The following is a 57671-nucleotide window of genomic DNA, read 5'->3' as shown; positions in this document are numbered from 1 at the left end:
CCATAACATCTGGATATCTTCGTATTGGAGAGGTAAAATGCGAATAATAATCAAACGCTAATCCATAATGACCAATATTATGAGTAGTATATTCTGCTTTACTCATACTTCGTATAGCTAAAGTATCAACTAAATTTTGTTCTTTTTTACCTTGAACATCCTTTAATAATCCGTTTAACGATTTTGTGGTAGTTTTTCGATCTCTAAGATCTAATTTATATCCAAATCTTCCAATAATGTTTTGTAGTGCTGCTAATTTTTCATCATTTGGTTCATCATGTACACGATAAATAAATGTTTTTTTAGGATTTTGCTTTCCTATGAACTCTGCGACCTTTTTATTAGCTAATAGCATAAACTCTTCAATAAGTTTATTAGCGTCTTTAGAAGTCTTAAAAAACACTCCTACTGGTTCGCTATTTTCGTTTAGACTAAATTTTACTTCTACTTTATCAAAAGAAATAGCTCCCTCACCCATTCGTTTACCTCGCATAATTTTAGCAAGTTCATCTAATTTAAGTACTGCATCAGCTATTTTTTGATCAGCTTTATATTCTTTTCTGGTAAGTGAGATCTCTGCGGGAATTACATTTTCGCGAGTTTCTATAATATGCTGCGCTTCTTCGTATGCAAATCTTGCATCAGAATAGGTTACTGTTCTCCCAAACCATTGGTTTTTTATTTCTGCTTTATCATTTAATTCAAACACTGCAGAAAATGTATATTTCTCTTCATTTGGTCTTAAGGAACAGGCATTATTAGATAAAACCTCGGGTAACATAGGAACTACTCTATCTACCAGATATACAGATGTTGCTCTTTCATAAGCTTCATCATCAAGTATTGTTCCTGGTTTTAGATAGTGTGATACATCTGCAATATGAATTCCTATTTCATAATTACCATTTTCTAAAACCTGAAATGATAACGCATCATCAAAATCTTTAGCATCTTTAGGATCAATAGTAAACGTAAGAATTTTTCTCATATCCCTACGATTCTTGATCTCTGATTCTTGAATAGATGTATCTATAGTATTTGCATAATCTTCGACTTCTTCAGGAAACTCATAAGGTAAACCATACTGAGCCAAAATAGCATGTATCTCGGTATTATGTTCACCTGGTTTTCCTAGTACTTTAATTATTTTTCCAAAAGGTGAATCTGCTTTTTCTGGCCAATCTTCTAGTTTTACTAAAACTTTATCTCCATTTTCTGCGTCTGCTATTTTATTTTTAGGGATAAAAATATCAGTATACATTTTGCCATCCTGCATGTTTACAAAGGCATAATTTTTTTGAATATCTATTATACCAACAAACTCACTTCTTTTACGAGAAATAATCCTAGAAATCTCTCCTTCACTCTTTCCTCTTCGTTTTCTACGATAAATATAAACCTCTACCTCATCACCATTCAGTGCTTTATTAAGATTGTTATTTGGGATAAAAATATCATCTTCAAGATCTTTTACAATTACATATCCTGTACCTTTTGAAGTGATTTCTAAAATACCTGTATAAGTGTTAATGTTAGGTATAATCTTAAACTTTCCTCTTTCTACTTCTTCAATTTGTTTCTTAGCTGCGAGTTGGGATAATTTTTTTATAATTTGATTTCTACTACTTGCATCATCTACTCCTAATTTTGATGCGATTTGTTTATAATTAAAACTTTTATTTGATTCGGCTTTTAATATTTTGAGTATTTCCTGTGTAATATTCTCTATTTTAGGTGACTTTTTTCTTCTTCTACTCTTTCTTTTCATTAATATCTGTTCTATATATTTATGATAAAAGTACAGCTTATCTTTTAACATCAGTAATTTTAACTTTAAACTTTTATTAATACTTAAATCATATTGCTGTTGAATAACTCTAAAATACATTATCTGTAAATCAAGATATTACATCAAAAAAAAGTAAGTAAATACAGTCATTTTTCTTAAAATTTAATTAATTTTAGTACACTAGGATTCGATTTTATCCGTTTAGTATTTAATTCGATATGCATAAAATCAAAAAAATACATAAGATAATATTACTCTTCATACTCATATTTCTATTGGGCATATATTCGTTTACCTTATACATTAACAATACAATAGATCAGAAAAAAGAAACTTTGGAAGGATCAGAAATAAATAGTTCTGTAAAAACTGATCGTGAAGCCAGTCAAATCAATTAATTTTTTACTGTATAAACTTATTTATCAATCTAAGAAAAATTGATATTCGTTTTGATTACCGTTAATTTGATTGTTGCGCTTATTTTGTATCTTGTAAAAGGAAGATTATCAAGGAATAATTTTAAAAAATGAAAGATTTTATTACTATTAAAACATACACATATCCTTTTGAATATGCCATACTAAAACTACTTCTCGATCGAGAAGGTATTTCTTATTTCTTTGAAAACGAAACAATGGTAGGTGTTTTTCCTTTTTACTCAAACGCACTAGGAGGTATTAATTTAAAAGTTCATCAAAAAGATAAAAATAAAGTACTTCAGATTATAAACGATCTTAACACAGATTCTCACCTTAGAATAGTATAAACGACTATTCTTATTTCTTTATAGTTTTCAACATATATTAAATATATCTTTTTCTTTTTTTTAAATTTAAAATTAATAATGATGATTATAATATAGTGTGGATAGCGGTATAACTTTTTTGAGTTTTATTTGTTTTTTAAGTTAAACTGAATTTTGAGAAAAATATGAACAGGATATCATTATTCTAATTGCTTGAAAATGTTATAAAAATGAAATTTAATTAACAACTGTTAATAGTTAATCAACAGCTTAAATTTTTAATATTTTTACGGTAAAACCGTAGTTTATAACATTGACTTAATACTTGAAAACTTAGCCAAAAAAAGAGGGTTTAAAATTTTGATTTCTTACTACTATACTTGTATTCTAATAAAAATCAAAACTACCAAAAATACTTTATGAATTTTAAGAACTGTTTATCCACACTCACTATTAACAGAAGGTTATGAGTTATTAACATTAGAGTAATATTGGGTTAAATTATTGGTTTTTTGGAGTTTACTTTTTTTAGATTGAATTATCTTTGCTTAACTAATGAAATGAATAAAAAAATGAAAATAGCTATTGGAAATGATCACGCAGGGACTGAATATAAATTTGCAATTGCAGAATATTTGGAATCTGAAGGAATTGAGGTTACTAACTACGGCACTAATGAAAACAATAGTGTTGATTATCCAGATTTTGTACATCCTGTAGCAAAAGATGTGAACACTGAAAAAGTTAGTTTTGGAATTTTGGTGTGCGGAAGCGGAAACGGTGTTGCTATGACAGCTAATAAATACAATAATGTTAGAGCAGGACTTTGTTGGACAAAAGAAATTACAGAATTAACCAGACTTCATAATGATGCTAATATCATATGTATTCCCGCAAGATTTACATCACTACCTCAGGCTATCGAAATGGTAAAAACATTTTTAGCAACAAAATTTGAAGGAGGCAGACACTTAAACAGAGTACATAAAATACCAATGTGTATTTAGCCTATGGTAAAAATTCACGCCCATAACCATTCATATTCTCATGATAAACTTACTGGGCGTAATTTATTATTTTCTATTCTTTTAAATATTGGAATTACAGCTGCCCAGGTAGTTGGTGGTTTAATGTCTGGTAGTCTTTCTTTATTATCAGATGCATTACATAATTTTAGTGATGTACTTTCTTTGATAGTTAGTTTTTTTGCTAATCGATTGGCAAAAAGAGAAGCTTCTATTAAAAGAACTTTTGGTTTTAAAAGAGCAGAGATTATGGCAGCATTTATAAATGCTATTTCATTAGTTGTAATAGCATTAATTCTTGTGTTGGAAGCGATAGAAAGATTACTGAATCCTCAAGAAATAAGTGCACATGTTGTAATTATACTTTCTATAATAGCAATTTTTGGGAATGGACTAAGCGTTTTGCTTTTAAGAAAAGATAGTAAAGTAAATATGAACATGAGATCGGCATATTTACATCTTATAACAGACTTAATGGCATCTTTTGCAGTTTTGATAGGAGGGTTATTAATGAAGTTTTATAAACTATTTTGGGTAGATAGTGTTTTAACTTTTGCAATTGCGATCTATCTGATTATTGTAGGTTATGATCTCTTAAAAAAATCATTTAAAGTATTAATGTTGTATACTCCTGATTCTATTGAGTTAAAAGAAATAGTAAATACAATTAATGCTTTACCAAAAGTTAAAAGTATACATCATATACATGTATGGCAACTTAATGAAGAAGAAACACATTTAGAAGCACATATAGATTTTGATAGTGATATTTTGGTTTCAGAATTTGGAAAAATACTTAACACTATTGAAGATATACTTTATAAAGAATTCAGAATAAATCATGTTACCCTACAACCAGAATATGGAAATCAGGATAATAAAGATATTATTGTACAGGATTAAAAAATATGGATATAAAATTTAAAGTTAAACGTTTTGATGAACTCTCTGCACTAGAACTATATAAAATTTTGCGCTTGCGCGCAGAAGTATTTATAATAGAGCAGGAATGTATATATCAGGATATTGATGATAAGGATCAAAAAGCACTTCATGTAATAGGATATAAGGGTGAAAAGGTTGTCGCATACACGCGATTATTCGATGCAGGTGATTATTTTAAGGAAACTAGTTTTGGACGAGTAGTCATACCCAAAAAGGAAAGACAATATGGGTATGGTCACAAACTAATTAAAGAATCTGTAAACGCCATAGAAACACATTATAAAACTAAAGTAATTAAAATATCTGCTCAGACTTATTTAAAAAAATTCTATGAAACACATGGTTTTAAACAAATAGGAGAAGAATACCTCGAAGATGGTATTCCTCATATTGGTATGATTAGATAATAAAGACTCGTTAGGTTCATGAACCTAACGAGTCTTTATTCTTATTTTAAAAGTTCTTCGTATTTGTTTTTATTACTCAGTATTTCTTGACTTTTAGCTACTTCTGGATTGTGTGTTACATAATACGAATATAATCCTTCTCGATAGAAATAACGCTTAATAATCTCATCTGTTAGTAAATTAACAATTTCGGTTTTATAGGTATCTAAAGCTGCTTGTTTAGAAGTATTTATCGAAGCAATAAGAGTGTTATAGGTAGCGATTATATCTTTATCAAACTTTTCTTTTTTCGCTACTTCTAATGATTTTTTAAATGATTTTTCGGTTTCGGTTTCAAAATTAAACTCACTTTGTTTCACAAAACTTTTAAAATCTTCATAATCTTTATCTGTAAATTTAAAATCAGAGGATTTTTTTAATTGATGAGAATAATAATATTTTGTTCCATATTCAAAAATAGCATCAGATCGCAATAAAGCTGTAGTAATTTTACTGAATTTAGAGGTCTCTAATTCAATATCAGGTTGTATACCACCACCATCATATACCGTTCTTCCGTTTTTGGTTTTAAAGGCTTTAAAATCTTGTTCATTGATACGCACAGCATTATTGTTTTTATCACGATTCCAATAATCTAATGCCTGAATACATCTACCACTAGGAGTATAGTATCTAGAAATAGTAATTTTTAATTGAGTACCATAGGTTAGTTTTTTTGGTCGCTGTACTAGTCCCTTACCAAAACTTCTGGCACCAATAACCACTCCTCTATCAAGATCCTGAATACTACCTGCAACAATTTCACTTGCCGATGCACTTCTTCCATTTACTAATACTACCAAGGGAATCTGGATATCTACAGGTTCTCTTTTTGTAAAATATTCTTTATTATACTTTTTAACCACTGATTTTGTGGTGGTAATTAACTCTCCTTTTGGCACAAAAATATTGGTAACATTTATAGCTTCACTTAATAAACCGCCTGGGTTACCTCTTAAATCTAAAATCACCTTATTAGCACCTTTGGCTTTTAGGTCTTTTAAAGCATCAATAGTTTCACTAGAAGCTTTGTTATTAAATTTTGATAATACAATATATCCAGTATTATCATCTAGCAATGTATGAAAAGGAACTGCATCTACCTCTATTTCTTCTCTTGTTAATACAGTGGTTTTGGTGACTCCCTGTCTTCTATAAGTAATATCAACTTTAGTTCCACTGGCTCCTTTAAGAAGTTCTCCTGCATCATCTTTAAAATCGGCCACTTTTATATCTCCTATTTGTATAATTTCATCACCAGCTTTAAGACCAGCTTTATCTGCTGGATAGCCTTTATAAGGTTCTATGATAATGATTTTATCTTTTATTGTTTTTACAGAGGAACCAATACCTGTATATTCTCCTGCGTTACGTATTTTTGAAGCTTCAACATCCTGCTCATTCCAATATTTAGTATATGGATCCAGATCATCTAACATAGCTTTGATTGCCGTATCCATTAATTCTGCCGGATTCGTTTCATCTACATAGTTCATATTTAATTCTTTGAACATTGTAGTGAAAATTTCAATTTGCTTAGCGATTTCAAAAAAATCTGACTTAAAACTTACAGTAGATAGTAAGATAATCACAGCGACTACAGGGTAGATAATTTTCTTCTTCATTGATGTTTTCTTTTAAATATTGGAAACCAAGTAAACATATGATGTTGTTATTTTGATTTTATTTCTTGTTCGACAAATTTTTGTAATATTCCTTTTATTTTAGATTCTATTAACGAATATTCAGGTATTTCTTTACCTGAAAATAAAAACATAAAAGTGAATTGATGAGTAGTGTTGGGTACAATATACTTATTTTTTCTATAACTTTCACGCATTAAACGTTTTATACAATTACGATCTACTGCTTTTTTGAAATTGCGTTTACTAGCCGATACACCAGCCCTGATTTTAATATTCTCTTCAAAATTTGATTTTTTATACACTAACCTAACGGGGTATTTGGATATAGATTTTCCTTCAGAAAAAAGTAATTCTATTTCCTTTTTGCTTTTTAACCTTTCTTTTTTATTAAAAGTAGCCTTCATTGGCATTAAATGTAGTGATTAGATTTCTTATATGAGTAATAAAAAAACCGGTTTTAGTACCGGTTTTTAATAAGACTTTAGTCTATATGATCCACTCCTATTAACAGCTATTATTCTGAAAAGCTATTATTATTAGGGTTTATATCAGCCATAGTATTTGTAATGTCAATTCCAATAGCTTTTATTTCAGATTTTGGTCTAGAAAGATTTAATGAATAGGTTGGGTTGGTCCAAGGCCAATCAGGCAGTATAGTCCTCTTCATTGATGGGATTGGGTTTTCCTTTTCATTACGCATTACTCTTAAAGGAATATAGAATGATTCTATAGTACTGTCTTTATATTCTACATAAACATCAATAGGCATTGGCATTAATCCAATACGCTCTATAGTGACCTTGGTGTTGTTGTTGTCTTCTACAACATCTTTAATCCCATAATCTATTGTATTTGTTGTCTGTGTCCAATCTGTTAAATACCAATCTAATTGTATTCCAGATACTTTTTCTGCTACCCTTTTAAAATCATTAGGAGTAGGGTGCTTAAATTTCCATTCATTAAAATATCTCTTAATTGTTTTTGCAAGATTATCTTTCCCAATAATATATCCTAATTGTGAAAGAAAAACAGCTCCTTTTGTATAGGCAGAGGCCCCATAAGCGGTATTATGCGAATAGCGATCTGCTTGAGTAGTCTGTGGTTGCTCTATACCAGAAGTAGCTAATTGGTAATATCCCTGATACATTCCTTTTAATGAATTAGGGTTATTTTGTTTCATTACATCATTCATAGCTAGAGTAGAAATATAGCTGGTAAATCCTTCATCCATCCATTCATGCTTAGACTCGTTGTTTGCCAGAATATGTTGAAACCATGAATGTGCCATTTCATGAGCTGTAACCCCAACAAGGCTACCAAAATTTCTTTCTCCTGTGATTAGAGTAGACATAGCATACTCCATACCACCATCACCGCCTTGTAATACAGAATATTGATCATATGGGTATTTCCCTATTTTTTCACTAAAATAATTTACTAATTCTACAGTTTTTGGCTGTAGGTCTTTCCAGTTTTCTATAATTTCTTTCTTGTTTTTATACAAAAAATGAAGCGTAGGACCATTAGGTACTTTTACAACATCATGTAAATATTCTGGATCTGCAACCCATGCAAAATCATGTACGTTTGGAGCTTTAAAATGCCACGAAAGCTTTTTGCCTTTTCTTGTCACTTTAGTGCCGGGTTCTTCATATCCATATCCAATTTCCTGCGGGTTTTGTAAGTATCCTGTACCACCTAAAATATAATTTTTATCAATATTTATGGTTACATCAAAATTACCCCATACTCCATGAAACTCTCTAGCGATATATGGATCAGCATGCCATCCTTCAAAATCATATTCTGCAAGTTTTGGATACCATTGCGTCATCGATAATGCGATACCTTCTTTGTTGTTTCGTCCAGAACGACGTATTTGTTTAGGTACCTGACCGTTAAACTTCATAGAAAAAGTAACCTTTTCTCCTGGTGCAATAGGTTTATCTAATGATACTTCTAAAACAGTCCCAGCAGTTTCATATGTTAATGATTTTCCATTTTGTGATAAAGAAGAAATTTTTAAATATCCGATTTCTTCTGGGGTAAGTTTACTTATTCTGTTTCCAACCCGGGGATCTGGATCCGGTAGGTTACGAGAACGTACATCCATTTCACTTCCTGGTTGAAATGCATTAAAATATAGATGATAAAAAACCTGATATAATGTATCTGGAGAATTGTTAGAATATATTAACTCCTGTGTCCCTTCATATTGAAAATTTTCAACATTCATATCCACATTCATGGTGTAATCTACGTGTTGTTGCCAATACGAAGTATTGTTTTGTGCGATTGCACAAAAGATGCCAACAAAAAAAACAAAAACAATCTTTTTAAACATAATAAAACTATTTAGACAATTTATCCGCCATAATAAGGGCGTTATATAGGTTAACCATTTTACCAGATTTTGATAACCCAGAAAAGCTTCCCACATTAGTTTGTTCTCCTCCGATAACCACCGAGGCTTTGGTACTTAAACCACTATCCATAAGTATTTGTTTTACTTGTGGAGCCTTTAAACCAGGGTAATATGATCTAATTAAAGCAGCAACTCCCGCCACAGCCGGAGCAGCCATAGAGGTTCCTTGTAAATATTCATATGAATTATTAGGTGTAGTTGCCCATATTTTAACTCCTGGAGCAAAAGCATCAACATTACTTTTTCCATAATTAGAAAAATCAGCAACAAGATTGGCACCATATGCATAATTTAAAGCACCAATGGTAATAAAATTATTAGCGATTTCGGAGCCGTTATTCATTTGATCATTTGGATATACTGATTTTTTATCAAGGTCTTTTCCTTCGTTTCCTGCTGCATTTACGATTAATACATCTTTTGATGCGGCATAAGTAATAGCTTCTCTTACCCATTCTGGATGGGTGCTGTAATACTTACCAAAACTAGTGTTAATTACTTTGGCTCCATTGTCTACAACATATCGTATTGCAAGTGCAATATCTTTGTCATATTCATCCCCATTAGGAACAGCTCTAACTGCCATTATTTTTACATTTTGTGCCACTCCATTCATTCCTTTCCCGTTATTTCTCTCTGCAGCAATAATACCAGCAACATGGGTTCCGTGTTTTATCCCTTCTTTTTTTGGATCCGGGCCCATAACATTATTATTCCCATAGTTGACATCTGTAATATCATCTACGTTGTCACCTACCGCTGTTCTACCATCGAATTCCGGGTTTAAATTATAATTTAATTGATCTGTGAAATGATCTACCCCTTCTTTAATATTTTTTATAAAATCTGGCACAGTATCATCAGGATCCATAAACCCAAACATTTGAGCCAGAAAAGCAACATGTTGTTGCATTTCTGGGTTTTTTGCATCAATTTTTAAAAGTTCTTGGCGAGAATAGTTTTCTTTTCCAATTGCTTCTACAACTGCCTTATGTGAAATTTTAGATTGCTGAAGAATTTGCTCGTATTGCCCTTTTTGTGCTGAATTTTCTTGATATTCTTTTTCAAATTCTGCTTTTGCTTCAATATACATTTGGTATTCTTTACGATCAGCCTGCGGTATTGAAGCTAAAGTTTTACCGGCATATTTTGGTTTAAGTTTTTTTATAATTCTTACATATTCCAAGTTTTCATCTTCAGAATCTCCAAGAAAATTCCATCCATGAATGTCATCTACATAGCCATTATTATCGTCGTCTTTACCATTGCCTTTGATCTCTTTTGGATTGGTCCAGATTACTCCATCAAGATCTTCATGTTCGATATCTACACCACTATCAATAACGCCAACAATAACGGTTTTACCTTTTTTATTTTTAATAAGAGTATTATATGCTTTGTTTACACTCATTCCTGGGATGGTATCAGAAACCAAATCAAGTGAATTCCAACCTTTTAATTGAGTATCGGTTAGATCCATATTTTTTAGAGGAGTTGTATCAATATTTCCTATGGGTGTAGATACAATAGTTGGAGCACCACCGCAGCTTACCAAAATCATAGATGAGGCAATAGCGGCAATAATTTTATTAGATGAGGGAATCATTTGATCTTTTATTTTAATTAAATATTTCATTACAAGTAAAAACTTCTTTAAGACGCACCCCTTTCTGGGTATGTTGTACTGTTATTATTTCATTATGGGCATCATGTTCCAGGAATAAATACCACCCATTGGTAGCAGCATTATCAAGAAACAGTTTTTTTTCATCCAAAGTCAACAAAGGTCTTGTATCATAACCCATTACATATGGTAATGGTATATGACCAGCTGTAGGCAGAAGATCTGCCATAAATACGATAGTCTTACCCTTGTGTTCTATATGAGGAATCATTTGTTTTTCTGTATGTCCATTAACAAATAGTACGCCAAAACCTAATTCAGAACTTTTTTGAAACGCTGTATCTGATCTGGAAATAAAATTTAATTGGCCACTTTCTTGTATCGGTACAATGTTTTCGCTTAAAAAAGAAGCTTTTTCCCGTTTATTAGGTGCAATAGCCCATTGCCAATGTTCTTCGTTGCTCCATATTCTGGCATTCTTAAAGGCCAACTCATATCCGGTACGGGCATCATTCCATTGCACCACACCACCACAATGATCAAAGTGAAGATGGGTAATAAAAACATCAGTAATATCATCTCTGTGAAACCCCTTTTCTTTTAAAGAAGCGTCAAGACTATCACTACCCCAAAGTGAGTAATGGCTGAAAAATTTTTCAGATTGCTTGTCTCCCATTCCAGAGTCAATGAGAATTAACCTATCACCATCTTCAATCAGTAAGCATCTTGATGCAATATCAATTAGGTTTTTTTCATCTGCAGGATTGGTTTTGTTCCATAAAACTTTAGGAACGACTCCAAACATAGCCCCTCCATCAAGTTTAAAATTTCCTGCTTTTATGGGATATAAATTCATTTGTTTTTCTTTAAATTATGTTTTCAATTATATGATATCACAAAGGACTGATTGGTATATCCAAAGTACCAATTAATCTCTTTACCAAAACACCTGCTACATATTTTCTTTGTGTTTCATTCATTAGCATCTTTTCAAGAATAATTAAAAATCTTTGCAAAATAGAAAAAATGGAAGGGATCAAGATTTAATTTTTGGACTTTTTAACAATATTTCATCATATTGTATATTTGAGATTACTTTTTCTAAGCGAGTTCCATAATCTAATAATGCTTTAATTTCCTTAATACTAGCTAAACGTTCTTTTCGCATTACAAGTAAAGAATTGCCATTACATTCGATATGATAGTATGGATTACTCTCTAAAAACAGCACTAAATCATCATTAAATAACACTCGAATTTTTTCTGGATTTTCCCCTAAAAGGAAGAATCGCTTAGAAAAATCAGGATGTCCAGAAATTAAAATATCCTTAAAACCCGAAAACTTATATATAAACTCTAATAAACCCTCTTTATCTAGGGTAAATTTGGGAATTTCTTTTTCTAACTGTATCGTTAATATTGTAGTTCTAACCAATGTACGTGCTATAAACTCACCTTCAGAAAATTCGGTATCAGAAATTCTAAAAATAGACTGAGGATCATAAATAGAGTTGTTTAGATAATTGATTTTTTTAGTTTTAAAAAACACAAAATCGTGTAAACCAGAAATATGATTATCCTTTTTAGGGTCATATCGCCAGGAAAAATCATTAGCAATATTCTGTAAATCTTTTTGTCTTTTGGTAAGATTTGATTTTGCTCCAATTTTGATTTTTTTAGAAAAAGGAATCAAACTTCTTATTGCTAGAGGGTGTTCTGAAGAAGTACCATGAATATCAAGTCCTGTGATCTCAAAAGACCCTCCTTTTCTCTTAAAAGTTTCTTGATACCCTAATAGACTCTCCTGTACAGTGTAGTCTACAAAGTCACAAAGAGAAAAATCGATAATGGCATCATGATTCTCAGGGATTGTATCTAATTTTCTTTTTAATCGAGAATAATTAAGAAAGCTCGAAAAATTCTTTACACTAACAAAATAGGTGTCGTTGAAGCCTTCTTTAAACATAAGTACATTAGGTTTAAAAAGATTTCTAACAAAAAACAACACGCTTTTATTAAGGATAAAATGTATAACAATCGTTGTCAGGATTCCGATGAGGATCCCTGTGATTAAGTTTGTTGTTATTGTTGCAATAATTGTGGCAAAGAAAATAATAAGTTGTTCTTTACCGATTTTTGCAACAATTTTTAAGTTTCTGGGAGCTGCCAGTTTATATCCTGTATATACCAAAATAGCTGCCAATGCTGTAAGCGGAATTCTTTTAAGTTGATCTTGAAACAAAACCACAAATAGTATTAAGAATACAGAGTGAAAGAAATTAGAAGTCCGATTGGTACCACCATTATTAACATTTACAGAACTACGGGCAATTACGGTAACTACATTAAGCCCTCCTAAAAAACCACTCACAATTGATGCAACACCTAATGCAGTAAGGTCTTTGTTTATATTTGATCTTCTTTTTAAAGGGTCTAGCTTATCTACAGCCTTAATACTTAATAGAGATTCGATACTTGAAATTAAAGTTATTGCAATAACTACTCCTATAAATTTAAAGTCAAGAATTAATGAAAAATTCGGAGTAGGGAAATTTGAAAAAATATCGTCTGGTATTTGTACTAACAAGGAAGTGTCTATTGGATAAGGAGCACTAGAAAAGAACTCATAATAATAACTTAAACCTACAGCGATAAGAACGATCCACATGGGTGCAGGTACCAATTGAAAATATTTATTTCTGATTTTACCATAAAAAAACATAATCAATAAGCTCAAAACTCCAACCAATGCAGCAATAGCAATGGCGCTATATTCGGGCTTAAATAATAACGAAATACTATGGGGAATATTTGTTAACAAAGAAATAGTATCTCCTTTGATGCCAGTATTGGCAAGCATAACATGAAACTGTTTTGCAAAAATACTTATTCCTATTGCAGCAAGCATTCCTTGAATTGCTGAAGAAGGGAAAAAATCGCTCAAAATACCTAATCGTAATTGTCCAATGATAATCATTAGTACTCCAGAGCATATAATGGCTGCTAATGTAAAAATATAACCTTGATAAAGATCGCCATTAGCAAGTGTTGTGATGGCTCCTAGTAAAACGACTACCAATCCATTACCCGGACCTGTAATTGTAACTTTAGATCCTCCAAAAACACTTACAATAATCCCTCCAACAACAGAGGCAATTACTCCCGAGATAGGAGGAGCTTCAGAAGCTAAAGCTAGCCCTAACCCCAATGGTAATGCGATTAATGAAACCACAAAGCCCGAAAAAATATTCTTGGGCAATTGAGATAAAAAACCAGATGTAGTGTTGCTCGCCTTTTTCATTTATCTCATAATTAAAACATCTGTGGGTAATTCTGATAAAATATGCTCAAGATCATGAAGAAAAATACGATCTAAAAACGTAGTTCTTTTTGGGGCATTCATAATAAGAAGATCTGCCGCTACTACTTTTGCATAATGACCAATAGAATATCCTCTTTTTCCAAAAATAGACTGTGTTTTTATTAAAATACCGGTCTTAAGATCTTCCGGAACATCATTTAAGATATGTTGTACCCTAAGATCTTCTTTTTTAGTTAATTGTTCTTTTATTAATGTGTCCTTAAGCAAAGATCGATCGTCTTCTACAACAACCTTAACCTCTTGACGAGAAATTTCTTCTACAATAGTGAGTTTTTGTGCACCAAGATTCTGGGCTACTTCAAATGAATCAAGAATTGTTTGTCTGGTTTTCTCATCTTTAAGACCATTTACCACAATATGATTACAGGGTCTTAAATCTTCTGATGGCTTTATTAACAACAAAACAGAACAATGTGCATTTCTGGTAATTTTTCGTGCAATTGACCCAATATAAAACTTAAGAAAGTCTTCTCTGGGGATAGCACCAAGCATAATTAGATCAGCATTATTTTCTCTGGCAGTCTCGATAATAATAGTAACGGGATCACCTTGTTTCCAAATAACACTCACTTTTTCATCATCATCGTCAGAAAATCCAGAAATGAGTTCTTTTATGTTATCTTCTTTCTTTTTAGTTTTCTCACCTACATGAACAATGATCATTTTAGAATCAAAAAAATCAACCATTCGCATGGCCTCAAAAATATTGTTTTTTAGGTTAGGAGAAAAGGCTACCCCAATAAGGATAGTATTAAATTTATGATTAGGTAATTCGTTCAAAGATTTATTTTGTAATAATTATAAGTGGCAAAATATAAACTTAATTTTTTAAAATCAGAAAATAGCACTTATTTCTGTTATTTTTAAAAAAATCCCGATCTTTCTCACATTAATCTGATTTAAGAACAAAACATGTTAGAACTGGCAGGAATAATTATATTGGGGATCTTAGCCCAATGGGTAGCATGGAAATTTAAAATACCCGCAATTTTACCATTAATTTTAATTGGGCTTTTGGTTGGTCCTTTTGCTACTTTATTTACTAGTGATGGCACTAAATTGATACAACCTATCTGGAACGGGAAAGAAGGTCTTTTTCCTGGTGAGAGCTTATTCTATTTTGTTTCTTTAGCCATAAGCATTATTCTTTTCGAAGGTGGTCTTACTCTAAGAAGAAGCGAAATTCTTAATGTTGGTCCTGTGATTATAAAATTAATCACAATTGCCGTTATTGTTACTTTTTTTGGTGCAGGATTAGCAGCACACTACATTTTTGGTTTAAGTTGGCCTATTTCTTTCTTATTTTCTTCATTAATTATTGTAACTGGTCCTACAGTAATAACTCCGATTCTTAGAAATATTCCTCTTAAAAAGGACGTGTCTGCAGTATTAAAATGGGAAGGTATTTTAATTGATCCAATTGGAGCCTTGGTTGCTGTTTTGGTATTTGAATTTATTAGAGTAGGCGGTGGCGAAGAATTTACATTTACAGCTTTGATCGAATTTGGTAAAATTATACTAGTAGGCTTTACGTTTGGCTTTACGTTTGCTCATGCTTTGGCATTTTCTCTTAAGAAAAAAATTATCCCTCATTACTTGCTTAATGTAGTAACTCTTGCATTGGTATTAGGTGTTTTTGTGTTATCTGATGCTTTTGCTCACGAGTCTGGGTTACTTTCTGTAGTGGTTATGGGTATGGTATTAGGAAATATAAACCTTCCTCACATTGATGAAATTTTATACTTTAAAGAATCTCTAAGTGTACTTCTGATCTCAATATTATTTATTCTTCTGGCAGCAAATATCAATATCGAAGATTTACAACTAATCTATAATTGGCAAGCTGCTTTACTTTTTATTATTGTCGTTTTTATAGTAAGGCCTATAGGTGTATTTCTAAGCTCTTTAAACTCAGGACTCAAAACTAACGAAAAGCTTTTTATTAGTTGGGTGGGGCCTCGAGGTATTGTAGCAGCTGGTATTGCATCATTATTCGGATTAAAACTATATAAAGAAGGAGTTCCGGGAGCAGAGTATATTACACCTCTTGTGTTTATGATTGTATTAGGTACTGTTTTACTTAATGCTACTACAGCACGTATTTTTGCCAAATTAGTTGGAGTATTTCTCAAAAAATCTGAAGGTATTTTAATTATAGGCGCCTCCAAAGTTTCCAGATTGATTGCAGTATATATCAAAAACAACAATCGACATGTGGTTTTGGTAGACAGCAATAGAGACAACATTAATAAAGCCAAGGATCTGGGATTAGAAGCGATAGAAGGTAATATTTATAGTGATCAGCTCAACGACAATATTGAGTTAAATGATATGGGATACCTAATGGCACTTACGGGCAATAGTGATATAAATAAATATGCAATTAATAAGTTTAAAGATCAATTTGGAGAATATGGGGCTTTTAGATTAATTACTTCTGAAGAAATGGAAGACCCCAAAAATAACCCTCAGGAAGGCCTATTTTCTCATACCGATGACTACTATAAACTTATTGAACTTGCCGAAAAATATCCTGGAATTCAAGAAATAAAGATTAAGGATAAAAAACAATATAAAACGTTGATTGATATGACTAAAGATGATAAAGACATTATCCCTCTGTTTATAAAAGATACCAATAAAGACATTAGAATTATATCATCATTTAGTAAAGAAATAGAGCAGGTAGAAGAAGGTAGTTTTTTAGCCTATATTGGTAAGCCCATTGATATCGAAGAAGTAAAATAAATTACCATATTCTATATAAGATAGTTACTTGTTACAACCAATTTTATAGATGATGAAACTATGGGATTATATAGCGATATTACCTAGTCCAGTTTAATTTTCTTACTTTTGAGTTTAACTTAACCTAAAAATCAAGAATTAAAATGAAAAAACTTGTGTATGTCGTTGCCTGTATCCTTGCCCTGGGATTTACAGCATGTGGAAGCGATGATGAAGATGTAGATTGTGTTAAAGCTAATGTAGACTTATCAGAAGCTGCCGTAGTATATAGTCAAAACATTGGTTCTACAGAAGCTTGTACTGCATATAAAACAGCAATAGAAACAGTTTTAAATAATGGCTGCGCTGCTGATGATGAAACAATTAAAGTTTATGAAGAGCAATTAAAAATATTAGGAGATTGTAAGTTTGGAGGGCAAACTTGTCTGAATTGTACTAATAACAATATTACTCTGCGGGTATGCAGAGGAGAAAACGGAAATGCTTTTATACAAGAATTTCATCAAGGAGTATTAACTCCTCGAGACACAGGTGTTCCTTTTGAAAAATATGTAGAACTTTCTGATTGTCAATAATCAGATAATATCTTTATAAAAAATAAATAAAAAAGTGATCATTTTTGATCACTTTTTTTGTTTAATAAGATATATATACACAGGAAAATGATCACTGTATCCTCCTGTATATGCACCATTAGTATAGCTACGAAAAGGATACCCTTTATACTTACCTGTTGGTGTAATCAAATATTCTGGATTAAATACTCCAGCTTTATAATACCGATAAGAAGAATAATCCGTGTCTAAAAAGTTTTTAGAAATAATAATTTGATCAAACAGGCTCCATTGATCTCTCCAAGCAAGGGAACCCAAACCTTTTTTAGCCAATTTTGCCATAGGATTGTAAAGCCCTTTAATTTTAATATTTTTTCTATACTGTTTTGCAACCAGTATTTTTTTTACACTAGAGTCATTAGGATTGTCATTAAGGTCACCCATCGTGATAATTTTTGCATATGGATCAACAGCAAATATAGAATCCATTATCTTTTTGTTTAGTGCTGCTGCTTTTTCTCTTTTATATCGACTCCTAGCTTCTCCACCTCTTCTAGATGGCCAATGATTTACAATTATATGTAGTAAATCTCCATCCAGATAACCACTTACCAGTAATTGATCTCTTGTAAACACTCGCTTAGCAGTATTTCTGTCATAAATTACCAACTTATGTTTATTGTAGGTTTTCACCTTAAACAGAGCATTTTGATAGAGTAAAGCCACATCTATCCCTCTTCGATCCGGAGAATCAAAATGAACAATTCCATAGTCCTTTGGCCTAAGATTTGGATCATTGACAAGATCTTCGAGCACTTTTCTATTTTCTATTTCTGCAACTCCCAAAATAGCAGGAGAGTTGGCAGTTAGGTCTTCGCCAATTTCAGAGATTGTTCTGGCCATATTTTTCACCTTATGAGTATACATTTTATAGGTCCAATGGTCCTTTCCTTTAGGAGTTCTGTCATCATCAAAAGTTATAGGATCATCTTCGGGGTCAAAGAGATTTTCAAGATTGTAAAATGCAATGGTATGGATTTTATACTCCTTTGTTTCTTGTGCAAAAACAAAGGAAGTGGTTAATAAAATGAGTGTTACGCAGATACTTTTCAAAAACATAAGCTTGCTTTTTATCATACCTCACAGAGATACTGAATCCAGTTCAGCACAATGTGAGGTTTAGGGTTAATCTTTTAGACAGATATCAAAATCAGGATCTTGGCACCTACTTCGAGACAAATATTGGTTTTTCCAGTTTCGAAAAATGAAACTGGGATATTTTATACTTGCTCATTATTAACATATAACTCGGGAGTATTTTGAGTTATTCAACCCTATATATCACACACTATGAGCCATACTCTTTTTGATTCAAAATATATTATTTTGCTAGTGTTCTTTTGTAGTATTGTGGGCATACACGCTCAACAAACCGGGCTAAAAGGAAAAGTTATCGATGCTATTTCTGGTGTAAATCTTGAAAAGGTTACAGCATCTATTAAAGAAACAAAGGTTACTGTATTCACTAATTCGTTTGGCGAATTTGATTTTAGAAATACTATGCTTCCTATAGGGGAGCAAGTACTTATACTATCGAAACAAGGATATATAACTAAACGTTTTCCTATTGTAATTAATGAAGGGGATGTCCTGGATCTTAAAAAAATAGACTTACAGTTTGATTTTAATACAGAACAATATATAGGTACGATTAGCCTTTCTGATCATGAATTAGATGAAGATAATGATGTTTCCTTTAGTGTTTCAGGATTACTTCAATCTACCCGAGATGTATTTCTTACTGCTGCAGCATTTGATTTTAGCTCAACTTTTTTTCGCCCAAGAGGTTTAGGAAATGAAAATGGAAAAGTTCTGATCAATGGAGTTGAAATGAACAAATTTTCTAATGGAAGACCACAATGGAGCAATTGGGGAGGGTTAAATGATGTGCAACGCAATCAGGAATTTTCACTAGGGATCTCAGAAAACGACTATACATTTGGAAATCTTTTAGGAACTTCTAACATCATTATGAGGGCTTCTAAATACAGAAAAGGAGGCAAAATATCTTATGCCATTTCTAACCGTAGTTATCAAGGGAGAGTAATAGGAACGTATAATTCTGGGATTACCGCAAGAGGATGGGCATTCTCTGTATCCTTAGCTAGAAGATATGGAAAAGAAGGCTTTGTTGAGGGAACCTTATATGATTCAAATTCATTTTTTATTTCGATTGAAAAGAAATTAGGGAGAAAACACAGTCTAAACCTAACAGGTTTTTATACTCCAAATCGTAGAGGGAGGTCTACAGCGATTACCGATGAAGTATTTAATCTTAAAGGAAATAAATATAACCCTAACTGGGGGTATCTAGACGGAAAAATAAGGAACTCCAGAGAGCGGAAAATAGAGGAGCCAGTCTTTATGATAAATCATTATTGGAATATATCAAAAAAAACTCGTTTACAGACGAATATAGCATTTCAGACCGGTAAAATTGCAAATAGTAGAATAGATAATGGAGGCAGTGATTTAATAATAGGTCCAAACGGGCAACAAACCTATATTGGAGGAGGCAGAAGTGCAGACACCAATCCTGTGCACCCGGATAATATGCCAAGTTCTTTTTTAGAAAATCCTGACCCAACTCCTCTGGAGTATCAAAATGCATTTTTGGCGCAACAAAGTCTTATCAACAATGGACAATTAAACTGGGCTGATTTGTTACAAACCAATCAACAAAATGCGCAAAAAGGTAATAATTCAACATATATTTTATACGAGGATAGAACAGATGATACCCAGTTGAGTGGTAATATGATACTAAATAGTCAGCTCAATCAACACATTACATTAAATGCAGCAATCGGGTACAAGAATTTAAAGAGCCAAAATTTTGCTGAGGTAACCGATCTTTTGGGTGGTACTGGTTTTCTGGATATTGACGTATTTGCTTTATCTTCGATAGAATTAACTCCTTCTGAATTATCCAATAGAGCACAGAGTGATTTACGTAACCCTAACCGTATTGTAGGAGTAGGAGATCGGTATGATTATAACTATGAGATTGAGGCCTCTGCAATTAAGGGATTTCTTCAAGGGCAATTTAAGTTGAAAAGAGTTAACTTCTTTTTGGGAGGAACATTTTCACAAACCTCCTATCAAAGAAATGGTTTGTTTGAAAATGGATACTTTCCAGGGAATGCTTCTTATGGAAAAAGCGAAGCTTTGAACTTTATAAATTATGGAATAAAGGCAGGAACTACTCTTACTGTCAATGGACATCATTTTATAAAAATACAAGGCGCTTATTTCAATAAAGCACCTACAATTCGTAATACTTTTGCAAATGCAAGACAGAATAATAGTACTGTAGCAGAATTATTAGGTGAATCTCAGGAAAGTGAAAAAATTCAATCTGTAGATGGTAGTTATATACTTCGTTCTTCAAAAATAAAAGCAAGATTAACAGGGTATTACACCAAGGTTATGGATGCTACCAATATTTCTTTCTTTTTTACCGAAGCTATCTCAGGATCAGATGTAGGGTTTGTTCAGGAAATACTTACCAATATTGATAAACGATACATTGGTGGAGAATTTGGAATTGAATATCAAATTACCCCGACTATCAAGATTAAAGGAGCTGCTGCTGTTGGTAGCTTTGTATATGATAATGATCCAGACTTAGTCTTAACTAGTACTAGTGAAGCATTTTCAGACATTCAAGGGGTACGAAGTTTCGGAAAATCAGCATTAGAGGGGTATCACATTTCAGGAGGACCTCAACGCGCAGGGCAATTAGGTTTTGAATATCGTGACCCAGATTTTTGGTGGTTTGGGGCTACTACAAATTATTTTTCTAATGCGTATATCAATATAAGTCCTTTTGCAAGAACCACGAATTTTTATCAAGATACTGATGGATTACCTTTTAATGATTATGACGAAAATATTGCAAAGCATCTTTTACAACAGGAGCAGTTTAAGGATTATTTTCTTGTAAATGCTATTGGTGGAAAATCCTGGAGAATCAAGAAGTACTACATTGGTTTTTTTGCCTCTATAAATAATATTCTTGATCAAGAATATAGAACAGGAGGATTTGAGCAGGCTAGGAGTGCGAATTACAGATTGGCTTTAGAAGAATCACAACGTGATACTCCCGTTTTTGGATCAAAATATTTTTACGGGTTTGGTACTTCCTACTATCTCAATGTCTATGTAAGATTTTAGTTTCAGATCTCACTATAAAAACAATAAATACAACAAAAATATCGTACAAAAATGAACACAAAGAAATGTTTTTGGATTTTAATTGTATCGTATACAATTATGGCCTGCTCACCAGAAGAAGAATTTAAAATATCTCCGGTTACCATAGATGAACCGCAAATTGAAGGCACACAAATTACAATTGATGCAATACTCGGTATTCTGGGACAAAAACTTATAGAAGATGGAGAAAAAGCCAAAGTAATTTTTGAAGATACCAACAATTTTATACCAGGTTACGTAGTATCCAGTGATAAAGCCAGTAATTTTTTTAAAGAACTTGTGCTTCAGGATAAAAATGCTAACCCTTCTGCAGGAGTTCGGGTATTAATTGATGATAATCCATTATTTACTACTTATGAATTTGGACGTAAAATGTACATTAAGCTAGATGGTTTGTCTCTTGGCATAGAAAACGGGATTCCAACTCTTGGAGTTTCAGAAGGAAATACCATTGGCGCAATTCCCTCTTTTTTTATAGAAAAAACTGTGATAAGATCTACAGAAATAGAGACTATAACTCCGCTAGAAATAACGATTGAAGATTTTACAGATAAACTAGTAAACTTATATATTAAGGTAAATAATATTCAGTTCACCAAAAGTCTTGTTTTAGAAGATAACACTTTTACTTTTGCAGCAGAAAATTATGATAAATTTGATGGAGAACGTATTGTAGAGAGTTGTGCAACAGGAAGAACTACGATAATGAGTACAAGCACTTTTTCAGACTTTAAAGGGTTAAAACTACCAATTCAACAAGGAAGTTTTGAAGGAATATTAACTAAAAACTTTTTAGGAAACAGATATAACTTAGTACTTAATGATCCGCGAGGGTTAGTATTTGATAATGAAACGAGATGTGATCCTATAGTTTTAGAATGTCCAGCAATTTCTACAGGGGCTACGATATTATTTGAAGAAGATTTTAGTGATCTCAAAATTGGTGATTTAGAAGATTCTGGATGGATGAATAGTAATATCACAGGAGGAAAATTAAAGTATAAGATAGGTAACTTTGGTGAAAATCAATATGCACAAATTACTGGGTATAGATCTAAAGAAAGCCTATATGAGGTATGGTTTATTACTCCAGATATTGATGTAAGTACCTCAATAGATGAGGTTTTACATTTTGATCTGCAAGCAGGATATGATAACGGAAATATTCTTGAGGTTTTTGCAACCAATAATTTTACCGGAGACCCAACAACCACATCCTGGATAAAGCTTGATGCTTTGATCCCGAGAGGGCCATTAAATGCTTTTGGTAATGCTACACCAGCAGGACCCATTGGGTTATCCTGTTTAGATGGTACAATTCGTATAGGTTTTCGATATATTGGTGGTGATCCCAGAGCTACTACACGTTACCATATTGATAATATTAGAATTATAGGAGAATAAGGAAAAAGGGTGTTTTATTACAGTAAATTCAAATTGTAAATGGTATTAGTTTAAAAAAGAATATTTCACCAAGGTTAAATCCTTTATTTTTGCAGATTAGTTTAAAAATATAAATTATGGAAAAACTTGGACTTACTAGTGAGAACTGGGATCAATTTGTAAAATGGTTATGGGATTTTATACCGGGCTTAGTTTCGGCTATCATTATTCTTATAGTAGGTATATGGGCTATTAATGTTATAAGTCGTATGCTTCGCAAGTTTTTCAAAAAGAAGGATTATGATGAAACATTAGAAAAATTTCTTTATGATTTTTTGAATTTAGGGCTTAAAGTTCTCCTGGTGGTTTTGGTGGTGACTCAATTAGGGGTACAATCATCGTCATTAGTTGCTATTTTGGGTGCCGCTGGCCTAGCCGTTGGCTTGGCATTACAAGGATCTTTGGCAAATTTTGCAGGCGGGGTATTGATCTTGTTTTTTAAACCCTTTAAAATAGGTGATTTTATTGAAGCACAAGGCATACAGGGTACAGTAAAAGAAATCTCAATTTTCACTACAAAATTAAATACTTTTGGTAATCAATTGGCAATTCTCCCCAACGGTAAATTGTCTAATGACAATATCATTAATTACTCTGAAGAAGGTAAAAGACGAGATAATATTACAATTGGAGTATCTTATGATAGTGATATCAAGAAGGCCAAACAAGTACTACTAGACCTTGTAAATGAACAAGATAAAATAGTTCAAGATCCTTTACCGGTGGTAGTGGTGACAGAACTTGGGGATAGCTCGATAACGCTTTCATTACGATATTGGACACTTACTGAAGAATTTTGGGATATACATTTTTATACTCTCGAAGAAGCAAAAAAACGCTTGGAATCAGATGGGATCTCTATTCCTTTTCCTCAAAGAGATATTCATTTATATCAACATGAAAACATAAAATAGAATTTACAAAACTGATATTAGATGTAGAAACCCTAAACCTTATGATTTTTATAGTGTATTTATATTGAACTTCCTGATTAATTTAATGATTTTTGGATTGTTTGCATAGTAGCCATATTATGTATATCTTAATGTTAGTTAATAGGTTACGGTTGTAAAGATTCAATGTTTTTAGAAAATTCCTTATTAATCTAAATAACATCATTGACTTTCTGCCAAAGACTAATATGAATGTAAAGACAATGAAAAAAACAGTCACTTTAGCGATAATCATAATCATCTTTGCAGGAGTCAATGCTCAAGAATATAGAACCTATAAATCTCTAGAAGAAGCTCTAAAAACTCCGGATCAAGTTTATGAATTAGATTTAAGTAAACGTGAACTCACTAGTCTTTCGAAATCTATCGGAAAACTCACGAATTTAACAACCCTTAATTTAGATAATAATCACCTTAGTAGTCTTCCTGAGTCCATTAGAGAACTAACCAATTTGAGAGAGCTTACTTTAAGGAGAAACAAATTTAGTACTCTTCCCGAATCTATAGGTCAACTCACCAACTTAAGAGAGCTTACTTTAAGTTATAATTATCTCTCCAGTCTTCCTGAATCTTTTGAAAATCTTACGAATTTAACAAGGCTTAGCCTGGGAATTAATCGATTTACCAGTCTTCCCGAATCTGTTGGAAAACTCACAAACTTAACGAGACTTGGTATGGATAAGAATCGACTCACCAGTTTTCCAGAAGCCATAATAAACCTTACGAATTTAACAAAGCTTTACTTAAATGATAATCGACTCAGTATGCTTCCCAAATCGATTGGGAACCTTACGAATTTGACAGATCTTGGCTTGCATAACAATCACCTTTCTAGTCTTCCCGAATCGATTGGGAACCTCACGAATTTGACAGAGCTCACCCTGGGAAAAAACAGATTGAACACTCTTCCCGAATCGATTGGAAACCTTACGAATTTGACAGAATTTCACTTGGATAATAATCGATTTACCAGTTTTCCAGAATCTATTAATCAACTTATAAGTTTAACATGGCTTGACTTGAGTAACAATCATCTTTCTAATCTTCCAGGATTCATTGGTCAGCTTATGAATTTGACATGGCTCGACTTAAGTAACAATCGCCTTTCTAGTCTTCCAGAATCTATTAGTGAACTCATGAATTTGACAGTGCTTGACTTGGATAACAATCAACTTACAGACCTTCCTAAATCCATAGGAAGTTTTATGAATCTCACGGTATTTAATTTGAGCAATAATAAACTTAGTAATCTTCCAGAATCTGTAGGGAATTTCACGAATTTGACTAGGTCTAATTTAAGTAATAATCAATTTGCCAACTTTCCAAAAGTCATTGAAAATTTCACGAATTTGATTTTACTAGATTTAAGCAATAATCAACTAAGCAGTCTTCCTGAATCTATAGGGAAGCTTACAAATTTAACTAGGCTTAACTTAAGTAATAATAACCTTAACACTCTCCCAAAATCTATAAGGAATTTCACGAATTTGATTTTACTAGATTTAGATAACAACCAACTCACTTCCCTTCCGGCATCTATTGGGAGTTTCACGAATTTGACAAAACTTAATTTAAATGGAAATAAACTAAGCAGTCTTCCTGAATCTATAGGTAATTTGGTAAATTTGACAGTATTAAAGATTAATAATAATCAACTCAAGAGTCTTCCAAAATCCATCGGTCGGCTTACAAATTTGACAGATCTTTTTTTATACTCTAACAAACTCACCAGACTTCCGCAATCCATCGGTCGACTTACAAATTTGACAGATCTTTTTCTTCAACATAACCAACTTACCAGTCTTCCACAAACCATAGGTCAGCTTACGAGTTTATCAGGACTTTTTTTAAATGCAAATCAACTCATTAGTCTTCCGAAATCTATTGGTGAACTCAAGAATTTAACTTGGCTTATTTTAACTTCTAATAAATTAAATGAATATAAAAAAGAAGAGCTTAAAAAATTAATACCGCATTGTAAAATTGAATTTTGAGATAATTTATCTGTAGTCTTGTTATCACCATTTTATAATAACCATGATTATGTAATTAGGTATCTCATAACAATACTAAGTAATTATAACCTCGGCGTTCTTAGAAATTAAAACAGTAAATTCTAATTTTATAACCGCTTGAATTATATTCAAGTAACCTATTATTTTTTTTCATATTCTTTTGTCATTGGTTTTTAGCGAAGCGTTGTAATTTGCATAAAAAAATTAAAAACAATGGCTAATATAGAAATCCGTCATTTAAAACTTATTGATACTGTTGCTGCCGTAGGAACCTTAAAAAATGCGGCCGAGAAACTTTTTCTTACACAATCGGCATTAAGCCATCAGCTTAAAGAATTAGAATCGCGTCTAGACACCCAGATTTTTTATAGAGTTAATAATCAATTGGTGTTTACCACCTCGGGGAAAGAGTTACGAGATGCCAGTAAGGAAATACTCGAACGTCTGAAACAGGCAGAAAATAATATCCAGGAAATAAGTCAAGATCATATGAAGAGTTATATTCATGGATATTCTCAAGAAGAGACAATTCGATTAAATGATCAGGCTAATTCTATTGCAGAACTTTTGCATTGGGACTCAAAATGGAAAAAAGGTTCACTAATTCTTGAAGCTGGCTGTGGTGTTGGGGCACAAACCAAAATCATAGCAAAGAACAACTCAGATTCGACTTTTGTTTCTATTGATTTGTCCACTGCATCATTAGAAAAAGCAGAAACATTAATCAAAGAACACAATATCAAAAATGTAGCGTTTAAGATGGCCGATTTGTTACACTTACCTTTCAAAGACGGTCATTTTGATCACATTTTTGTTTGCTTTGTTTTAGAACATATTCCTCATCCAAAAGAAGCTCTACAGGAACTAAAGAGAGTTCTTAAACCGGGGGGGACACTTATGATCATTGAAGGAGACCATGGTTCTACATATTTTTACCCAGATAGTCTATCTGCACAAAAAGTGGTTCAGGCACAAGTAACTTTACAACAACAAAAAGGAGGGAATGCTAATATTGGCAGAGCACTATATCCATTATTACTTGATTCGGGATTTAAGAACATCACGATTTCTCCAAGACAGGTATATGTTGATGATTCAAAACCCAAATTAGTAGACGGGTTTATTAAAAATACTTTTACGGCTATGGTCAGAGGGATTACAGAAGAAGCACTAGCAAAGAAAATTATTAGCAAAGAAGAAATGAATAGTGGTATTAACGATTTGTATAAGACGGCTGAGGGAGGAGGTACATTTTGTTATACTTTTTTTAAAGGAGTAGCAATTAAAGATTAATGTTTTATATCATCTAACCTTTCATATATTCTGATAGAATTAACAGTAAAGCTATAATCTTTGTGTTAAGTAAGAGTTGAATCTAAAATCCTTCATGATGGGTTTGTTTATATGTTTTACTTCTGCTCTTCTAGACTGGATTATAGCTTGTTGTTGTATGATTTTGTGCACTTTTGTTAGTGTGAAGCTATGTAACCACTAGTAAAATCAGGCTATAACAGAATTATAAAACAATTGCCTTATTACAGCGTTTTATAGACTGTACAAACTAAAAATGTTGTATTATGAAAACTTTTAAAAAGTGTTTATTAGTAGTAGTATTAGTATTTGCAGTATTGGCCTGTGGTGAAAAGAAAAAAGAGGCTGAAGCTACAGAGAAATCAAAAAAGACTGCGATAGTCGCTAAAAAGACTCAAAAAAAGATAGTTACTAAAACGCTATCTAAAAAAGAGCAGCGAAAATTAAGAAGAGAACAACGAAAACGAGAACGCCAAGCAAGAAGAAAAAAGCGTGAACTCGAGAATAACAAAAAGTAAATAGTAAAAAGGCTGAATTATTAAATTCAGCCTTTTTTTATACATCAAAACTATTTTCAGTATAATATATTTAACGCCAGAATATCGGTAGTTGTTAATTCACCATCTGCAGAAGCACTAAAACAGGCTAACATAACAGAATCTGTATATGGAGACCAAGGAGTTCCCGGTATCCAAATAGGTGAGGGCCCGGCAGGCACTGGACCAGTATACCCACAACTCTGAAGGTTATACCAATCTTGATGAGCTAGCCCTATAGCATGCCCTATCTCATGAGTCATTACATGCTCTACCACATTAGTACTGAAACTATTTGTACCTGCATTAATTTGGATATACTTACCTGGTCTACCTGCTGCATTAGGAATTGAAGCAGCTCCACCACCACCAGGTTGGTTATTATTATAAACTACCATATCTGCTGGACCAAAATCAGTACCAAAGGTTAGTCTAAATCGTAGCGAATTACCCAAGCTATTATAGTTATTTACAGCCCATCGTAAAGCGGTTTGCATTTTACTGGTAAGAGCATATCCAGAACCTGTATATCCAAGAATATCAATAACTCTATAAGGTGGTGATACTATGTGTGGAAACCGGAATTGTTTCTGGTTAATTGTTTTAGGTTTTAATTTGCCATAATTTTTTAAATCAAATACTGGGATTAAAATATCTCCTGAAACCAAATATTTTTTTTTGATGCCGTCTAATGTGGTAATATCTTTAATAGTAACATTATCTGTATTTATTAACATATTAGATAACTTCTCAAGTTGTGCTTTTGTAGGTTTTAAAGTTACTTGTTCAGGAGTTTGAGTAGTAAGGTCTTCTTTTTGGCAAGACCAAAAAAACCCTGTAATAATAGCACAAAATGCTAGTAGTCTAAGCTTTTCCATTTTGTTTTAGTTTTAAGAATAATTAGATCATTTAATTTTTGAAATTTGTATGTATTTAATGCAATTAATTAGATAAAGACTTCAGTCTTAATATTACATATTGGGTTGATACGTATTGAGGTTTCTGAAGAGTTGTTCTTTTTTATAATAAACCCCCAGAGCAAAACTCTGGAGATTTATTTTATCCTTCAGAACAATATTATCAGTATAGTATATTTAATGCTGTTTTGTCTGTAGGTGTTAATTCACCATCTTCACCAGCACCAAAACATGCCAACATAATAGAGTCTGCATTAGGAGACCAAGGGGTTCCTGGTATCCAAATAGCAGTAGACTCGGCAGGCAAAGTACCAGTATACCCACAACTTTGACGGTTATACCAGTCTTGATGTCTGAATCCAATGCAGTGCCCAATCTCATGACCGATTACATGTTCATTAACATTAGTACTATATGCATCTGTTCCTGCTCTGATTCTAACCCATTTGTATGGTTTGCCGGCAGGAGTAGGAAACCCTGCAATTCCACCTGCAGCTCCTGCGATTTTATAAACTACGATATCAGCAGCCGCAACATTAGTACCATAACTAAGTGTAAAATTAAGTGTGTTGGGTAACACATTATAGTTGAAAACGGCCCACGATAAAGCTGTTTTCATCTTAGGAGTTAATGCAAAACCACCCCCAGTATACCCAAGAATTTTAATATTTCTATTAGGTGGAGATACCAGGTTCGGTGTTCGGTATTGTTTACTATCATCATCACGAGACTCTAGTTCCGGATATTTGTTTAAATCTGCTATTGGAACTGTAATATCTCCTGAAACCAAGTGTTTGGCAGAAGAACCGTCTAAAAAGGTAAAATCTTCAATCGTAACATTATCAGTATTCACCCCCATATTATGCAACTTCTCGAGTTGCGCTTTTGTGGGCTCTATTTTTACCTGTTCTAGTGCTTCATTTGTAACTTCATCTTTTTGGCAAGACGAAATAAATCCAGCAATAATAGCGCAAAGCGCTAATAATTTCCATTTTTTCATTTTGATTTAGTTTTAAGATTATTAAATAAGTTAGTTTTTGAAGCCTACAAGGATTCATGAGATCATTCTTTTAGAAACATTTACTTTCGGCGCCAGATATATTTTTGTTTCTTACCTATTGGATGGTTTTGTCCTAATGATACTATAATCATTGTGGGATTCTAACCATTAGAGTGGAGTAGTATCAAATGAAGAAATATTTAATCTCTATTGATTTCAATTTTAAAAGTATTCAAATCTATCTATCTATAAAAATAGATAATAGCATTCTTAATCGTTTGAAAATATAATTAATTGATTATTAGGTGGTTAAACTATTATTCAGGAAAATCACTATATAAAAATGGGTTAATTAACTGTATAGAGACTAGTCATAAACTCTGGATAAAAACAGGTGTTTGGATGTTTTTTTTTGATGAGAACCCGTAATGTTATGTTACTGAAAAACAATGCATTAGATATGTTTTGAAAAAGAAATAAGTAAATAATAAAAAGGCTGAATTAGATAATTCAGCCTTTTTTAGATCTGGTATTGTTTAAGAGATTATCTAAATAGCCTCCTTCTAATTCAATTATTTTTTAATTATCTTTTTAGTTATATTAAGTTTTCCATTTGTACTAGAAGCATGTACAACATAAAATCCTTTTGGATAACGATTCATATCAATAGATAATTTGGATTGTCTGGCATTAAGTTGTATCGTTTGAGTATATACAGTTTTGCCAGTTACATCAGTAATTATAACATCTACATCTCCTTCAACAAGAGTATTAAAATCTATAGATAATTGATTCTTAAATGGATTTGGGGAAACAAAAACACTTGCTTCTTCTAATCCAAAATCTTCGGTTAGTAATTCACTTTCTAGAGCAGTAGGAGGTTTTGTATTTGCCATAGTATTTTTTGTAGCGATACGCTCACCATTTTCAAGGCATACAATAGCATCTAGATCATAGCCATCTGCAAACCATGGGAAACTAGCTTTATCACTTGTATCTACAACTTTGATATATTTTGCAGAACGTAAGTTACCCGTTGCAAGATCAAATTCTCCATCCTGGCAAGTTGTTCCTAAAGAAACAAACTCAATACCATCTAGAGAAGCAAATACTTCTGCTGATTCTGGATAGTAATTACAAGGGACGTTGTCAAAGAACCCTGTAGATTCGAATACTGCAAATTCATTAGTATCAGCATTATCAAAAATTTCGTTGTTTAGTTCTATGGTGATCGATCCACCAAAACCTAAACTCACAAAATTAAAATATCTTTTTTCTCTAGGAGTTCCTAAGGCACGCTTAGTTTTACTTCTAAGTCGAGGTATTCTTCCTCCATCTTTTCTCTTGCCTTGATCAAAAGCTACCACAGATGCCCCAGAACAATTATTGTTTACAAATTCTGGTTCTAGTAAGAATCGTGCAGAAACGGGTAAGTGATCCGATGTAGTGAATGCGTAATCATTATCATATACGTCGTAATGAACTGTTACAGAATTTTCGATATAAGCTTCATTAAGTTCATTAGTAACCATAATATGATCAATCATATTTTCTCTAAAAACAAATGATCGCAATCCTGCTTCGCTTAACGCAGAAGATACAATCGTGTAATTAGCTGTATCATCTACATATTCCTGAAAACTAGAAATGGTTGATGGGATGTCTGCTACAGTTTCATCTACATCGTCATTATAATCTCCCAAAAGAATAACCTTATTGTTTGCAAAATTAGCATCTAGCGAATCTTTTAATACTTCTACATCATATTTACGCATATCATACCGATTTTGAGGACCATTGCTACTATTTGCTCTGGCATGTAGTGCGATCAAATCAATACGTTCTGTAACTCCGTTAATAGTTATATCTGCAGTCATTAAAAAGGGTAATCTTCCACTAGCGTAGAAACGATCTGTTTCGCTAGGATAATCTACAAGTGCAGATGCATCACCACCATTATATAGCGGGTGAATGGATGTAAACATTGCTCTTGTTTCAACCACAGAAACAGTTTCTGTATTATAAATGAATCCTACTTTTTGTGATACTCCACCAGAATTAGGACGGGAAACAGCATCAGATAAAATATAATCATATCCTGGTAACAGGTTTACTAATTCTTCAAATAATACATCATCAGCAATTTCTTCTACGGCATATACATCTGCTTTTAACTTTTTAAGTACTGTAGCCGTGCTATCTCTTTGAATTGCATCAGACATAGGATTTTGACCTACAGGCGAGTTGTTTTCATCACCAAACCATTCGATATTCCAGGTTACTACATCAAAAGTATCTTCTTTAGGGAACCCTACAGTGTCTCCCGGTGGAATAAATTCTACCGCACAAGGAATATCTGAAACCTGCCTTGGCAGTAACTGGAAGAATTCTCTAAAACGACCTATCACACCAGTGATTTCTGAACAGGTAATGGGTTGTGCTTTACCTACTATAGAAGCTACATCGTTATCAACACGTAGTTCTCCATTTCCTCTAGCATCGGTAAGGGTGAAATTAGAGTTTCCAAATAAAAGATCTCCCGGATTAGGGAATGTAGTATTAAGTACTCGAACCAATTCTCCCGGATGATCTGCAAGCTCTGCAAGTGTAATGTCTAGTGGTGTAATTGGGTTTTGAGGAAGACCGTTATTTACTACATCTGTTACAGAACTAATCTGAATCTGATCATTAAAAGCAGCCCTGATCCCTGTTATGGTAATAGAATCTCCAACTTTTAAAGTAGCATTTGCTTGCACCTGGTCATCAAAAATAGCGATACCACCGGTGGTATCCTGAATAAATGCAGGACCATTAAAACTATCAGTAACAGTTAATACTCCGGTGATAGTAACTGGTGTACCTTCGGCAGTAGCTCTAGCTTCTGCAATGCTTATTGGGTCGCCAGGAATTACTATTACACCATCGTTATCTGCTCCTGGTGTTGGAGCTTTAGCTACATATGAAGCAGTATTTTGAACTCCTCCTTGTCCATTAGGGCTTCGTTGTAAAGATTCTCCATCTTTATTTCCGTTTGTGTTTTCGTTTACCTGTGGCTGATCTGTATTTAGAAGTACTAATAATTCTACATCATCAGCATCATCGGTATCATATACAATGGCATCAATGATATTTTCGGTAGTAACCGCTGTTCCGTTAGGAAAGCTTGTAGCATCACCAAAATACAAGACCACAGCATCTGCACCATTCTGGAACGTATTTCCGGGAACGACAAGGCCTACATTAGCAACATCTGCATTACCAATGACAAAATATCCTTCGGCATTGGTAGTAAAACCATCTAAATCAATGGCATTATAACTGGTATTGTTACTTCCGTTATAATTTACCAATACATAACCATCAAGTGAGGTATTTCCGGTTCCACCATCATATAGTTCCACAAACTCTAAAGCATCAGAGCCTTGAGTATCTGCATCCAGTTCGTTAATAATAAGATTAGCTATCTCTGTTGCATTGGTATTTGCTCCTCCCGGAGTAGGAATTGCTTGTGTATATGTTGAGGTATTTCTTAATCCTCCTGATCCATTAGGGAAACGTTGTAATGAATGGAAATTCTTATCATTTTTCTCGTCTTCATTTACTTGTGGTTCACTACTGTTTAGTAAAACCAATAGTTCTGTATCGTCACTATCATTGGTGTCGTATACAATAGCATCTACCAAATTTTCTGTTGTGATAGCGCTTCCGTTAGGAAAATTAGAAGCTTCAGTTTTATATAGTGCTACAGCATCTGCTCCATTTTGTAGTCCATTACCAGGAAACGTAACCCCGACGTTAGCTACATCTGCATTACCGATAACAAAGTATCCATTAGCATTTGTGGTAGAACCAGTTAAATCATAGGCAGCATAACTCTGATTATTGGATCCGTTAAAGAATACTAAAGTGTGTCCATCCAGAGATGTGTTTCCGGCTCCGCCGTCAAACAGCTCTACAAATTCTAAAATATCAGATCCATCTGTATCTGCGTCAATTTCATTAATTACTATAACGGTTGTAGGATCAACATCATCAATAACTACATTTTCTCGATTAGGAGTATTAACAGCTTCTCCCGGCTCTGCTATAGCTAAGGGGAAGCTTGGTAACCCACTTCCATCAAAATCATTTCTTTTCCAATCGGTGATAGCATCGGTATCTTGACCATTTGGAAACCTCGATGCTCCTCCAACAGTAAATGAGCTTCCATCAAAGGATTGTAGTAAAGTAATATTGGCATAGTTAAGATCAGATGCACCACCATCATTAACTCCAATATCATCAATGCGTTCTTCCCACGGGGTAACATCAAAGATACCATTGTCATCTGTATCTAGGTCTTGCCCTAAACTACCTGTAAAATTCTTTACCAGAAGTAGAGTGACAGTTCCGTTTTCATATACATTACTACCAAAAGCAGTAGTGAAATATCCATTAATATCTGTAGTGCCTAATTGTATTACTTCATCGATAACTCCAGAAGCATTACTATCTCCTTCAATTTCTAGTAACCAATATTCGCTTAAGTCTGTTTCTACACTAGCTAATATTTCTACAAATTCATCAGTATCTGATCCGGTATGATTAAATACAAACTCGTTAATTATTGGTATGATAACTGGTGTTCCTAAAACCTGATTAGTATTTATCGCACCATATGAGTTGGTTGTAGATGTTTCCCAAGTAAATTCTGTAGCAGATGTTCCTGTTCCTGCTAGTTGTAAAGAGGCTCCAACGGGAGTACTGCTAGATTCTGATACACCTATATCGGTACTTGTTAACCCAGATGCGGGTCCATCTGTTGCAGTAATAACACCTTCATAGCTTAAAAACTGGATAACAGTATTATTGTTATCAATTAATGCAATCCCATCTGGTGCACCATTTTGTAATCCATTGGCTGGAAGAATTTCTACTATCGTTCCAAAACCATTTTGCTGATCAGGAATCACTCCCGAAATAGAAATTGTATTATAAACGGCGTTATTAGACCCATTATACAAAACAATATTCCAACCAGAAAGGTCTGTCCCTGCTGTCCCTGCAATTTCGATAGCTTCTTCTATATCTGTGCTTGCATTGTCGTAGTGTATTTCATTAATAAATACGGATTGAGTAAACCCATTCTGAGTCCAAAAAAAGCAGGAGATAACGAATGGAATTAAGAGTAATTTTAATTTCATGACTATTAAATTTTTTGTGTGATTTTTTGCGTAATGCAAGTTAGAGTATTAGAATGATTATTATTGGGCAGATATGTTAAAAAAAGTTTAAGAAAATCAAGTATTTTTTTGTAATCACATATTAATCAATGGTTTGTTAAAGAAGGATATAGTTTTCTTAGTTATAGATTATAATCTAGAATCCAAATGATTTTGATGTAACTGAATAGGTGAAGATTACAAACTATCAATTGAAACATATTTTTGATCAATTCAAAATAGCAGACCATCAACTACGATTGATAAAATAGGATACTTGAGTTTACATTTGTTGAATCAAAGACAAATATTTTTATAATTAAAACTCTTAATGAACAAAATGAAAACAGTAACAAAACTTAAAAAATACATATTCGTAACAATAGGTGTTTTGGTGATTACATCATGTGAAAAAACAGAATCAGATACCGAGATACTAAACATAAAAGAGCAAGAAGGTTTTATGAGTACTACAGGAAATAGTGATGTTACTGTAGCAGATGATCAATCAGGAGTAATAAAACCAATATTTCATATGAGTTTTAGTGCCGAAACGAGTAAAGCAGAAGCCTTAGCCAAATTTGAGAAAAACCTCACAGGACATAAGCAAAAAACAGGATTCTCCTTTTTTTCAGGATCGATTACAAAAATTCCTTTTAGAATAACAACAATGACTGGCACTAATACACATGAAGGAACGAATGGAGTTGTAAAGATTGATATAGTTTTTAAGACCGATAAAGGAATAATGACCAAAAGGAATTTTGTATTACAGGGAGGGCGAGAACAAGGCAGTATAGACACATACGAACTAGAACTAACGTTACCAAAACCTATTGATATTGAATGGATGGAAATTGAATCGGCTACTATTAAATTACAAGGGACAGACGGGTGGCGTTTTAGATACATTTCTATTTATGGTTACAATGAAGCAACAGAAACAGGTATGCAATTTAATTCTAAAACAGGGTTTAATAAATGGTTAGATTCTACTTGTAATACTTGTTGGGATTCATATACTACTATCTCTGATGATTTTATTGAATCTGGCAGATATTATTTTTAGTCAATTTATAGATAAGTTGAGTAATAAAAAAAGTTTAAAAAATGCAAGTGTTTATGTGTATAAACACGAAAGACATCTGGATAGATATCTATCCAGATGTCTTTATAAAAATGATCTAGAAGGTACAATGTAAGTACTGTGTTTAATTATGTACTAAGATTGTTTTCCATTTTTTACTGTAGTGCACATTTGTGTTTTTATTATACATCTGAAACCCAATTCTCCAGAAGACAGTGTTATTATTTCCATATTTTGGAAATTTGGCTGTTACTGTACTAGGTTGGTTACTGTATGTTTTTTTATGCACCCAAGCACCCCCAGACCATACTTGAAAACGCACTTTGAATCGTCTTGAACTACTCGGAACAGCATTTTGTTCTGCCTGAGTTAAAACATAACTATACGTCTCATTTTCATAAGTATTAATATTTGTAGACCCATAAATCCCAGGTAGCAATCCAGGGAGTATTATCCCCTTAGCATCTTGATTCTCTACAATTTCAACTTCGCTTTTTTCTAATACCAATGTTTCATCGGCTTCAGAAAGATCAGATTTACTGCAGGAAAACATTAAAAGTCCCACACATAAAAAAACTAGATTTTTAAAATTTTGTGTTTTCATATTTAAAATTATTGGTTTATTTGGCGAATATAGACAGTGGTCAAAATAGAAAAGTCCGAATAGCTTGAATTTCAAACTATTCGGACTTTTTTTAGGTCTTTTACCTGTTTTACCAGGGTTAAAACACCTCCTATATATTGTGTCTTAAACGTATATACACAGGAAAATGATCACTGTATCCTCCTTTATATTTTCTTCCTGCATAAGTTCTGAAAGGAGTACCCTTATAGCGACCCTTGTAGATCTTTAGGAAGTCATCATCAAAGATGGCAGCATTAGAAAAACTATGTTTTCCCCCTTCATATTGATGAAAGTTATGGCTAAAGATTATTTGATCAAACAGGTTCCATTGACTTCTGTAACTGGTACTACCTCTGTATCGGGTAAGGAGTCGTTCCATTGGATTAAAAAGATCTTGCTGCACCAAATTTTTTATACTTTCGCTAGAAGGATCATCATTAAAATCTCCCATGATGATAATTTTTGCATTAGGATTTTTATCAGTAATCTGGTTGATAATCTCACGGTTTTTTTCTGCGGCAGCAATGCGCTTATAGGCTGTACTTTCTGCTCCATCTCTTCTTGATGGCCAATGATTTATTAAGATATGAACTTCTTCTTGATTTAAAGCACCGGTTACCCATAGAATATCGCGAGTATAGTCCCGTTCTCCTTTTTCATTATCTACCAAAACAGTAATAGTTTTAGAATTCTTTACTTCAAAATATTGTTTCTGATATAGTAATCCTACATCAATACCTCGTTCATCTGGAGAATCATAATGAACAATACCATACTCTTTTTGTTTTAAATGTTTAGAGTTTATAAGATCTTTGAGAACCGCTTTATTTTCTACTTCTGCAACACCAACCAGGATAGGAGCTCTTCTTGTCTTTGAAAATCCAATATTAGAAATGGCTGTACCAAGCTTGAATATTTTTTTTTCATAACGTTTTTGATTCCATTTTTTTTCAGAATCTGGCAAGAAATCATTGTCTAAGGTTTTCGGGTCATCTTTGGTGTCGAATAAATTCTCCAGGTTATAAAATGCTATGGTAAAGTGATTTGTGCTTTTTTTACTGAAATAAAATTTATTGGCCATGGCATTTAATTTTATAAGAAACCGGCTATAATGTTGGTTCCCGAGTACATAATTGTTGTACTTTTGTACATTTGTTTAAAGGCACAATATAATAAATTAAGATATAGAAGATTAGGTAGCTAATGTTAGAAAGAGAAGAAATAGCATACGAGAAAACAGTTTTGATAGGAATCATAACCAAGAATCAAGATGAAGAGAAGCTTGAAGAGTTTTTGGATGAATTAGAATTTCTTACGTTTACAGCTGGGGGCGAAGTGGTAAAACGATTTACCCAAAAGATGGATATGCCTAATTCTAAAACTTTTATAGGATCAGGAAAAATGGAGGATGTACGAATTTATGTAGAACAACATGATATTGGTACTGTCGTTTTTGATGATGAATTATCCCCAGGTCAACTTCGTAATATAGAGCGTATTCTAAAGGCTAAAATTATAGATCGAACCAATTTAATCCTTGATATTTTTGCCCAACGTGCTCAAACCAGCTATGCCCGTACTCAGGTAGAGTTGGCACAGTATCAATATTTATTACCTAGATTAACAGGCTTGTGGACTCACTTAGAAAGACAACGTGGTGGTATCGGGATGCGAGGTCCGGGAGAAACAGAGATAGAGACAGATCGTCGTATTGTTAGAGACCGAATTTCTTTGCTTAAAAAGAAACTGCTTACCATTGATAAGCAGATGGCGACACAACGTGGTAATCGTGGAAAATTGGTTAGAGTAGCTTTAGTAGGGTATACCAATGTGGGTAAATCTACACTAATGAATGTTATTGCCAAAAGCGAGGTTTTTGCAGAAAACAAACTTTTTGCTACTCTGGACACTACAGTAAGAAAAGTAGTTATTGGCAACCTTCCATTTTTACTTAGTGACACAGTTGGTTTTATTAGAAAACTACCTACTCAACTGGTAGAGAGTTTTAAAAGCACATTAGACGAAGTAAGAGAAGCAGATTTATTATTACATGTAGTAGATATTTCTCATCCACAGTTCGAAGATCATATCGAATCAGTGAATAAGATTCTTGATGAAATTGATTGTAGAGATAAACCCACTATGATGGTTTTTAATAAAATTGATGCTTATCAACATGAGACAATAGATAGTGATGATTTAACTACAGAAAGAACCAAAGCTCATTATACTCTAGAAGAATGGAAACAGACTTGGATGAGTAAAATAGGAGATAACGCCTTGTTTATTTCTGCGATCAAGAAAGAGAATATTGATGACTTTAGAAAACGAGTATATAAAGAAACACGAAATATTCATGTAACTCGTTTCCCTTATAATAACTTTTTATATCCTGAGATTGTCGAAGAATAAGAGCATATTTAATTACAATGAGAACTGAAAATCAGTGGTTTGAGGTTCTGAGTATACTTCAAATCATGAGCATATCGAGATATTAGAATTATTTGAAGTATACCTTAAGGTTCTCAAAATAGTAGTTTTCAGGAAGCAAGGTGTTTAAACAAGCTCTAACTTAAAACTTATATTTAAGCCCTAATCCAATTACCTCACGTATCTGAAATCCGCTGGTAGCATTGTCATCATAAATTGCTTGAAACACAAAACTACCTGTAATGTATTTGTTTACAAGTAAGCTAATATTTAATGTATAATCAATATCTACATTGGCCGGATCTTCAATATAGTTAGAGTACAGGTTTAAAAGTTGTTCTAGAGTTATATTTTTTGCCAAAGTGTATTTAGAATATGCCGCAAGAGATCCACCAAACTCAAATCGAGAGCTTTCGCCAGCATCTACACCAAAATAATCACCATCTACATAATCTGCAATATTGGTAAATTCTTTGTCTACAAATATCATACGAGAGGTGACTGGAGCAATATTAATGTGTAGATTATCGCTTTTTTTCCATAATAGTCCTGGTCCGATCTGTATAAAAGCTGGAGAAAAGAAATGAGTTTCTTCTGTACGAATAGTCTCTTCTGTATCGGGATCTTTGGTAAATCTATATCCTTTATCAAATTGAGATCTGAAATTGATAAACAAAGAATAGTTCCAGAAACCTTGACCAATTTTTTGCCCCAATCGAGTATTAAATTCGATCCTATCATTGGTTTTACGAGCAAAATCCTCTCCTCTTAAAAAAGTAAGTCCGTAATCTGCAATAATTTTATTATCCCAGGTTAGGCTATTTTTTTTATAGTTAAACTCATAATTTAATGTAACATTTCCAGCAATATTAGATGTTCCTCCACCTTGCCAGTCGTAGTTAAATGCAGATTGATTAAAAAGTAAAGTAAAGTTTGCCTTATTTTTCCACCCGATATGTTCTTCTTTTGGTTTTTTAGGAGTAATTTCTTTTAGTTTCTGTTTTAAAACTATGATATTTAAGTCATTTGTGGTGTTTTTTAAAATACTATCAAGAGAACGTTTTAAATTAACTTGAATTGAATCCAGGTATTTTGTTTTTTCTTTTTCCTGACCAGAAATTTTTGTTACTAACAGAAACAGAAAAATAGCTAAAAAAAATCTACTCATTTGATCTTTTATTGCAAGGGTAGAATACAAAGATACGGTATGCACTTAGCTTTTTCAAATTAGAGATATTTCTTAAAAACATCTTACATAAAATTGCATCTGCATTGACTACTTACCATAGTATCAATTCATATTCACTCATCTATTAACATAGATAAGTAAACCCTTTATTGTTCGGTAATTACATACTATATTAACGTTAACAGTAGGTTAATGTGTCAGAATCGTATAAAAATAAAAACCATTTGGGATACTTTTGATATAATGACACATGAATATAACAAGATAATAATCAGAGCACTTGATGTAACGTTTTAAATAATCATAGGTCATAGTAAAAACAATACATATCAATCACAAAACAAACTTTAATGTCATGAAAAATCTCTCGAAGATTATTACACTATTTTTATTGTATTTGTTGCCAAACATAAATTATGGCCAACTACCAGCAAAAATGATTCAATATCCAGATGTTTCTGATTCTCATATCTGTTTTACTTATGCAGATGACCTATGGATTGTAAATAAACAAGGAGGCACAGCACATCGGTTAACAACTAAGCCAGGCCGAGAAACAATGGGAAAATTTTCTCCAGATGGAAAAACTATAGCGTTTAATGCTAATTATGATGGCAACCATGACATATATACAATTCCTGTAACTGGTGGTATTCCAAAACGAATTACAACCCACGGAATGTCTGATAATATTAAAGCGTGGACTAAAGACGGAAAATTTTTAATCTACACTTCTAGAATGGAAAGTGGTAAACAACGTTTTTCTAAAGCGTTTAAAATATCTGTTAATGGAGGACTACCAGTAAGAATACCAATAAGCAAAGTCGAAGAATTAGATCTACATGTTAATGGTGATCTTGTAGCAATGACAGATAAATCAAGGCTTAGCAGAAACTGGAAAAGATATCGAGGAGGAATGGCTTCTGATATCTATCTTTTTAACCTCAAAACCTTAACCTCTGAAAACATTACCAATAACGATGGTAATGATGAACTACCCATGTGGAATAATGATGACCTCTATTATCTTTCGGATAAAGATTCTTCAAAAAAGTTTAATATCTGGAAATATAGCCTACAATCAAAACAACACGAGCAAATTACATTTTTTAAAGAATTTGATATTGAACGGCCGTCTATAGGAAAATCTGAAATCGTTTTTGAAGCTGGAGGAACACTATATCTGTTAGATGTGGCAACAAAAACAACAAAAGAAATATCTATAAGTGCTATTGGGGATTTTACAGGATTAAAACCTCAAGTAAAGAAAGCAGAAAAATACATTCATAGTGTAGGTATTGCACCAGATGGTAATAGAATTATTGTAGGTGCCAGAGGAGATATCTTTTCTGTGCCTAAAAAAGATGGGATTACCAAGAACCTAACACGTACAAGTGGCATTGCAGAGCGTTATCCAAGTTGGTCACCAGATGGAAGATATATTGCATATTGGAGTGATAAAACAGGAGAGTATGAATTAATGGTAAGAAACCTTAAAGATAATTCAGAGAAACAAATCTCAAAACAAGGCCCGGGATTTAGATATCAACTGTTCTGGTCTCCTGATAGTAAAAAATTAATTTTTGTTGATCAGGAAATGCATATAAGACTGGCAAATATTACTAACAATACGATTACCAAAATAGATCAGGAAATTCAATTGTTTCAAGGCGGCCTATCAGGATTCTCGGTAAGTTGGTCAAGTGATAGTAAATATATAACCTATGCAAATTCTCATGAAAATGGAAATCAGCATATCATTATATACGATATCGATAAAAAGAAAAAGAACATCATCACTTCTGCTTTTTATGATGATGGAAATCCTGTGTTTTCTGTTGACAACAAGTATATCTATTGTACGACCAATAGAACCTTTGATCCGGTATATAGTGATTATGATAATAGCTGGACATATCCTAATGCAACTAAAATAGGAATCATTCCGCTTACAAAAGATGCAGTACACCCTATTGAATTAAAAAATGATGTAGTTGCTATAAATGAAGGTGATAAAAAGAAAGAGGATTCTAAAGATAAAAAGAAAGAAGAAGAAGAACAAAAGGTAAAACCGATACGCATAGATTTTAATGGTATAGAATCCAGAATGATCATTTTACCAGTAGAGCTAGGAAATACGGGAGGAATAAAGGCTGCTAAAGGTAAAGTCATTTTCTTAAAACATCCAAGAACAGGATCAAAGGATGAAAAATCAGTTTTAAAATATTATGATTTTGAAGAGGATGAAGAAAAGACAATTCTTGAAAATGTAGACGATTATAAAGTTTCGTTTGATAATAATAGTATTCTAGTGTTTAGCGAAGAAAAAATGGGCATTATAGAAGTAGCAAAAGATCAATCTCTCGAAGATCATATAGACACCTCTAAAATGGAAATGACCGTCAACCCAAAAGAAGAATGGCGACAAATCTTTGCAGATATATGGCGTTTAGAAAGAGATTTTTTCTATGATAAAAATCTACACGGATTGGATTGGGAAGCTATGAAAAAGAAATATGAGCCATTAATAGAATATGCAGCAAGTCGAAATGACCTTAATAAAATAACCGGAGCATTAATTGCAGAACTAAATGCCTCTCATACATATAGAGGTGGAGGGGATGTAGTATCAAGCTCTAACAAAACTACTGGTTATCTCGGTGTTGACTGGGAAATGCATCAGGGAAAATATAGAATAAAAAAGATCATTACGCCAGCTCCTTGGGATACTGAGGTTAAATCTCCTCTTAGAAAACCTGGAGTATTAGTTGAAGAAGGTGATTATATATTGCGTATTAATGGAATAGAATTAACAGAGTATGCAGATCCTTATGTAGCATTAGAAGGAAAAGCAAATGAAACGATAGAGATTACAGTTAGTAAAACTCCTGATGGCAAAAATAGCGAGCAATATCTTGTACAGCCCATAAAAAGTGAAGCGAGGCTGAGAAATCTTGCCTGGATTGAAGAAATGCGAAAATATGTAGATGAAAAATCAGGAGGAAGAATAGGATATATTTATGTACCAAGTACAGGAATAGATGGGCAAGAAGAATTAGTTAGAATGTTCTATGCTCAACATCATAAAGATGGATTAATTATTGACGAAAGATTTAATAATGGAGGACAAATACCAGATAGATTTGTAGAATTATTAAACAGACCATTATTAAGCTATTACAAGGTGCGAGAAGGCAAAGATTGGGCTTGGCCTCCAAGAGGACATTACGGGCCTAAAGCGATGCTTATTAATGGATGGAGTGGTAGTGGAGGAGATGCGTTTCCAGATTATTTCAAGAAAAGAAAAGTAGGACCGCTTATTGGTACAAGAACCTGGGGAGGACTAATAGGAATTTCGGGAGCACCAGAATTAATAGACGGTGGATATGTAACAGTACCTACATTTAGAATGTATAATCCTGATGGAACCTGGTTTGCAGAAGGACATGGTGTAGAGCCGGATATCCATGTTCCAGAAAACCCAGGAAAAGATGCTCAAGGTATAGACGTGCAACTGGATCGCGCTATTAATGAAGTGCTAAAAACACTTAAAGAAAGTGACAAAAACCCAAAGAACAAAGTACCTGCTGCAGAGGATCGTTCTAAGTAATTTGCTTGCAAATGAGATACATAAAAAAGCGAGAGTATTTTCTTTACTCTCGCTTTTACTTTTTTTATGATATGTATTATCAAAAATGTATTTCATAATTTAAGGTATATTCGTGATACTGTATTATATGATTTCCTATGGAAAAATTAGAACTGATTAAAGCGAAAGAATCGGATAAGGATTTCTTATTTAATTTAAGAATGGCAACAATGGTCGAGCACTTACAGAAAATGGGAATTTTCTTATCCGATGAAGAACATTTATCCAGAATAGATTTTCAATATGATAGTGCTTATGTGATATTAAAATCAAATCAAAGAGCAGGTGTATTGAAATATATTGAAACGGGACACGCGATAGAAATACTACAAATACAAGTGTTACCCGAATATCAAGGTCATGGAATAGGGAAGTATGTGATTAAAGATCTAATAGAAACTGCCAAAGCTTCAAATAAAAATATGATACTAAAAGTATTAAAAGAAAACCCAGCTAAGTATTTATATGAACGTATGGGTTTTAAGACAGTTGATGAGGATAAACATGAATTTCATATGAAATTAGTGCCTAGTAAAGCATAAATACAGTAGACTTACTAAAGAAAAAAGCATCTTTTATCAAATAAAAGATGCTTTTTTAAAGAGCTATATTTTCTTGTTTCTAGAACCCGTAATTTACTCCTAGACCAAACACTTCTCTAATCTGAAAAGCACCAACAGCATTATCATCATAGATAGCCTGAAATGTTAGATTAGTAGATAAATACTTGTTAATTGTCATAACGATGTTTGCAGTATAATCTATATCTACATTTTGTGGATCTTCTAAGTAGTTAGAATACAAATTTAAAATGTTTTCCATAGATACATTCTTCATGATCTCAAATTTAGCATACCCATTAAGTGCCGCACCAAATTCAAAGCGAAACGTGTCGTTTGCTTCTACTCCAAAGTAACCTCCGGCATCATTAAAAGCATCTATTGCTGCCTGATCATTACCCACCTCTGTAAACTTATCATGTACAAAAATAAATCGTGCTGTTGCAGGGGCGATATTAACTTTGAGATTGTCACTTTTTTTCCATAACATACCTGGACCTAACTGTAAATAAGCAGGAGAAAAAATACGAGTAGTTTCTGTTCGGATTTCTCTTGTTCCTATAACATTTCCAGTAGTTGTATCTAAAATAGGTTCTTCTCCATATTCGTATCCTTTATCAAACTGTGTTTTAAAGTTTAAGAAAAAAGAATAATACCATAGTGATTCTTTGATTTGTCTACCCAATAATGAATTTAACTCTAAGCGATCATTAGTTTTACGTATAAACTCTTGATCTTTAAGTTTGGTAAGACCATAATCTGCAAGAATTTTATTATCCCAAGTGAGTTTTCCTTTACGGTAATTAAAGTCATAAGATAGAGAGAAATTTCCTGCAATATTAGATGTTCCTCCTCCTAGCCATTCTGCATTAAAAGCAGATTGATTTATTAAAAGGCTAATATTACCTCCTTTGGTCCATCCATCTTTAGGAGCTTCGTCTTTTTTTGTTTCTTCTTGTGCAAATAGAATCGTAGAACTAATTAATAGAACTACAGTTAGCAATGTTTTTTTCATTTGATGATAGTTTTAAGGAATTTAATCAGGTTATTTTTATGGTTAAATAATTTATTAACCGGCATAAATAACCAGTGTAAATTTTTATGTTGGCAAATATATTTTAAGAAACGTTTTTTACCCTAAAAGTATGCTGGCAGACCATTATTTTTCGATAAAAAACAGTATTAATAGACAAAAGAACCTATTTCCTTTTATATAGAGGAACAGAAGAGCATGCTTCTCCATACATAATACTTTTTGCAACAGGTTGTAATTTTTGGATCAAATCGATATAAGCCCCTTGAGGAACAGGTTTGTTAGTGCAACCTTTTATAATAATCAGCTTGTTTTGATATTCTGAAATGTCAATAGTATTTATAATTTCGGCATAGAGTATCGTTTCCAGAGCTTCTAAAGATCCTACGGCTACTTTTTTTGCAAAGGGCTGTAATGAGCTAGTCAATAAAAGGTATGCCCAGCCTGGGATAATAGCATCTGTAGAACAAGTTAATGCAACATAGACGTCTTGGTATTGACTCCAGTCATGATCTAAGACGTATTTTCTAAACTCTTTTTCGCGTAAAATTAACCCCTCAAAAAGCCAATTTTTAATATCAAAAAGAATACGATTGCCTTTAGGATAGTATTCTTCTAAATCAAAAGTGATGAGGTTTTTATTATTAGCAACTCTATTTACAATTTCATCGGCCATTGTATCGTTGTATTATGTTATTTATACCCTATTTTTTCTGAAAGTTCTATCTTGCTTTTTGCAAAATTTCCAGTTCCAAAAGCAATTTCTTTACCATCTTGATTGTATAAAGTTGATTCTGCAACAAATAGGCTTCTGGATTTAAATTTTATCTTTCCGACAGCTGTAATTATTCCTTTATCGACAGGTCGTATTAAATTAATATTGAACGAAGTAGTAAGGACGAAAATATCTTTTACAATAGAATTTACAGCAAAAAAAGCAGCATCGTCGAGTAGTTTAAAATATACAGAACCGTGTATAGCTCCTAATGCATGAAAATACTTTTCTGAAATTTCAAGCTCGATTTGTGCTAAACCTTCATCGATTTTGACTTTGGTGGTATCATACAATGCAGTGTTGATATTTGCCTGTAGATACATTCTTTCTAATTTACTATAATGTTCAGGATTCATTTTCCTTGTTTATTTATTTTAGAAAGTTGTTCCGAAATGACTGCATTCTCTGCTACAGCATTCCCAGTTCTAGTTTAGCCTCTTCACTCATTAAATCTTGTGACCATGGTGGATCAAAAGTAAGTTCCATTTCTACATCTTTTACTGCATCAAGAGATTTTACTTTTTCTCGTATTTCTTCTGGTAGAGACTCTGCTACAGGACAGTTAGGAGAAGTAAGTGTCATTAGAATTTTTACTTCATAATCCTCATTAACAAATACATCATAGATTAGCCCTAGCTCGTATATATCAACCGGAATTTCTGGATCAAAGATTGTCTTTAATACTCGTACAATTTTTTCTCCTAAGTCGTTTGTATCTATAGTGGTTTCACTCATTTTTTTAGTTTTAATATTGCTTTAACAAGCTTTATGCGACAAAAATTGATTTAATTCAATTGTGTTTGGTAAGCGATAGCATACATTTTTAGTTGTTTAATCATACTTACTAAACCATTAGCACGTGTTGGTGATAAATGTTCTTTTAAACCAATTTCATCAATAAAATTAGTATCAGCTTCAATGATGGCCGCGGGATGTTGCCCAGAAAAGACACGTATCAATATTGCAATAATACCTTTGGTAATAATGGCATCACTATCTGCAGTAAATTGAACTTTATCATCTTTCATTTCGGCGTGTACCCACACTTTACTCTGGCATCCTTTTATGATATTGTCGTCTGTTTTGTATTTTTCTTCAATAAGAGGTAGAGATTTCCCTAGTTCAATCATGTATTCATATCGCTGCATCCAATCATCAAACATACCAAATTCATCAACAATCTCTTCCTGGATTTCTTGTATTGTCATTACGTACAAATTTTCAACAAAAGTACAACAAGAATTGTTGCTATTCAATACTTTCTGCCAATGATAGTATAGTATTAACTAATTGTTGTATTTCTTGAGGAGGATGTCCGTGATCAAAGCCATTCGAGACAAACGTTTTGGTAGAAGAAGTGATCTTTAGTTGTGCATGGGGAGCACCATCAAAAAGTCTTTTTTCGGTAGGTGCTTTTAGCTCACTTATTTTATCAATATCTATAGTTTCGAGGAGTGAAGTAATGGTATTCCAATCTTTTTTTGAGCATTTTTTTGAATGACTATTTTTTAAATTTACATCGGTAGTTTTTTCAATACGATCGTTATTAATTTTGATTTGAAAAAAGGAACCCCTGGAGAGTGCCTGGTATTCGACATTAACTATATTGCCCTGATCTTTTTTATTCTTTAAAGGAATGTTTTGGGCTATGGATCGATTTTTTTCTTTTGATAGTATTTTAACTAGAGTATAGTGTAATGAAGAACCATCGGCAGGAGGGTTTTCTACTTTGGTAACGGTAACTTCAATTTCATAGTTATATCCTTCTTCATATTCAAATCCTTCGATTGTATCGTAAAAATAAGTCCATTCATCACTTGGGTTTTCTTTATACAACATGCATTTTTGAGGGCCAACGCCAACACAATCTTCCAAAGTATTAGCTATAAATACTCGCTTGGTTTCCTGGCATGAAGAAAATAAAATAACGATACTTAATAAGGAAAAAAACTTACTCATAGATTGGTTGTTTTATTTAAGACGTTGTATGGTAATTAAATAACGTTGAACAAAACCAAATGGTATAAAAATAATTTACGAGAGCATCATCTTGGCTTTTTTAACGGCTTCGACCAAAGCATCAATTTCTTCTTTAGTATTATAGAATGAAAAAGAAGCACGAACCGTTCCTGGTATTTTATAAAAATCCATAATGGGCTGTGCACAGTGATGTCCCGTACGTACTGCAATACCAAGTTTATCTACAATAGTTCCTACATCATAGGGGTGAATATCATTCAGGTTGAAAGAGATTACAGAAGTTTTGTTTTTGGAGGTACCGTAAATTTTTAACCCTTCAATTTCTAATAATTTTTGTGTACCGTATTCAAGAAGTTCGTTCTCATATGCAGCAATATTGTCAAAACCAATACTATTCATATAATCGATCGCTACTCCAAAAGCTATACCGCCACAGATATTAGGAGTGCCAGCTTCGAACTTATGGGGTAACCCGGCATAGGTAGTTTTTTCAAAAGTAACTTGCTCGATCATTTCACCACCACCTTGATAAGGAGGTAGTTTGTTTAACCACTCTTCTTTTCCGTATAGCATACCTACTCCTGTGGGTCCACAGAGTTTGTGTGCAGAAGCAACATAAAAATCTACATCCAAAGCTTGAACATCTGGCTTAACATGAGGGCAAGCTTGTGCACCATCGATCAATACAGCTGCACCTACGCTATGTGCTTTTTCAATAATTTCTTCAATAGGATTTATAGTTCCTAATGCATTAGAGATGTGATTAGTAAAAACAAGTTTAGTTCTGTTAGAAAGTAATTGATCATACACATCCATTACTAATTCACCATCTTCGTTCATCGGGATGACTTTAAGGATGGCCCCTGTTCGTTCACATAACATTTGCCAAGGCACAATATTAGAATGATGTTCTAATGCCGAAACAATGATTTCATCACCTTCAGAAAGAAGAGAGGTAAATCCGGTAGCAATAATATTAATACTATGAGTTGTTCCCGAAGTGAGAATAATCTCATGTGTGTGTGTTGCATTAAAATGTTTCTGCACTTTTTTACGAGCCATCTCGTATGCATCTGTTGCTTCTTGTGATAAAGTGTGAACACCACGATGAATATTCGCATTGTAGTTGCTGTAATAATCTACAATGGCGTCTATAACTACCTGCGGTGTTTGAGATGTGGCCGCATTATCAAAATACACCAAAGGTTTTCCGTGTACTTCTCTGGTAAGTATTGGGAAATCTTCTCGTATTTTCTGTACATCTAACATATCAATTTCTTTCTGCAAAAGTAGTAAGTATTTCTAATTAGGATTGTTTATTTTTAGAATGATTTAACCCTTTTTATAATGAAACGACTTAAAAAAATTATTGGGATTGCTTTTCTTATTCTATTTGCAGGAATTTGTATTGCATTTGTACTGAATTACCCAAAACTTACAATTCTAACAGGATATTCTGCAAAGAATATGAATTCATCGGTTTTTATTGCAAACAGAAGTTTAGAGTTTACGGATTTAAATGATAATAATTTTGCTCCGGTTAATTTGGCAGATGATGAGGTAAATATGAATAACAGGACATCTGTTGCCTCTGTTTTTGGTCTTAAAGAGAGAAAAGCAATTTATAGAGAAGGATTGGGTAGTGTTTTGATCGATGACGATTTTGATGAAAATATACCTGTTTTAATACCGCAAAGAACTAAAATAGAGACAAGGTTATCATATCCATATGGCCAATTAGAACAAAAAGATACAGTTTTTACTACGGTCGATTATGATAAGATAAATAGGACTATTACTTCAATTTTTGATACGAATGGAGAGTATATAAAGAAAACAAGGGCTGTTCTTGTGCTTTATAAAGATCAGATTATTGCCGAGAAGTATATAGATGGATTGAATAAAGATTCTAAGTTGCTAGGGTGGTCTATGACGAAAAGTGTTCTCTCTACAGTTTATGGCGTGTTACAAAAACAAGGTGCAATTAATATACAAGATAAAGCCCCAGTGTCTGCATGGCAAAATGATGAAAGAAAAGAGATAACGATTAATAATCTCTTACAGATGAATTGTGGGTTGGAATGGGATGAAGATTATGGCTCTATTTCTGATGTTACAAAAATGTTATATGTAGATAAAGATATGACAATTCCCCAAATTCATAAAAAAGCAATTCACAAACCCAATGAATATTGGTATTATTCTTCTGGTGTGTCTAACCTGCTATCTGGGATTTTGAGAAAACAGTTCAAAAGCTACCAGGAGTATCTTGATTATCCATATCGAGAGTTTATTGATAAAATAGGAATGAATTCTATGCTTATAGAAACGGACATGACAGGTAATTATGTAGGCTCTTCTTATGCTTGGGCAACAGTAAGGGATTGGGGTAAATTTGGATTATTATATCTACATAAAGGGAATTGGAACGGAGAGCAGATTTTTGAACCTTCGTGGGTGGATTATGTGACAACCCCAAGCCCTACATCTGAAGGAGATTACGGAGGGCATTTTTGGCTAAATGCTGGAGGATTTTATCCAGACGCTCCAAGAGATATGTTTTCTGCAAATGGATTTCAGGGACAACGGGTGTTTATTATTCCTTCTAAAGATTTGGTCATTGTACGATTTGGACTTATTGGAGATGCAGGAGTTGATTTCAATACATTTTTAAAAGAAATGGTTGATTCGATAGAATAGAGAAATAAAAATAGTAAAGCCAAATCTTCCAGGATTTGGCTTTACTAATATCATTTGTTATTGATGCAGTTTATCTTATAGGTCGAAACCAATATTCACGCCAAGTTTAGTCGCGATTAGTTTATTAATTCTACTTTTTAGCTGAGGTATTTTTACACTAGATAACACATTGTTTGCGAATGCATACATTAACAAAGCCCTGGCTTCTTTTTCTCCAATACCTCTGGATTTCATATAAAATAATGCATTATCATCTAATTGTCCAATAGTACAACCGTGCGAGCATTTTACGTCATCTGCAAAAATCTCTAATTGTGGCTTAGAATTGATAGTTGCTTTATCACTTAATAAGATGTTGTTATTAGATTGAAAAGCATTTGTTTTTTGCGCTTCTTTATTTACAATAATTTTTCCATTAAAAACACCTGTAGATTTTTCATCAAAAATACCTTTATAATCCTGATGACTCTCACAATTTGGTGCTATATGATGTACCAGAGTATTATGATCTACATGCTGCTTTCCTTCAATAATTGTTATACCATTAAGTATAGAGTCGATTCCTTCACCTTTTTGATAGAAATTAAGGTTGTTTCTGGTGATATTTCCTCCAAAAGCAAAAGTATGTACTGATGCTACACTTTGTGCATGTTGTTCGATATAAGTATTATCAATCAAAGAAGCATTTTGATTATCATTTTGAATTTTATAGTAATCGACAACTGCCCTTTTATCTGCAAAAATTTCAGTTACAGAATTCGTAAGAACAGGGTTGTCTGTTAAACTCTGATGACGCTCAATGATTTGCACATGAGAATTTTCTCCAACAACAATTAAGTTACGTGGTTGTAACATTTGGGCAGCTTCATTTCCTGTAGAAAAATGTAAAACCTGTATAGGTTTATCTGCCAACTTATTTTTTGGAATATAAATATAAGCTCCTTCTCTAGAAAAAGCTGTATTTAAAGAAGTAAGCCCATCTTCACGAGCTACTTTGTTAAAATAGTTTTCAATTATTAATCGATATTTTTCATTGCTTAATGCCGATGACATTAAACATACATCGATCTTATCATGAGTAGTTTCAGATAAATGAGATGAATATTTACCATCAATAAACACAATTTTGTATGTATCCAAATCATGAAGGAAGTACTTTTTTATATCTCTAAATTCTATAGCATTTTCTTCTTTTGGAAAAATGCTGTAATCGTGTTTTAGTACAGTATTCAGAGAAGTGTATTTCCACGCTTCTTCTTTTTTGGTAGGAAATCCTTTTTCTTCAAAAGCTTTAATAGCTTGACTTCTGATATCATGAACAGCTGTATCAACATCTACCGTGTTTTCAAAAGCCAAAAAAGAAGACACCAATTTATCTTTCAACTCCATAATCTTAAGCGTTTATTTCTTCTTTAATCCAATCGTATCCTTTTTCTTCTAGTTCTAAAGCTAATTCTTTGGTACCAGATTTTACGATTTTACCGTCATATAATACATGTACAAAATCTGGAACTATATGGTCTAAGAGACGTTGATAGTGAGTAATTACTATGATAGCGTTGTCTTCACTTTTCAGTTTATTCACTCCGTTGGCTACAATACGTAGAGCATCTATATCAAGCCCAGAATCTGTTTCGTCAAGGATTGCCAATTTAGGCTCCATCATTGCCATCTGAAAGATTTCATTACGTTTTTTCTCACCGCCCGAGAATCCTTCGTTAAGAGAACGAGATAGAAATTTTCGATCGATTTCTAATAATTCGGATTTTTCACGAATTTTTTTAAGCATGTCTTTGGCAGGCATTTCTTCAAGGCCTTGTGCTTTTCGTGTTTCATTTATGGCAGTTTTCATAAAATTAGTTACCGTTACACCAGGAATTTCTACAGGGTATTGAAACGATAGAAAAACACCTTTATGAGCACGTTCTTCTGCTGCAAGTTCTTCGATATCTTCTCCTTCCAGAAGAATTCCTCCTTTGGTAACTTCATATTCTTCTTTACCTGCAACGATACTGGCTAATGTACTTTTTCCGGCACCGTTAGGACCCATAATTGCGTGTATTTCTCCTGCTTTTACATTTAGGTTAAGACCTTTTAAAATTTCTTTACCTTCGACACTTGCGTGTAAATCCTTTATCTCTAACATGTTGTACAAAGCTTTTATCTCTTATGAGATATAATTTAGTTATTTATCTTTTTCTAGCTCAGAGTTTTTGTCTTCTTCTGGAGACTTAATCTTAGTGGGCAACTCTGAAGTTGGTGCACTTACTCCGATAATTTCTTTTATTTCTACTATTTCTTCCCACCCTTGTTCTGGGTTGGGTTTTATGATTCCCTTTACTACAACAGGAACCATGTCATATTCTTCTCTTTGCAGAGGTTCTACTTTTTTAGCGAGTTCAAGCGTGATATCATTAATTATCACACCATATATAAAATCATTACCTTTTAAGACTGCCGCATCATCTATAAGAATAAATTCGCCACGAATTAAATTAGGTTCTTCATTTTTGTTTTCGGATTTGCAGGAAAAAAGAATAAGACTTAGTGCAATTAAAATACATGTTTTTTTCATTAATGTAGATTTGATGGTTTTACAATTAGCCTACAGAACCTTCTAAAGAAATCTCCAGAAGTTTTTGAGCTTCTACTGCAAACTCCATAGGTAGCTTATTCAATACTTCTTTACTAAAACCATTAACGATCAAAGCGATTGCTTTTTCTGTATCGATTCCTCGTTGGTTACAATAAAAAATTTGATCTTCTCCTATTTTACTTGTAGTTGCTTCATGTTCTATTTGAGCGGTTTTGTTTTTAGTTTCTATATAAGGAAACGTATGTGCGCCACATTCATTGCCCATCAATAATGAATCACATTGTGAAAAATTACGTGCATTGGTCGCTCTACTACTTATTTGCACTAATCCTCGATAGCTATTTTGAGATTTCCCTGCAGAAATACCCTTAGAAATGATAGTACTTTTGGTGTTTTTGCCTAAGTGTATCATTTTTGTACCTGTGTCTGCTTGCTGAAAATTATTGGTTACCGCAATAGAATAAAATTCTCCAACAGAGTTATCTCCTTTTAATATACAAGAAGGATATTTCCAGGTAATTGCTGATCCTGTTTCTACTTGTGTCCAAGAAATTTTAGCGTTGTTTTCGCAAATTCCTCTTTTAGTCACAAAATTATAAACCCCTCCTTTTCCTTCGGCATTACCAGGATACCAGTTCTGTACTGTAGAATATTTTATTTCTGCACCATCCAATGCTATTAATTCTACAACAGCAGCGTGTAATTGGTTTTCATCACGAGAAGGAGCAGTACACCCTTCCAGATAACTTACATAACTTCCTTGATCTGCCACAACTAAAGTACGCTCGAACTGACCTGTACCTGCCTGATTGATTCTAAAATAGGTAGATAGTTCCATTGGACAACGAACACCTTTAGGAATATAGCAAAACGAACCATCACTAAAAACAGCAGAGTTTAAGGCAGCATAAAAATTATCCTTCTGCGGAACTACAGCTCCAATATATTTTTTAACTAATTCTGGATGTTCTTGAATAGCTTCAGAAATAGAGCAAAATATAATTCCTTTTTCTGCAAGGGTTTCTTTAAATGTTGTAGCTACTGATACAGAGTCCATTACAATATCTACCGCTACTCCCGCTAATTTCTTTTGTTCATCTAATGAAATCCCAAGTCTTTTAAAAGTATCGAGTAATTCTGGATCTACCTCATCAATACTATTATATTTAGGTTTTTTATTTGGTGCAGAATAGTAAGATATATTCTGAAAATCGGGCTTTTCATAAGTAACATTTGCCCATTCGGGTTCTTCCATCTGTTCCCATGCTCGAAAAGCTTCAAGTCTCCATTCTGTCATCCATTCGGGTTCTTCTTTTTTCTTAGAAATCGCACGAACTATATCTTCATTAAGACCAACAGGGAAAGTATCAGATTCTATATCGGTATAGAATCCATACTCATATTCTTTGGTCTCTAATTCTTTTTTTAAATCGTCTTCAGTATATGCCATTTTTATTACCCTAAATTAATTCAGGATCTTTTTTATCGATTAAAGGGAAAAACTTTCTCCACAGCCACAAGTTCTACTGGCATTAGGATTATTAAATACAAAACCAGTACCATTTAAACCACCAGAATACTCTAGGGTTGTACCGATTAAATAGAGAAAACTTTTTTTATCTACAATGATTTTCACACCATTATCTTCAAATACTTTATCTCCTTCCTCTTGTGCTTTATCAAATTTTAAATCATATGATAAACCAGAGCACCCTCCACTTTTTACACCTACACGCACATAATCGGTAACTGCATCATATCCATCGTCACTCATCAATTCGATGACCTTATTTTTTGCTATGTCTGATACCTTAATCATACTTTTATAATATAGATTAATTCTAAATGAAATGCAAATATACTACATAAGTAGATTTTATACACAAAACCTAACATATATCTGTTATATATTGGAATAGGTAAAAGCTATAATGACTTAGATAGAAGGTTTTAAAATTCTGAAAAACGAGTATCGTTTACAAAATCATCATCGGTAAGTGTTTTTAGAAAAGCGATGATTTGTTGTTTTTCTTCAGCTGTCATTGGGATTCCCAAGGCACCATTTTGGTCTTTAAGTATTGGGTCTAAGGTTTCAGAATCAACCATACCATCACTATAATGATTTAAAACATCGTCTAAAGTTTTTAATCTACCATCATGCATATAAGGGAAAGTAAGTTCAATATTTCTTAAACTAGGAACTTTAAATTTTTGCATGTCCTCGGTTAATCCTGTAACACGATTTCTTCCTATATCATTATACAGAGGGTCAATAGGTAGACCATTATTGCGATACGATTGATCTGTAAATAAGGTACCTTTATGACAAGAGGCACATTTGGTTTTAAAGAGTTCAAAACCTGCAGCTTCTTCTACAGTAAATACAGAGCCTTCATTTCTTTCTATTTTGTCATATTTGGTATTTGCTGAAATCATCATAATCATAAACTGAGAAATTGCCTTAAGCATGTTATCAGAATTGATTTTTTGATCTTCAAAGGCTTCTGCAAATAATTTTACATATTCTGGTTGTTCTTCTAGTTTTTTAAGAATGCCATTGAAGGTTTCATTCATTTCTACTTCTGCAGTAATAGGTATAATAGGTTGAAGATCTAAATGTATTGCAGCTCCATCCCATGTGAATTCTTTCATAAATGCCATATTATGTAAAGGCTGTGCATTACGAGTTCCTAAAGCACCGCCTACACCATGGCTTACAATATGTGTGTGATGGGTAAATGCAAAATCCTGAATATGACAAAAACCGCAAGAAATCACACCATCAGAGGCCAGGCGACCATCATAAAATAACTTTTTTCCTAGTTCGAAACCTTTTTCTGTGGGAGGATTAAGTGCTATATCATAAGTTGGGTCGGGAAAGTTTGCGGGTATAGTAAATTCTAATTTTTTATTTTCGATAGGAACATAATTATCCTTATCAGAACTACATGCAGTTCCGATAAGGATAATAGCTATATATGATAATAATTTCAAAATATTACTTTAATTAGATACACTAGATGCAGTAAACATAGTACTTATATTTTCTGCAATTTTTGGAGCAAATTCTGCATCTACCTGAATACTGTTTTTTACCTCTAGTGAATGCGTATTTGTACCATCAAATATTTTTGCAATATCCACATTAATTGCCACTTCTGGTGATTTTGATTCTTCAATGGTCAATGTGCTGGGTAATTCGAGTGTTATTTCTTTATAGTTGTCTAAAGTGGTACCATGACTTCCTACATGAATTAAAAAATCAGTACTAGCTCCACCATTTGTGGTATATGTTCCTTCAAATTTAAGGAATTTATATCCGGCAGACCAACTCCATAACATTCCGCTTTCTTCTGCGGTAGGAATAAAGTTCGCCATTCCGTTAAGTGGATATTTTGATTGATCAACCCCAAAACCAAACCTGATTTTAGTGTATTGTCCTGCACTAATATCAGAAAGGTTTACTTTTTTGCTTTCTAAAACTTCTTCGTTAATTAAGAAATAGCTTCGATCTACAGGATACGTAAACTCCTCACCATTAGCTTTAATTAAAACAACATTACTTATAATATATTTTAATTCTGAAATGATATAGACTTCATTACTTCCGTTAGTATAAGAATCAGTAGTTAATTCGATACCATTACTATTTATTGTGTTTTTTAAATCAAGTACAACATTTCCAAAGGTTTTTGTCGTTCCCTCGTCGTCATTTTTACAGGAAGAAACGATGACCAATGTTGCTATGAGGATGTATATTATATTTTTCATTGTGTTTATTTATATTTAATAATTAATAGGTCTTTGGATCCCTTATTACCAGGGACATCAAAGTCACTACTTTCAGAATTACCTACAACAACTATTTTTTTGTCGCTTGTTTCTATGCAGCCTTCTCCAAATTCTGCTTCGCTACCACCACTGGCCAGTTTCCATTGGATTTCTCCATTAGAGGTTATTATCATACTCCATACATCACTTTGCCCTTTGTTTTGTGCCACATCGATGTCATTACTTCTAGAGTTACCTGTAATAATAAAACCGCCATTTTGCATTTTGGAGAT

Annotated in this window: 47 protein-coding genes (2 of these 47 cut by a window edge); 17 read left to right on the top strand and 30 right to left on the bottom strand. The window is 33.0% G+C overall.

Features of this window, described 5'->3' with window-relative positions; genetic code table 11:
* Positions 1–1768: the 5' portion of a ribonuclease R gene (gene rnr / locus Z054_RS0102905; RefSeq protein ID WP_024768600.1), read on the bottom strand. It extends 431 nt beyond the left edge of the window; 1768 of the gene's 2199 nt are visible here — the first part of the coding sequence; it begins with the start codon at positions 1766–1768; its stop codon lies beyond the left edge, outside the window.
* Between the two features lie 547 nt (positions 1769–2315).
* On the opposite strand from rnr, the gene Z054_RS0102900 reads away from it, so the two are divergent.
* From Z054_RS0102900 to Z054_RS0102885, 4 genes are all read left to right on the top strand, one after another.
* Positions 2316–2555 (top strand): hypothetical protein, encoded by a 240-nt coding sequence (locus tag Z054_RS0102900; protein WP_024768599.1) that lies wholly within the window; start codon positions 2316–2318, stop codon positions 2553–2555.
* A gap of 551 nt (positions 2556–3106) precedes the next feature.
* Entirely contained in the window at positions 3107–3541 is a 435-nt protein-coding gene (rpiB, locus tag Z054_RS0102895; RefSeq protein ID WP_024768598.1) for a ribose 5-phosphate isomerase B, read from the top strand.
* A gap of 3 nt (positions 3542–3544) precedes the next feature.
* The gene (locus tag Z054_RS0102890; protein ID WP_024768597.1) at positions 3545–4462 is read left to right on the top strand and encodes a cation diffusion facilitator family transporter; all 918 of its coding nucleotides are present in this window, start codon (positions 3545–3547) and stop codon (positions 4460–4462) included.
* A gap of 11 nt (positions 4463–4473) precedes the next feature.
* Positions 4474–4911, top strand: a complete 438-nt coding sequence (locus Z054_RS0102885; RefSeq protein ID WP_024768596.1) for a GNAT family N-acetyltransferase — start codon at positions 4474–4476, stop codon at positions 4909–4911.
* 41 nt (positions 4912–4952) lie between these two features.
* Here Z054_RS0102885 and Z054_RS0102880 read toward each other — a convergent pair whose 3' ends face one another.
* The 7 genes from Z054_RS0102880 to Z054_RS0102845 form a co-directional block, all read right to left on the bottom strand.
* Positions 4953–6575: a S41 family peptidase gene (locus Z054_RS0102880; protein WP_024768595.1), complete on the bottom strand. Its 1623-nt coding sequence runs from the start codon at positions 6573–6575 to the stop codon at positions 4953–4955.
* A gap of 47 nt (positions 6576–6622) precedes the next feature.
* Complete coding sequence (gene rnpA / locus Z054_RS0102875; RefSeq protein WP_024768594.1) at positions 6623–7000, bottom strand: ribonuclease P protein component; 378 nt, start codon at positions 6998–7000, stop codon at positions 6623–6625.
* Positions 7001–7110: 110 nt separating this feature from the next.
* Complete coding sequence (locus tag Z054_RS0102870; RefSeq protein WP_024768593.1) at positions 7111–8940, bottom strand: M1 family metallopeptidase; 1830 nt, start codon at positions 8938–8940, stop codon at positions 7111–7113.
* A gap of 7 nt (positions 8941–8947) precedes the next feature.
* Positions 8948–10657, bottom strand: a complete 1710-nt coding sequence (locus Z054_RS0102865) for a S8 family peptidase (RefSeq protein ID WP_024768592.1) — start codon at positions 10655–10657, stop codon at positions 8948–8950.
* Positions 10641–11501, bottom strand: coding sequence for an MBL fold metallo-hydrolase (locus tag Z054_RS0102860; protein ID WP_024768591.1), 861 nt, complete (start codon positions 11499–11501; stop codon positions 10641–10643). Before Z054_RS0102860 ends, Z054_RS0102865 begins: the two co-directional genes overlap by 17 nt.
* A 180-nt stretch (positions 11502–11681) precedes the next feature.
* A complete protein-coding gene (locus Z054_RS0102850; RefSeq protein WP_024768590.1) occupies positions 11682–13946 on the bottom strand; it encodes a SulP family inorganic anion transporter in 2265 nt (754 codons plus the stop codon).
* Positions 13947–14807: a universal stress protein gene (locus tag Z054_RS0102845; protein ID WP_024768589.1), complete on the bottom strand. Its 861-nt coding sequence runs from the start codon at positions 14805–14807 to the stop codon at positions 13947–13949.
* 132 nt (positions 14808–14939) lie between these two features.
* Between Z054_RS0102845 and Z054_RS0102840 the strand changes: the two genes are divergently transcribed.
* Together Z054_RS0102840 and Z054_RS0102835 are read left to right on the top strand one after the other, a co-directional pair.
* The gene (locus Z054_RS0102840) at positions 14940–16775 is read left to right on the top strand and encodes a cation:proton antiporter (protein WP_024768588.1); all 1836 of its coding nucleotides are present in this window, start codon (positions 14940–14942) and stop codon (positions 16773–16775) included.
* Between the two features lie 143 nt (positions 16776–16918).
* A complete protein-coding gene (locus Z054_RS0102835; protein WP_024768587.1) occupies positions 16919–17350 on the top strand; it encodes a hypothetical protein in 432 nt (143 codons plus the stop codon).
* 48 nt (positions 17351–17398) lie between these two features.
* Here Z054_RS0102835 and Z054_RS0102830 read toward each other — a convergent pair whose 3' ends face one another.
* A complete protein-coding gene (locus tag Z054_RS0102830) occupies positions 17399–18448 on the bottom strand; it encodes an endonuclease/exonuclease/phosphatase family protein (RefSeq protein WP_024768586.1) in 1050 nt (349 codons plus the stop codon).
* A 231-nt stretch (positions 18449–18679) separates the two neighbouring features.
* Between Z054_RS0102830 and Z054_RS0102825 the strand changes: the two genes are divergently transcribed.
* The 6 genes from Z054_RS0102825 to Z054_RS0102800 all read left to right on the top strand — a co-directional run bounded on the left by Z054_RS0102825 (position 18680) and on the right by Z054_RS0102800 (position 27847).
* Complete coding sequence (locus Z054_RS0102825) at positions 18680–21565, top strand: TonB-dependent receptor (RefSeq protein ID WP_024768585.1); 2886 nt, start codon at positions 18680–18682, stop codon at positions 21563–21565.
* A 51-nt stretch (positions 21566–21616) separates the two neighbouring features.
* Entirely contained in the window at positions 21617–23011 is a 1395-nt protein-coding gene (locus Z054_RS0102820) for a DUF5689 domain-containing protein (RefSeq protein WP_035090174.1), read from the top strand.
* Between the two features lie 116 nt (positions 23012–23127).
* Positions 23128–23964, top strand: coding sequence for a mechanosensitive ion channel family protein (locus Z054_RS0102815; RefSeq protein ID WP_024768583.1), 837 nt, complete (start codon positions 23128–23130; stop codon positions 23962–23964).
* A gap of 242 nt (positions 23965–24206) precedes the next feature.
* Entirely contained in the window at positions 24207–25997 is a 1791-nt protein-coding gene (locus Z054_RS0102810) for a leucine-rich repeat domain-containing protein (protein WP_161635235.1), read from the top strand.
* A gap of 234 nt (positions 25998–26231) precedes the next feature.
* The gene (locus Z054_RS0102805) at positions 26232–27311 is read left to right on the top strand and encodes a methyltransferase domain-containing protein (protein ID WP_084050050.1); all 1080 of its coding nucleotides are present in this window, start codon (positions 26232–26234) and stop codon (positions 27309–27311) included.
* Between the two features lie 284 nt (positions 27312–27595).
* Positions 27596–27847, top strand: coding sequence for a hypothetical protein (locus Z054_RS0102800; protein WP_024768580.1), 252 nt, complete (start codon positions 27596–27598; stop codon positions 27845–27847).
* Positions 27848–27903: 56 nt separating this feature from the next.
* On the opposite strand, the gene Z054_RS0102795 is transcribed toward Z054_RS0102800, so the two are convergent.
* The 3 genes from Z054_RS0102795 to Z054_RS0102785 all read right to left on the bottom strand — a co-directional run bounded on the left by Z054_RS0102795 (position 27904) and on the right by Z054_RS0102785 (position 34965).
* The gene (locus tag Z054_RS0102795) at positions 27904–28743 is read right to left on the bottom strand and encodes a M57 family metalloprotease (RefSeq protein WP_024768579.1); all 840 of its coding nucleotides are present in this window, start codon (positions 28741–28743) and stop codon (positions 27904–27906) included.
* A 202-nt stretch (positions 28744–28945) separates the two neighbouring features.
* Positions 28946–29782, bottom strand: coding sequence for a M57 family metalloprotease (locus Z054_RS0102790; RefSeq protein WP_024768578.1), 837 nt, complete (start codon positions 29780–29782; stop codon positions 28946–28948).
* 572 nt (positions 29783–30354) lie between these two features.
* The gene (locus Z054_RS0102785) at positions 30355–34965 is read right to left on the bottom strand and encodes a T9SS type A sorting domain-containing protein (RefSeq protein ID WP_024768577.1); all 4611 of its coding nucleotides are present in this window, start codon (positions 34963–34965) and stop codon (positions 30355–30357) included.
* Positions 34966–35323: 358 nt separating this feature from the next.
* Between Z054_RS0102785 and Z054_RS0102780 the strand changes: the two genes are divergently transcribed.
* A complete protein-coding gene (locus Z054_RS0102780) occupies positions 35324–36052 on the top strand; it encodes a hypothetical protein (protein WP_024768576.1) in 729 nt (242 codons plus the stop codon).
* 142 nt (positions 36053–36194) lie between these two features.
* On the opposite strand, the gene Z054_RS0102770 is transcribed toward Z054_RS0102780, so the two are convergent.
* Complete coding sequence (locus Z054_RS0102770) at positions 36195–36674, bottom strand: hypothetical protein (protein WP_024768575.1); 480 nt, start codon at positions 36672–36674, stop codon at positions 36195–36197.
* A gap of 130 nt (positions 36675–36804) precedes the next feature.
* Complete coding sequence (locus Z054_RS0102765) at positions 36805–37776, bottom strand: endonuclease/exonuclease/phosphatase family protein (RefSeq protein ID WP_024768574.1); 972 nt, start codon at positions 37774–37776, stop codon at positions 36805–36807.
* A 122-nt stretch (positions 37777–37898) separates the two neighbouring features.
* On the opposite strand from Z054_RS0102765, the gene hflX reads away from it, so the two are divergent.
* Entirely contained in the window at positions 37899–39107 is a 1209-nt protein-coding gene (gene hflX, locus Z054_RS0102760) for a GTPase HflX (protein WP_024768573.1), read from the top strand.
* A 160-nt stretch (positions 39108–39267) separates the two neighbouring features.
* On the opposite strand, the gene Z054_RS0102755 is transcribed toward hflX, so the two are convergent.
* Positions 39268–40293: a DUF3078 domain-containing protein gene (locus Z054_RS0102755; protein ID WP_084050068.1), complete on the bottom strand. Its 1026-nt coding sequence runs from the start codon at positions 40291–40293 to the stop codon at positions 39268–39270.
* A gap of 376 nt (positions 40294–40669) precedes the next feature.
* Between Z054_RS0102755 and Z054_RS0102750 the strand changes: the two genes are divergently transcribed.
* Positions 40670–43924: a S41 family peptidase gene (locus Z054_RS0102750; RefSeq protein ID WP_024768571.1), complete on the top strand. Its 3255-nt coding sequence runs from the start codon at positions 40670–40672 to the stop codon at positions 43922–43924.
* 137 nt (positions 43925–44061) lie between these two features.
* Entirely contained in the window at positions 44062–44505 is a 444-nt protein-coding gene (locus tag Z054_RS0102745; RefSeq protein ID WP_024768570.1) for a GNAT family N-acetyltransferase, read from the top strand.
* Between the two features lie 79 nt (positions 44506–44584).
* Here Z054_RS0102745 and Z054_RS0102740 read toward each other — a convergent pair whose 3' ends face one another.
* From Z054_RS0102740 to Z054_RS0102705, 7 genes are all read right to left on the bottom strand, one after another.
* The gene (locus Z054_RS0102740) at positions 44585–45538 is read right to left on the bottom strand and encodes a DUF3078 domain-containing protein (protein WP_024768569.1); all 954 of its coding nucleotides are present in this window, start codon (positions 45536–45538) and stop codon (positions 44585–44587) included.
* Between the two features lie 184 nt (positions 45539–45722).
* Positions 45723–46232, bottom strand: a complete 510-nt coding sequence (locus tag Z054_RS0102735; RefSeq protein WP_024768568.1) for a DUF2480 family protein — start codon at positions 46230–46232, stop codon at positions 45723–45725.
* A gap of 17 nt (positions 46233–46249) precedes the next feature.
* A complete protein-coding gene (locus Z054_RS0102730) occupies positions 46250–46687 on the bottom strand; it encodes a PaaI family thioesterase (protein ID WP_024768567.1) in 438 nt (145 codons plus the stop codon).
* A 52-nt stretch (positions 46688–46739) separates the two neighbouring features.
* Entirely contained in the window at positions 46740–47066 is a 327-nt protein-coding gene (locus Z054_RS0102725; RefSeq protein ID WP_024768566.1) for a DUF59 domain-containing protein, read from the bottom strand.
* Positions 47067–47116: 50 nt separating this feature from the next.
* Positions 47117–47539 (bottom strand): SufE family protein, encoded by a 423-nt coding sequence (locus Z054_RS0102720; RefSeq protein ID WP_024768565.1) that lies wholly within the window; start codon positions 47537–47539, stop codon positions 47117–47119.
* A 40-nt stretch (positions 47540–47579) separates the two neighbouring features.
* Positions 47580–48290 (bottom strand): DUF4377 domain-containing protein, encoded by a 711-nt coding sequence (locus Z054_RS29850; protein WP_084050047.1) that lies wholly within the window; start codon positions 48288–48290, stop codon positions 47580–47582.
* Positions 48291–48365: 75 nt separating this feature from the next.
* Entirely contained in the window at positions 48366–49580 is a 1215-nt protein-coding gene (locus tag Z054_RS0102705; protein WP_024768564.1) for an aminotransferase class V-fold PLP-dependent enzyme, read from the bottom strand.
* 78 nt (positions 49581–49658) lie between these two features.
* Here Z054_RS0102705 and Z054_RS0102700 point away from each other — a divergent pair, with 78 nt between their 5' ends.
* On the top strand, positions 49659–51011 hold the full coding sequence (locus Z054_RS0102700) for a serine hydrolase domain-containing protein (RefSeq protein WP_024768563.1): 1353 nt from the start codon (positions 49659–49661) through the stop codon (positions 51009–51011).
* Positions 51012–51086: 75 nt separating this feature from the next.
* Here the strand turns inward: Z054_RS0102700 and sufD are convergent, their stop codons facing one another.
* From sufD to Z054_RS0102660, 8 genes are all read right to left on the bottom strand, one after another.
* Positions 51087–52400 carry a Fe-S cluster assembly protein SufD gene (gene sufD / locus Z054_RS0102695; protein ID WP_024768562.1) on the bottom strand — a complete coding sequence of 438 codons (1314 nt, stop codon included), beginning with the start codon at positions 52398–52400 and terminating at the stop codon, positions 51087–51089.
* Positions 52401–52404: 4 nt separating this feature from the next.
* A complete protein-coding gene (gene sufC / locus Z054_RS0102690; protein ID WP_024768561.1) occupies positions 52405–53157 on the bottom strand; it encodes a Fe-S cluster assembly ATPase SufC in 753 nt (250 codons plus the stop codon).
* A 39-nt stretch (positions 53158–53196) separates the two neighbouring features.
* Positions 53197–53586, bottom strand: a complete 390-nt coding sequence (locus Z054_RS0102685) for a hypothetical protein (protein WP_024768560.1) — start codon at positions 53584–53586, stop codon at positions 53197–53199.
* Between the two features lie 25 nt (positions 53587–53611).
* The gene (gene sufB / locus Z054_RS0102680; protein WP_024768559.1) at positions 53612–55057 is read right to left on the bottom strand and encodes a Fe-S cluster assembly protein SufB; all 1446 of its coding nucleotides are present in this window, start codon (positions 55055–55057) and stop codon (positions 53612–53614) included.
* Positions 55058–55096: 39 nt separating this feature from the next.
* Positions 55097–55426, bottom strand: a complete 330-nt coding sequence (locus Z054_RS0102675) for a HesB/IscA family protein (RefSeq protein WP_024768558.1) — start codon at positions 55424–55426, stop codon at positions 55097–55099.
* Positions 55427–55557: 131 nt separating this feature from the next.
* On the bottom strand, positions 55558–56601 hold the full coding sequence (locus tag Z054_RS0102670; protein WP_024768557.1) for a cytochrome-c peroxidase: 1044 nt from the start codon (positions 56599–56601) through the stop codon (positions 55558–55560).
* A gap of 9 nt (positions 56602–56610) precedes the next feature.
* The gene (locus tag Z054_RS0102665; RefSeq protein WP_024768556.1) at positions 56611–57378 is read right to left on the bottom strand and encodes an MbnP family protein; all 768 of its coding nucleotides are present in this window, start codon (positions 57376–57378) and stop codon (positions 56611–56613) included.
* A gap of 5 nt (positions 57379–57383) precedes the next feature.
* Positions 57384–57671, bottom strand: the final stretch of a protein-coding gene (locus Z054_RS0102660) for a hypothetical protein (RefSeq protein ID WP_024768555.1). Its footprint extends 1077 nt past the window's final position; the window shows 288 of its 1365 coding nt (coding positions 1078–1365); the start codon falls outside the window, past its right edge; the stop codon is at positions 57384–57386.

It is taken from the genome of Aquimarina macrocephali JAMB N27, from assembly GCF_000520995.1.
Classification (GTDB): Bacteria; Bacteroidota; Bacteroidia; order Flavobacteriales; family Flavobacteriaceae; genus Aquimarina; species Aquimarina macrocephali.
The sequence above is the reverse complement of the archived record's forward strand: the minus strand, read 5'-3'. Positions and strand labels throughout refer to the sequence as shown.

Coding starts and splice junctions, on each gene's coding strand:
- sufD (WP_024768562.1), bottom strand. CDS start 52,400: ATGGAGTTGAAAGATAAATTGGTGTCTTCTTTTTTGGCTTTTGAAAAC.
- rpiB (WP_024768598.1), top strand. CDS start 3,107: ATGAAAATAGCTATTGGAAATGATCACGCAGGGACTGAATATAAATTT.
- Z054_RS0102835 (WP_024768587.1), top strand. CDS start 16,919: ATGAAAAAACTTGTGTATGTCGTTGCCTGTATCCTTGCCCTGGGATTT.
- Z054_RS0102730 (WP_024768567.1), bottom strand. CDS start 46,687: ATGAATCCTGAACATTATAGTAAATTAGAAAGAATGTATCTACAGGCA.
- Z054_RS0102850 (WP_024768590.1), bottom strand. CDS start 13,946: ATGAAAAAGGCGAGCAACACTACATCTGGTTTTTTATCTCAATTGCCC.
- Z054_RS0102825 (WP_024768585.1), top strand. CDS start 18,680: ATGAGCCATACTCTTTTTGATTCAAAATATATTATTTTGCTAGTGTTC.
- Z054_RS0102860 (WP_024768591.1), bottom strand. CDS start 11,501: ATGAATTTATATCCCATAAAAGCAGGAAATTTTAAACTTGATGGAGGG.
- Z054_RS0102810 (WP_161635235.1), top strand. CDS start 24,207: ATGAAAAAAACAGTCACTTTAGCGATAATCATAATCATCTTTGCAGGA.
- Z054_RS0102755 (WP_084050068.1), bottom strand. CDS start 40,293: ATGAGTAGATTTTTTTTAGCTATTTTTCTGTTTCTGTTAGTAACAAAA.
- Z054_RS0102890 (WP_024768597.1), top strand. CDS start 3,545: ATGGTAAAAATTCACGCCCATAACCATTCATATTCTCATGATAAACTT.
- Z054_RS0102685 (WP_024768560.1), bottom strand. CDS start 53,586: ATGAAAAAAACATGTATTTTAATTGCACTAAGTCTTATTCTTTTTTCC.
- Z054_RS0102795 (WP_024768579.1), bottom strand. CDS start 28,743: ATGGAAAAGCTTAGACTACTAGCATTTTGTGCTATTATTACAGGGTTT.
- Z054_RS0102880 (WP_024768595.1), bottom strand. CDS start 6,575: ATGAAGAAGAAAATTATCTACCCTGTAGTCGCTGTGATTATCTTACTA.
- Z054_RS0102815 (WP_024768583.1), top strand. CDS start 23,128: ATGGAAAAACTTGGACTTACTAGTGAGAACTGGGATCAATTTGTAAAA.
- Z054_RS0102765 (WP_024768574.1), bottom strand. CDS start 37,776: ATGGCCAATAAATTTTATTTCAGTAAAAAAAGCACAAATCACTTTACC.
- Z054_RS0102700 (WP_024768563.1), top strand. CDS start 49,659: ATGAAACGACTTAAAAAAATTATTGGGATTGCTTTTCTTATTCTATTT.
- Z054_RS0102790 (WP_024768578.1), bottom strand. CDS start 29,782: ATGAAAAAATGGAAATTATTAGCGCTTTGCGCTATTATTGCTGGATTT.
- Z054_RS0102750 (WP_024768571.1), top strand. CDS start 40,670: ATGAAAAATCTCTCGAAGATTATTACACTATTTTTATTGTATTTGTTG.
- Z054_RS0102735 (WP_024768568.1), bottom strand. CDS start 46,232: ATGGCCGATGAAATTGTAAATAGAGTTGCTAATAATAAAAACCTCATC.
- sufC (WP_024768561.1), bottom strand. CDS start 53,157: ATGTTAGAGATAAAGGATTTACACGCAAGTGTCGAAGGTAAAGAAATT.
- Z054_RS0102785 (WP_024768577.1), bottom strand. CDS start 34,965: ATGAAATTAAAATTACTCTTAATTCCATTCGTTATCTCCTGCTTTTTT.
- Z054_RS0102705 (WP_024768564.1), bottom strand. CDS start 49,580: ATGTTAGATGTACAGAAAATACGAGAAGATTTCCCAATACTTACCAGA.
- Z054_RS0102780 (WP_024768576.1), top strand. CDS start 35,324: ATGAAAACAGTAACAAAACTTAAAAAATACATATTCGTAACAATAGGT.
- Z054_RS0102675 (WP_024768558.1), bottom strand. CDS start 55,426: ATGATTAAGGTATCAGACATAGCAAAAAATAAGGTCATCGAATTGATG.
- Z054_RS0102740 (WP_024768569.1), bottom strand. CDS start 45,538: ATGAAAAAAACATTGCTAACTGTAGTTCTATTAATTAGTTCTACGATT.
- Z054_RS0102870 (WP_024768593.1), bottom strand. CDS start 8,940: ATGTTTAAAAAGATTGTTTTTGTTTTTTTTGTTGGCATCTTTTGTGCA.
- Z054_RS29850 (WP_084050047.1), bottom strand. CDS start 48,290: ATGAGTAAGTTTTTTTCCTTATTAAGTATCGTTATTTTATTTTCTTCA.
- Z054_RS0102900 (WP_024768599.1), top strand. CDS start 2,316: ATGAAAGATTTTATTACTATTAAAACATACACATATCCTTTTGAATAT.
- sufB (WP_024768559.1), bottom strand. CDS start 55,057: ATGGCATATACTGAAGACGATTTAAAAAAAGAATTAGAGACCAAAGAA.
- Z054_RS0102665 (WP_024768556.1), bottom strand. CDS start 57,378: ATGAAAAATATAATATACATCCTCATAGCAACATTGGTCATCGTTTCT.
- Z054_RS0102840 (WP_024768588.1), top strand. CDS start 14,940: ATGTTAGAACTGGCAGGAATAATTATATTGGGGATCTTAGCCCAATGG.
- rnpA (WP_024768594.1), bottom strand. CDS start 7,000: ATGAAGGCTACTTTTAATAAAAAAGAAAGGTTAAAAAGCAAAAAGGAA.
- Z054_RS0102805 (WP_084050050.1), top strand. CDS start 26,232: ATGGCTAATATAGAAATCCGTCATTTAAAACTTATTGATACTGTTGCT.
- Z054_RS0102745 (WP_024768570.1), top strand. CDS start 44,062: ATGGAAAAATTAGAACTGATTAAAGCGAAAGAATCGGATAAGGATTTC.
- Z054_RS0102770 (WP_024768575.1), bottom strand. CDS start 36,674: ATGAAAACACAAAATTTTAAAAATCTAGTTTTTTTATGTGTGGGACTT.
- Z054_RS0102865 (WP_024768592.1), bottom strand. CDS start 10,657: ATGAAATATTTAATTAAAATAAAAGATCAAATGATTCCCTCATCTAAT.
- Z054_RS0102800 (WP_024768580.1), top strand. CDS start 27,596: ATGAAAACTTTTAAAAAGTGTTTATTAGTAGTAGTATTAGTATTTGCA.
- Z054_RS0102830 (WP_024768586.1), bottom strand. CDS start 18,448: ATGTTTTTGAAAAGTATCTGCGTAACACTCATTTTATTAACCACTTCC.
- Z054_RS0102720 (WP_024768565.1), bottom strand. CDS start 47,539: ATGACAATACAAGAAATCCAGGAAGAGATTGTTGATGAATTTGGTATG.
- Z054_RS0102725 (WP_024768566.1), bottom strand. CDS start 47,066: ATGAGTGAAACCACTATAGATACAAACGACTTAGGAGAAAAAATTGTA.
- hflX (WP_024768573.1), top strand. CDS start 37,899: ATGTTAGAAAGAGAAGAAATAGCATACGAGAAAACAGTTTTGATAGGA.
- Z054_RS0102820 (WP_035090174.1), top strand. CDS start 21,617: ATGAACACAAAGAAATGTTTTTGGATTTTAATTGTATCGTATACAATT.